Raw genomic sequence first — 57,671 nt, 5'->3', positions numbered from 1 at the left:
TCGGGTTAGAGCCAGAAGATTTAGCGGTTGTTTCTGGAATTGGTTGTTCAGGTCGTATTTCTGGTTATATCAACTCATATGGTTTCCATGGTATTCATGGGAGAGCTTTACCAATTGCTCAAGGTGTGAAAATGGCAAACCGTGATCTAACTGTCATTGCCTCTGGTGGAGATGGTGACGGCTTTGCGATTGGTATGGGTCATACAGTGCATGCAATTAGACGTAATATAGATATTACTTATATTGTAATGGATAACCAAATCTATGGACTAACAAAAGGACAAACATCACCACGAAGTGATGTTGGTTTTAAAACAAAGAGTACTCCACAAGGGTCAATTGAATCTTCTTTATCTGTAATGGAAATGGCGTTAACAGCGGGTGCTACATTTGTTGCACAAAGTTTTTCTACAGACTTAAAAGATTTAACAGCATTAATTGAAGCTGGGATTAATCATAAAGGATTCTCTTTAATCAATGTATTTAGTCCATGTGTTACTTATAATAAGGTTAACACTTATGATTGGTTCAAAGAAAATCTAACTAAGCTAAATACAATCGAAAATTATGATCCAAGTAATCGTATGCAGGCAATGCAGACATTAATGGAGCATAATGGTCTTGTAACAGGCTTAATTTATCAAAATAAAGACCAAAAATCTTATCAAGAGCTTGTTCATGGCTATAGTGAAAGTCCATTAGTTCATGCGGATCTTGATCTTAGTGAAGAAAAGTTTAATAAATTAGTAGCAGAATTTATGTAATATAACAACAAAACCTCCTTTATGTTCTTACGTAAAGGAGGTTTTTTATGATTAGGGATTGACTTTACTAAGATTTTGAAGAATGTTAAAATAAGTTGTTCGACCTTTAGTTAGGGTTTAGATGTGATGGATGTTATTGTTTAATTTAATGATAGATTTTATAGTAGCTATTGAATTGCTTTAAAAACAGGAAGGAGTTTTACCATGAATGAAAAACAACGCTTAGAAGCTGCACAAATTAATCCATCGGACAAAAAATCCGAAAAGGATTATAGTCAGTATTTCCAAGCTGTCTATCAACCACCTTCTTTAAAAGATGCTAAGAAACGTGGGAAAGAAGACATATCAATTCATAGAGATTTTCATATTCCGGAAGAAATGAACGGATTTGGAGAAGGCAAGAAATTCCTAATTCGTACATATGGATGTCAAATGAATGAACATGATACTGAAGTCATGGCAGGAATTCTAATGGAAATGGGATATGAAGCGACTGACAAAACGGAGGATGCAGATATTGTTTTATTAAATACTTGTGCGATCAGAGAAAATGCTGAAAATAAAGTATTTGGTGAAATTGGACATTTAAAACCTTTGAAACTTAAAAATCCTAATCTGTTAATAGGTATTTGTGGTTGTATGTCTCAAGAAGAATCTGTTGTTAATCGAATTCTTCAAAAACATTCCTTTATTGACATGGTTTTCGGTACACATAATATACACCGCTTACCACAGATTGTGAAAGAAGCGATGTTCAGTAAGGAAATGGTTGTAGAGGTTTGGTCTAAAGAGGGAGACGTCATTGAAAATCTTCCGCGTAGCCGCAAAGGAACTATTAAAGCATGGGTTAATATCATGTATGGTTGTGACAAGTTCTGCACGTATTGTATCGTTCCTTATACACGTGGAAAGGAGCGAAGCAGACAGCCAGAAGATATTATTCAAGAAGTACGTCATTTAGCTGCAAATGGATACCAGGAGGTAACACTTCTTGGACAAAATGTTAATGCTTATGGGAAAGATTTCAAGGATATGAAATATGGTTTAGGTGACTTAATGGACGAGCTCCGTAAGATCGATATTCCACGTATAAGATTTACAACAAGTCATCCAAGAGATTTTGATGATCATCTAATTGATGTACTTGCAAAAGGCGGGAACCTAATGGAGCATATCCATCTTCCAGTGCAATCGGGTAGTTCGGACGTGCTCAAATTAATGGCAAGAAAATACACTCGTGAGCAATATGTTGAACTTGTGAAGAAAATGAAAGAAAAAATCCCCAATGCTTCATTTACAACTGATATTATCGTTGGTTTCCCTAATGAAACTGATGAGCAATTTGAAGAAACACTTTCGTTGTATAAAGAAGTGGAATATGATACAGCTTATACATTTATTTACTCACCACGTGAGGGTACACCAGCAGCTAAGATGGAAGACAATATTCCTATGGAAGTGAAAAAGGAACGATTACAACGCTTAAATGCAATCGTAAATGAGACTTCTGCAAAGAAAAACCTTGCCTACCAGGATCAAGTTGTAGAGGTACTGGTTGAAGGTGAAAGTAAGAAGAATCCAGATGTTCTAGCTGGTTATACAAGTAAAAACAAGTTAGTTAATTTCAGAGGTCCTAAATCAGCGATCGGAAAAATCGTTAAAGTAAAAATTACACAAGCGAAAACTTGGTCATTAGATGGAGAAATGATTGAAGAAGCGGTAGAGGTGAACTAAATGGCGACTTATACAAAAGCACAAATTGTAGAACGTGCAAGAGAACTAGCAAAGATGATAGCTGATACAGAGGAAGTAGATTTCTTTAAACGAGCTGAAGCTCAAATCAATGAAAATCAAAAAATCAAAGAAATGATATCAAGTATTAAGAGTCTTCAGAAGCAAGCGGTCAACTTTCAACATTATGGCAAAACAGAAGCGTTAAAGAAGGTTGAAGCGAAGATTGATGCGATTCAAGCTGAGCTTGATGGCCTTCCAATTGTTGAAGAATTCAAGCAATCTCAGCTTGATGTTAATTATCTATTACAATTAGTAGCTAACACGATCTCAAATCGTGTTACTGATGAAATCATTGAATCAACAGGTGGAGATGTTTTAAGAGGAGAAACTGGTTCAAAGGTTAATAGTAGTAGTGGCGGTAGCTGTCATTAATAAACAAAAGGGTGGTCCAATATGGGATCACCCTTTATTCTTTCGTGATAATTCTTCATAATAATCACGAAAAAAGGTACATATCTGGGCAAAGCCGCATACAATGAACTATATATGGTTTCATTCATTCTTGAATAAATACGTTGAATTTGAATGAAGAGATATTTTTTTTGTATGTTCCAATCTTTTTTCTTAAGGGTAGCAATGGTGAGTTTGAAGTTCAAATGTAAAAAGTATTGTAGATGCTTAAATTATTGGAACACTAGTCATTTGCCCTGCATAGGATGAAATGAAGATTGATAGAGGAGGGTTTGCACGTATGTCTGAATACAGAGAGATTATTACGAAAGCTGTTGTAGGAAAAGGACGTAAATTCACACAATCTACTCACACTATTTCCCCATCACACAGACCAACAAGTATTCTTGGTTGCTGGATTATTAACCATCAATATGATGCAAAGAAATGTGATAACACTGTTGAGGTAAATGGTCGTTATGATATCAATGTTTGGTATTCTTATAATGATAATACGAAAACAGAGGTTGTCACAGAAACAGTTACTTACACTGATGTTATCAAGTTAAAATATAAGGATGATAACTTCTTAGGTGACGACTTTGACGTCATTGCACGCGTACTACAACAACCTAACTGCTTAGAGGCAACTATTTCTCCAAATGGAAATAAAGTAGTTGTTCAAGTAGAAAGAGAATTTCTTGCTGAAGTAATTGGAGAAACAAAAGTATGTGTCGCAGTAAATCCAGAAGGCTGCGTCGATGATGATTGGGATTGTGATGACATTGACGATGAAGAATTCGAAGATTTAAATCCTGACTTCTTAGTTGGAGATTTAGAAGAATAGTAGATGAGTAAGCTAGGGATATGATTCCTTAGCTTTTTTCTTTTTTAGGAAGGGTGTTTTCCAAAAGTTTGTTGTTTTTTGAGGTGAATTAGTTGAGTATAGATTTCTAGCAGACTGAATACACTCAAGACTCCCGTGGGACTAGTTGGCTCCCACAGGACGCGGAGTGTATTCAGGCTGCGGTTTCAAAAGCAACAATATATACGAAAACAGCCTAAATGAAAAACGCTAAGAACAAGATTTCACCAAGGAGATTAATGCCAAGTGGTTGATATTCACCATGAATGATGAAGGTTTATGATATAATACTACATGGAAAAAGAAAAGATTTTGGGGGATTAAGATGGCAGAATATACGCCAATGATACAACAATATTTAAGAATTAAGGCTGAATACAAGGATGCCTTTTTATTTTTTCGACTTGGAGACTTTTATGAAATGTTCTTTGAGGATGCTGTTAATGCTTCTCGAGAACTAGAAATTACATTAACTAGTCGTGAAGGTGGATCTGCTGAGCGTATTCCAATGTGTGGTGTACCTCATCATTCAGCTAGAAATTATATAGATCAACTTGTACAACGAGGATATAAAGTAGCAATTTGTGAGCAGACAGAAGACCCTAAAAGTGCAAAAGGGGTTGTAAGAAGAGAAGTTGTTCAATTAATCACTCCTGGAACAGTGATGGAAGGGAAAGGAATCGAAGAAAAAGAAAATAACTTCCTTGCTTCTGTAAGTCAATTTGGAAGAGACACATTTGGTGTAGCTTTTAATGACTTAACCACTGGTGAGAACAGAGTAACCATTCTGACTGGAACAAAGCACGATGTGATAAATGAGCTCTATTCTAATGGCGTTAAAGAAGTAGTTATTCCTGAGGCGTTAGATGAGGAAGTAAAGAGAAGTATAATTGAAAGCTGTAGTGCAACCATTTCAATTGAGGAAACGACATCAATTGATCATGCATTTTCAACTATTGTCAAACACTTAAATGATGAAAAGCTACTTATCACTTTTGGGCGCTTATTAAATTATCTACAAAAAACTCAAAAACGAAGCCTGAACCATTTACAAGCAGTCATCCATTATAATGCTCATCAATATATGCGAATTGACCTTTATTCAAAAAGAAACCTAGAGCTAACAGAAACGATTCGCTCAAAGGGCAAAAAAGGTTCATTATTGTGGTTACTAGACCAAACAATTACAGCCATGGGTGGACGTTTGCTAAAGCAGTGGATCGATAGACCATTAATCGATCATGATGACATTCAGCTGCGTTTAAATATGGTGGAAACATTAAAAAACCAATACTTTGAACGTCATGATCTTCGTGAACTGCTAAAGGACGTATATGACTTAGAGCGCTTAGCTGGTCGTGTTGCATTTGGAAATGTCAATGCAAGGGATTTAATGCAATTAAGAAAATCATTAGAACAAATCCCAGCTATCAAAAAAGTGATCCATGAGCTTGGAAATGAGTATGCAGGTAATCTTGCAAACAAAATTGATTCATTAGAAGATTTAACGATGCTGCTCCATTCATCAATTAAGGAAAATCCACCTCTTTCCATTAAAGACGGTGATATTATCAAAGATGGCTTTAATGAAACATTAGATCGTTATCGTGATGCAAGCAGAAATGGGAAGACATGGATTGCTAATTTAGAAAAAGAAGAGCGTGAAAAAACAGGGATCAAATCATTAAAAATCGGTTATAACAAAATTTTTGGTTATTATATAGAAGTCACAAGAGCGAATCTTCAATATCTTCCTGAAGGAAATTATGAAAGAAAGCAAACATTATCGAATGCTGAACGTTTCATTACACCTGAATTGAAAGAAAAGGAAGCTCTAATCTTAGAAGCTGAAGAGAAGATCATTCAGTTAGAATATGATATTTTTGTAGATATTCGTGAGCAGGTCAAGGATTATATTCCACGCCTTCAATTACTTTCAAAAATTATAAGTGAGATAGATGCCCTACAATGCTTTGCTACAATTAGTGAAGAGCGCCATTATAGTAGACCGACTTTTTCAGAGAATGAAATTTTCATAAAGGATGGTCGTCATCCTGTCGTTGAAAAAGTAATGAATTCACAGGAATATGTTCCAAATGATTGCTTCATGAAAGACGGACGTCACTTGCTATTAATTACTGGTCCGAATATGTCAGGGAAAAGTACCTATATGCGTCAAGTGGCACTAATTGCCATCTTAGCTCAAATCGGATGCTTTGTTCCTGCTAATGAAGCCGTATTACCAATATTTGATCAAGTATTTACAAGAATCGGTGCTGCTGATGATTTAATATCCGGTCAAAGTACGTTCATGGTTGAGATGCTAGAAGCAAAGAATGCCATTGTTCATGCTACACAGAAGAGCTTAATTCTGTTTGATGAGATTGGAAGAGGAACATCAACATATGATGGGATGGCACTTGCACAAGCAATTATTGAGTATATCCATGATCATCTCGGTTCTAAGACATTGTTCTCAACGCATTATCATGAATTAACAGATTTAGAAAACCAGCTCCCTCAGTTAACGAATGTTCATGTTAGCGCAATTGAGGAACAAGGAAAAGTAGTCTTCCTTCATAAAATCAAAGAAGGTGCTGCAGACAAAAGTTATGGTATTCATGTTGCAGAATTGGCCGAGCTTCCGTCTTCATTGATCAATCGAGCGCGTCAAATTCTAGAACAACTTGAACAAGGGGATCAAAAGAAAAGTGAGAAAGAAGAACCGGTAGAGAATAAGATTGAACAGAATCAAGTCGAGGAATCTCAATTATCATTTTTTGAAGCGACAACAAACACTAATTTAAAAGAGGAAGGCCTAACTAAAAAAGAAAAACAAGTAGTACAAATGGTTAAATCCTTAAATTTATTAGAAATGACCCCTCTTGATGCAATAAATAAGCTGTATGAAGTTCAAAAAAAGTTAACATAGATTTTTAAATGGGGTGAGCTAATGGGGAAAATAAGAAAGCTTGATGACCATCTCTCCAATAAAATTGCCGCTGGTGAGGTCGTTGAGCGACCTGCTTCAGTTGTTAAAGAACTTGTTGAAAATGCAATCGATGCAAATAGTACCATTATTGAAATTGAGGTAGAGGAAGCAGGATTATCAAAAATTCGCATCATTGATAATGGTGATGGGATTGAACCAGATGACTGCTTAACGGCTTTTTATCGCCATGCAACAAGTAAGATAAAGGATGAGAATGATTTATTTCGAATTCGATCATTAGGATTTCGCGGAGAGGCGCTTCCAAGTATTGCTTCAGTATCTGAGTTAGAAATGAAGACGAGTACTGGAGCAATTGGGACAAGAGTGTTGATTAGAGGCGGCGAGATTATTTCGCATGAATCGACGAATAGCCGTAAAGGGACGGAAATCATAGTATCTAATCTCTTTTTCAATACACCTGCCCGGCTGAAGTATATGAAAACCATTCATACTGAGCTAGGGAATATAACTGATGTTGTTAATCGGATTTCAATGGCACATCCACATATTTCATTTCGCCTCACACACAATGGCAAGAAGCTGCTCTATACAAATGGAAACGGTGATGTAAGACATGTAATTGCGTCGATCTATGGCATGAACATTGCGAAGAAAATGATACCAATCAATTTAGAGTCCATTGATTTTACTGTGAATGGCTTTATCGCTTTACCAGAGATAACGAGAGCTTCACGAAACTACATTTCTATTATGATTAATGGTCGTTATATAAAAAACTACCTAATTGGAAATGCCATTCAACAAGGTTATCATACCCTGTTGCCTATAGGTCGATATCCAATCGTCATGTTAAACATTGAGATGGATCCATTATTAGTGGATGTTAATGTTCATCCTGCCAAGCTTGAAGTACGGTTAAGTAAAGAGCAGGAATTAATGGAGGTCATTACTTCAGGAATTAAACAAGCCTTTAAGCGGGTCCAACTTATTCCTGAGGTGAATACTCCAGTTAAACAAAAAATAGTGCTTCAGTCTGAGCAACAGCAATTTAGCTTCCAGCACCGTCAAAATGAGTCTCAAAATCTAGCAATTAGTGAGGGGACTGACACTCTAAATCGTGTTGTAGCTAGTTCGCCAACAATTAATACATTCAAAGCAGAGGTTAGCCCTGAACAAGAGAGTCTACTCTCTGCTGTACCTATAATAAATCAAAAGGATATCAAGATTGATGAGATTGGTGAGTCCGAATTTGATTATGAATTTGAAGAGACAGAAGTAATAGAGTTTGAGGAAGAAACACAAGATGAATCACCAGTTAAAGAGAGGGTTCCAACTCTATATCCAATTGGCCAGATGCATGGTACGTACATTCTTGCTCAGAATGAGAATGGTTTATATATTATTGACCAACATGCTGCCCAAGAGAGAATAAAATATGAGTTCTTCCGCGAAAAAGTTGGAGAAGTAATTAATGAATCACAAGAATTACTGATCCCAATTACCTTTGAGTATTCAAAGGATGAGAGCTTAATTATTGATTCTCATAAGGAAGAATTACAGAAGGTTGGAGTCTTTCTAGAAAGCTTTGGTCACAATAGCTATATTGTTCGATCACATCCGCAATGGTTCCCTAAAGGGGATGAAAAGGAACTAATTGAAGAAATCATTGAGCAAGTGTTAACAGTGAAGAAAGTGGATCTTAAGCTATTAAGAGAAGAAGCAGCTATTATGATGAGCTGTAAAGCCTCGATAAAGGCAAATCATCACTTAAGAAATGATGAAATCTTTTCTTTACTTGAGACTTTAAGGACGACTTCTGATCCATTTACTTGCCCTCATGGACGACCAATTATTATTCATTATTCTACGTACGAAATGGAAAAGATGTTTAAACGAGTGATGTAGTTATTTAGTGAAACAGTATACGAATTGTTTATTTTAACTAGATTATTGTAATTAATTTATGCAGATTATTTAGTTATGTGTGGAACTTTTGGAAATTTGGCAGAAGTCTAGGACAACCTCTCCTTTTTCGACATAAGATGTTATTAATCTTATACGAAAGGAGGGTAAATGAATGAATAACAGAAATGGTAACTTTAACAATAGAAATGGGAACCTTAACAATGTAGAAACAGTTTATTACCCAACGGAAAATGTTGAAAACAATACAACAAATGTTAGAACCATTAGACGTGTTCACCCGACACACATTAATCATGTAAATAATAATATTACTAGAGTTGAAAATTACTATCCTGTAACAGAATCTGTAGAGAATGTGAATAGTGTAGAGGAATATAATTGTGGAAGTGATTTAAGAAATCCACGTTGTAGACCAGTTAATAGATGTCGTAAGTGTTAGTGAATATTTAATTTAGTGGAAAATCGTCGATTTTCCACTTTTTTTGTAAAAAGATGTTATTTTTTCTACTTAAATGGTTATACTAGGTTTCGTGTTTATTGTTGCTAGATAATCAATTTAACAAAAATACTTCTTCTAATGAATGTACTCTATATTTTGTGTTACGATAGTTCTAGAAGATATAGAAGAAGGTAGTGAATATTTATTGAGTAAGAATAAAGAAAAGCTTGTGGTTTTAATTGGTCCCACTGCCGTAGGTAAAACTAAGCTTAGTATTGAGCTTGCAAAAAAATTAAATGCTGAAATTGTTAGTGGCGATTCGATGCAAATTTACAAAGAGATGGACATTGGAACGGCGAAAATAACAGAGGAAGAAATGGATGGTGTTAGACATCATTTAATTGATATTGTTGACCCAACCGATAGTTATTCAGTTGCCGATTTTCAAAGTGATGTAAGAAGAATAATAAAGGAAATATATGCACGAGGAAAACTTCCTATGATTGTCGGAGGCACCGGCTTATACATACAATCCGTCATATATGACTATCAATTTACTGATAATGCTTCTAATCCGGTTGTTAGAGCTGAGCTTGAAAATCGATTAGAATCAGAAGGCGTGGATACATTATATGAAGAATTAAAGAAGATTGATTCTGAGAGTGCTAGTCGTATTCATCCGAATAATACAAGAAGAGTTATTCGTGCACTTGAGATTTATCAAACGACAGGGAAAAAAATGTCGGACTATCTTGAATCTCAAGAAAAGGAACTATTATATGATGTTAGCTTAATTGGGTTAACCATGGATCGAGAAATCCTGTATGATCGAATTAATCAAAGAGTAGATCTTATGATGGATTCAGGTTTGCTAAATGAAGTTGAAAAGCTTTATCACAAAGGGATAAGGGATGTTCAATCCATCCAAGCAATTGGCTATAAGGAACTTTATCAATACTTTGATGGTTTCATTCCACTTCATAAAGCAATTGAAGAACTGAAACAAAATTCAAGAAGATACGCCAAACGACAGCTAACTTGGTTTCGAAATAAGATGGATGTGCAATGGTTTGATGTCACAAACAAATCATTTAATCAAACATTAGATGAAATTTTAAAATATATTGCAGGAAAGCTTTGAGTTAAGGCGAATAGTATTGGTAAGAGGATTATTTAACACATAGCAATTATGATTTATACTAAATATATAGTATTTCCTATAGACAAAGAGGAGGATATGAAGTGAAGCAATCAATTAATATTCAAGACCAGTTTTTAAATCAGTTAAGAAAAGATGGTACATTTGTAACTGTATTCTTATTGAATGGATTCCAAATCAGAGGGAATGTCAAAGGCTTTGATAATTTCACAGTGTTATTAGAAACAGAGGGGAAGCAACAATTGATTTATAAGCATGCAATTTCAACCTTCTCCCCACAAAAGAATATTCAATTGGAGCTTGAGTAGCATACTAGATGCAATTGATTAAAAAACAACTTACATTTTGTAGGTTGTTTTTTATTTTCTTTTAATTATTTATTAATTCGCTCATATACTTAGATTATGGAAATATTTCTTGGGAAAGCGCAAAAAGAAACATTTTTCTATTTTGTTGTGTAGAAAAATAACGAAATTTGTATACATAATCAGTAGTATACAGCTCGGTCATAATTATTGATAGGCGATTGTCACATTTTTTCAACCTCGAACGTATAATGGTAAAGAATGAGAGGTGAGAGCTCTTGGATCAACCAATTACAATGAAAAATAATGGTCAAATAAATGTTGTATTAAATGGACAAAAGAAGAAATTAAAGGTTGTAAATACCGTCTCAAATGAAAAAATTCCAACTAATTTACAATCTAAACATAGTGCCTTGAAGGAAATTGAAAAGGAAATGGATAGCTTAGTTGGAATGGAAGAAATGAAAAAAATGATTAAAGAAATTTATGCGTGGATTTACATTAATAAAAAGAGAGAAGAACAAGGATTAAAAGCAGAAAAGCAAGCACTTCATATGATGTTTAAAGGAAACCCAGGTACAGGCAAAACAACAGTAGCTAGGCTCCTAGGTAAACTATTTGTTCAAATGAATGTGTTATCTAAAGGGCACCTAATTGAAGCTGAGAGAGCAGATCTAGTTGGTGAGTATATTGGTCATACAGCACAAAAGACAAGGGATTTGATAAAAAAAGCTCTCGGTGGTATTTTATTTATTGATGAAGCTTATTCACTTGCTAGAGGCGGAGAAAAAGACTTCGGTAAAGAAGCAATCGATACTCTTGTTAAACATATGGAAGACAAACAACATGAATTTGTACTTATATTAGCTGGATACTCAAGGGAAATGGATCATTTTCTTTCATTAAATCCAGGCCTTTATTCTCGCTTTCCTTTGGTGATTGATTTTCCTGATTATACCGTTGACCAATTAATGGATATTGCCAAACGAATGATGGACGAACGTGAATATACTTTTAGCCAGGATGCGAATAGAAAGTTAAGGGAACACTTATATACATTAAAAAATAACGCTAGAATTAATACTTTCAGTAACGGAAGATATATTCGAAATATAATTGAGAAATCCATCCGTTCTCAAGCAATGAGATTATTAGTAAATGAAGAATATGAACGACAAGAATTGATTAAAATTAGGACACAGGATTTAATTTTTAAAGATGATTAATCTAGGAATAAAAGTCGCTATCAGGGCGGCTTTTTACTTACTCTATATTTAAATCAATTGAAAATGGTGATTTCAGGCTAGATTTGATATGATGATATTACATTGAAACTGATTGGAAGGAAGGAATTTAGTTGATCGAAAATCATGACAATGAATTGGAAAAAGTTATATTAGTGGGTTGTCAGCTCCAAAATGAAGATGATGAAAGATTTGAATATTCTCTAGAAGAGCTCCGTTCTCTTACAAAAACAGCTCAAGGTCAAGTAGTTATGACTGTAACACAAAAGCGGGAAAGACGTCATAATGCTACTTATATAGGAAAGGGTAAATTGGAGGAGTTAGTAGCATTAGAGAAAGAGCTTGATGCTGATGTTATTATCTTTAATGATGAATTATCTCCAAGTCAAATAAGAAATCTATCTGGTTATTTAGATGCTCGTGTCATTGACCGTACCCAATTAATTTTAGACATTTTTGCATCAAGAGCTAATTCAAAAGAAGGAAAATTACAAGTAGAGTTAGCACAACTTCAATATCTATTGCCTCGTCTTGGGGGTAAAGGGATTGAATTATCACGTCTCGGTGCAGGAATTGGTACACGTGGACCCGGAGAAACTAAATTAGAAACGGATCGACGTCATATTAATAGAAGAATCGACGATATTAAAGGACAGCTTGAAGTAATTGTACAGCACCGTGAACGTTATCGTGAACGAAGAAAGAAGAATAATACATATCAAATAGCCCTTGTAGGCTATACGAATGCTGGTAAATCGACATTATTTAATAGGTTAACTGAAGCAGATTCATTTGAAGAGAATCTCTTGTTTGCAACCCTTGATCCAATGACTAGAAAAATGATTTTGCCGTGTGGTTTAACTACGCTGTTAACTGATACAGTTGGTTTTATTCAAGATTTACCAACGACTCTTATTGCAGCATTTAGGTCTACTCTTGAAGAAGTGAAAGAGGCAGACTTAATTCTTCATGTTGTTGATTCATCAAATCGTGATTATTTCAACCATGAACAAACCGTTCATAAATTGTTAAAAGAACTAAAAGTAGATAATATTCCGATTTTGACCATTTATAATAAAAGAGATAGAATGCTTTCTGATTTTGTTCCAACAGCTAAACAGGAATCGATTCTCGTAAGCGCATTTAACATGGAAGACCTTCTGCAAGTCAAAACACATATTGAAGTTGCGATGATGAAAGAGATGGATGAATATCACGTGACCATTCCAAATAGTGAAGGTAAAATACTAGCTAGTTTGAAGCAGGACACGATATTAAAAGGATTACAATACAACGAAGAAAAGGATATGTATGAGTGTAGTGGATTTATTCTACCAAGCCATTCACTTACAGGCCAACTTAGACATTTTCAACAATAAAGGGGAAACTAGCCATCATGTTTAAAGAGTTAGAATATGGAGAAGAAATAGCGAAACTTGTAGGAGATATCGAAGATAAGGTTCGCTTAAAGCATCATGAAATTGAACAAATGATTGATTTTAATCAGTCGAAAGTGTTAAATAGCTTTAGAAAGCATAGAGTGAGTGATACTCATTTTAATCCTTCTACTGGATATGGTTATGATGATATAGGACGTGATACATTAGAACAAATCTATGCTGATATCTTTGGTGGGGAATCGGGTCTTGTTCGTCCTCAAATTATCTCAGGTACCCATGCAATCTCTATTGCTTTATTTGGTATACTAAGACCTAATGATGACCTTCTATACATAACAGGTAAGCCTTATGACACTTTAGAAGAAATTGTAGGAATTAGAGGAGAAGGAATAGGTTCATTAAAAGAATTCAATATTGGTTACAGCTCAGTAGATTTAACTGAAGAGGGTAGTGTTGATTTTGAAGCAGTTAGAAATGCCATTACAAGCAAGACAAAAATGATTGGTATTCAGCGTTCAAAAGGATATGCTACTAGACCATCGTTTACCATCGCAGAGATTAAAGAAATGATTGGTTTTGTCAAAGGAATTAATCCTAACCTAGTTGTATTTGTGGATAATTGCTATGGCGAATTTGTTGAAGAAATGGAGCCATGTGACGTTGGTGCAGATTTAATAGCTGGATCACTCATTAAGAATCCAGGTGGTGGCCTAGCAAAAACAGGTGGTTATCTCGTTGGAAAAGAAGATGCGATTAAAGCATGCTCTTATCGACTTACGTCTCCTGGAATTGGAGCAGAGGCAGGCGCCTCATTATACAGTCTTCAAGAAATGTATCAAGGATTATTTCTAGCACCTCATATTGTAGGGCAGGCCTTAAAAGGCGCGGTCTTTACTTCCGCAATTCTAGAAGAATTAAATTTTAATACTTCTCCGAAATGGGATGTATATCGAACAGATTTAATTCAGTCTGTTCAATTTGATGACCGTGATATGATGGTGGAATTTTGTCAGGCTATTCAATTTAGTTCTCCTATTAATTCATATGTAAAGCCTTATCCAAGCTATATGCCAGGGTACAGTGATGATGTTATTATGGCAGCGGGAACATTTATTCAAGGAGCAAGTATTGAATTAACTGCTGACGGTCCCTTAAGACCTCCATATGTGGCATATGTTCAAGGGGGACTTACATATTCACATGTGAAAATTGCGATATGTACAGCGATAAATCAATTATTAGTAAAAAAATTAATTCAGCTGAATAAACTGTAAAATTAATGTAAGAAAATATAACGTATTGTTGACATGTAATATCACATAAGATAAAATGAAGTTATCTATTTAAGTTTTTAGAAAATATGCACAGTTTAAAGAAAAGGAGGCGCTGGCGTGAGTGACAACAATATAAGACGCACAATGCCATTATTTCCAATCAGCATCGTGATGCAACTAACTGAGTTGTCTGCTCGGCAAATCCGTTATTATGAAGAGAATAATCTAGTTTTTCCTGCTAGAACAGAAGGCAATAGACGACTATTTTCTTTTAATGATGTAGACCGTCTTTTAGAAATCCGGGATTTGATCGAGGATGGCGTTAATTTAGCTGGTATTAAGCAAGTATTTGCTGTTAAAGAAGGACAAAAGCAAACAGCAGAAATACCAAAAGCACCTGTTAAGCAAGAATTATCTGATGAAGAATTAAGAAAGCTTTTAAAAGCTGAATTAATTGATGCAGGTAGGTTTAACAGATCAAGCCTTAGACAAGGTGATATGTCTAGGTTTTTCCATTAGTTAGTAACCAATTAAACTATAAATATTTATCTAGGGGAGGAAATACTTATGGCAAAGTATACAAAAGAGGATATCTTTCGATTAGCACAGGAAGACAACGTTAAGTACATTCGTCTACAGTTCACTGATATCTTAGGAACAATTAAAAATGTTGAGATCCCAGTAAGTCAATTAGAAAAAGCATTAGATAACAAAATGATGTTTGATGGTTCTTCGATTGAAGGGTTTGTACGTATTGAGGAATCAGATATGTATCTATTCCCAGATTTAGATACATGGGTTGTTTTCCCTTGGACAGCTGAAAAAGGGAAAGTTGCTCGCTTAATTTGTGATATCTATAACCCAGATGGAACTCCATTTGAAGGAGATCCACGAAATAATTTAAAGCGTATCTTAAAGGAAATGGAAGCTTTAGGATTTACAGATTTCAATCTTGGACCAGAGCCTGAATTCTTCTTATTCAAATTAGATGAAAAAGGTGAACCAACTCTTGAATTAAACGATAATGGTGGATACTTTGACTTAGCTCCAACTGATTTAGGTGAAAACTGCCGTCGTGATATCGTATTAGAGCTTGAAGAAATGGGCTTTGAAATTGAAGCATCTCACCATGAGGTTGCTCCAGGACAACATGAAATTGACTTTAAGTATGCTGGTGCATTAAAAGCTTGTGATGACATTCAAACATTTAAATTAGTAGTGAAAACAATTGCTCGTAAGCATGGTTTACACGCAACATTTATGCCTAAGCCACTATTCGGTGTGAATGGTTCAGGAATGCATTGTAACTTATCATTATTTACTAATGGAGTGAATGCTTTCTACGATAAAGCTGGTGAATTAGAATTAAGTGAAACTGCAAGACAATTTATTGCTGGAATCATTAAGCATGCACCTAACTTCACTGCTGTTACAAATCCAACGGTTAATTCTTACAAGCGACTTGTACCTGGATATGAGGCACCTTGTTATGTTGCATGGTCTGCACGTAATAGAAGCCCATTAATTCGTATTCCAGCTTCACGTGGTTTAAGCACACGAGTTGAGGTTCGAAGTGTTGACCCAGCTGCAAATCCATATTTAGCAATGGCTGTATTATTAGCTGCTGGATTAGATGGAATTAAGAATTCACTTCAAGCTCCTGCTCCAATCGATCGTAACATTTATGTTATGAACAAAGAAGAAAGACTAGAAGCTGGGATTGTTGATTTACCTGCAACTCTTGCTCAAGCATTAGATAACTTTAAAACGGATGAAGTATTAGTAAATGCTCTAGGCAGACATTTATTTGAACACTTCCTTGAAGCTAAAGAGATTGAGTGGGATATGTTTAGAACGCAGGTACATCCATGGGAGAGAGACCAATACATGTCAATGTACTAAAATAATTAAGAGTGTAAAGCCATTATTGGCTTTACACTCTTTTTATTTGAAATAAAAAAGCTTGAGGAGTAATTCCTCAAGCTCTTCCTACTTTAAAAACTAGTTAATGAATATACTAGTTTTGCTGTTTTTAATGGACGGTTCTATAAACTCCAATTACTTTACCGAGAATAGAAACATTTCTCAAGATAATTGGCTCTAACATAGAATTTTCAGGTTGTAATCTAATGTGATCTTGCTCCTTGAAGAAGCGTTTAACTGTTGCTTCATCATCTTCAGTCATGGCTACAACGATATCCCCATTATTTGCAGAAGGCTGTTGTTTTACAATGACTAAGTCCCCGTCTAATATACCTGCTTCGATCATACTATCACCCATAATTTCTAGCATAAAAACATTGTCATCAGGGGAAACGTATTTATCTGGAAGAGGGAAGTATTCTTCAATATTTTCTACTGCAGTTATAGGTAGTCCAGCAGTAACTTTACCGATAATAGGTACATTAACGACATTATTCTTGAGAACGTGTGGTGCAGAATCAACATCTAAGATTTCAATTGCACGAGGTTTAGTAGGATCTCGTCTTATTAAGCCTTTGCTTTCAAGTCTTGATAAATGTCCGTGCACAGTTGAACTTGATGCTAGTCCGACAGCTTCACCAATTTCTCTTACTGAAGGTGGATATCCTTTATCTTTTACTTCATTTTTTATGTAATTTAGTATATCTTGTTGTCTTTTTGATAACTTTGTCATTTCTCTAGCACCTCGAATCTTGTTATTTTTAAAAATTATAGCATGAATTGTAAAAAAGTACAAACATAAGTTCGAATTTCGCTTGACTAAAACGTATGTTCTCATTATAATGAAAAATAGATAGAGCGAACATATATTCTAATATATTTTTGGAGGTTTAATTATAATGAAATTATCAATTGAGGGATTAACATATTATATTTTATTTTTTGTATTATTAATCGGATTAACATTAGCATTGTCAACAACAGCAAATGGTGAAAATGATCATCAGTATGTAACAATCACACTTTCAGAAGGTGATTCTCTATGGAAAGTAAATGAGACGTTTAAAGAGCATCATCAATTTCAATTTTTCGAGTTTGTAGATTGGGTTGAAACTAAAAACAAAGTAAATGCTGAAGCATTGAAGCCAGGTGATCAACTAGTACTTCCTATTAAACTGAAAGATAATAATGAGATTTTAACAGCGTATGCATCTTCAGAAGAATAAGAGGGATTAAAATGGAGAAAACAGCAATTATTTATGCGCGAGTAAGCACGGAAAAGGAGACACAAGTGACTTCTTTAGCTAGACAAAAGGAAGAGTTGCTTGATTTAGCTAATATGTATCAATTTCAAGTCAAAGCTGTAATTGAAGATCGCTCAAGTGGCTTCGAGATTGAAAGAGATGGAATTTTAGAGTTACTAGACATCATAAGAAATGAAGATATTGATGCCATTCTTATTCAAGATGAGACAAGACTAGGTCGAGGAAACGCTAAGATTGCTATTTTACGCTGCATCTTTAAAGAGAATGTTAAAATTTACACAATCAGTCATCAAGGTGAATTATCTCTTGCAGAATCTGATTCAATGGTTCTTGACATTGTTGCAATCGTTGAAGAATATCAAAGAAAGATACATAACATTAAAATCAAAAGAGGAATGAAAAAGGCAATTAGAAATGGATACCGGCCTGAGAAAAATTTACCGGAAAGATCTGAGGGTTCTGGGAGAAGTCGAATAGAGGCACCTATTAATGAAATCGTATCATTAAGGAACAACGGACTAACTTTCGGTGAAATAGCGTCTACTTTACGTGGTTTTGGTTATGATATTTCTAAAGCTACTGTACATAGAAGATATAAGGAATACATGGAGACTGAGGAAACGGAAAGTAAAAAACTTGATATTTGATTTTTTCTTTAGTAACATTAAACATATTTCAAGACATGCCTGAAAGGAATTAAACAATGTTATCAAGTGAAAAAATTGCTAGAATTAATTATTTATCAAAAAAATCTAAGGCTGAAGGTTTAACTAAAGCTGAAAAAGAGGAGCAACAAGAGCTACGTCAAGAATATTTAAGTGTATTCAGAAATTCAATGACCGATACATTGCATACAGTAAAGATTATTGATCCAAAAGGAAATGACGTTACTCCACAAAAGCTTAAAGATAGTAAAAATAAAAGATTGCATTAAAATACTTTTATAAATCAATAAAGGTCGTTAAGAAATACATTTTTTGAGAAATGTATTTCTTTTTTTGTATTCGACAAAAATAGTGTACAATTGCACCACTATCAGACAATTATATCAATTACATTCATATATAATAAATGTTAATTTAAGAATGATAGAGGTGCTTGAATGAGAAATTATCAAATTTACTTACTAGAGGAAGAGTTTGCGTCCCATTATTTTGGTAGGGAATCAATTTTATATCACTTATTTCTTGATCACGAACTTTCTAATCATCAAGATAAAAAACAAATATTAAAAAAACAAATTGATTTTGTCACTAGACCTATTCCTAATTTGAAAATCAATCAACTCATAGAATCATCGTTAAAGAAATTTAAATCGTATACTCAGACCGCTGATGGCCATTCATTACAATTTCAACTCCCAGAGAGTGACGCGAGAATGACAATCTCAGACAGACATATTACCCTTGTTTCTAATGGAAATATAGAAGCTGAGACCATTTTTTTTGAATTATTACGAAAATATAATCCATGTTTTTTGGCTATGGATTTTGAACAAAATCGATACGGATGGTTAAATCCAATTAAAGAAAGAAAATTTGTATAAAAGAAGGAAATTTTCCTTGTACTATTGTATAATACAATAGGGTTTAGTACACTGTAATGTAGACAACATGAAGGAGGAAATAAGTATGTGGTTATATGTTCTAGTAGGTGTTCTGGCATTACTTGCTGGGGTAGCACTAGGGTTTTTCATCGCTCGTAAGTACATGATGAATTATTTAAAGAAAAATCCGCCAATTAACGAGCAAATGTTAAAAGTGATGATGATGCAAATGGGAATGAAACCTTCTCAAAAGAAGATCAATCAAATGCTAAAAGCAATGAATGGACAGATGAAATAAATGTGGACAGGCACTCAAAATGGGTGCCTTTTTGCATGAAAAAAGTCTCTCAAAGATTTGAGAGACTTTCGGTTTTATTTGATGGATAATTATTGTATAGGTTTAATAGATGATCTAATTCTTGACTAAACTTGATGGTTTTAGAAGAACTTAGGCCATTTTTGTGAACAATTTCTATTAATTCTGCTCTTTTTCGTTCTATAATCCGCAGCATTTCATTTTTCGACACTAGAAGTTTTCCTTTCCATAGCTAGTCTTATAGATTTCATTATATACGATATTGGAAATTAATTCAAAGGAAAATAACTGGTAGATGAAGGTTGTTGCTTTTTCTTATAATAACTTTTGGGAAGTGGAAGCTTTCATCAGTCAATAAATGATTTATTGTGCTATGATATAATATAATGGATTTATTATGTTTTAAATGTTGTCAGTATAGGAGTTGTATGAAATGAGTGATCTTAATCTCTTTTTAGCATTTGGTGCAGGATTTTTGTCCTTTGTATCACCATGCTGTCTCCCACTATATCCTGCCTTCTTGTCATATATTACAGGTGTATCAGTAGGAGAATTAAAATCTGATCAAATATTGCTTCAAAAAAGAAGTATACTACATACTATTTTCTTTTTAATAGGTTTTTCACTTATTTTCGTTGCAATAGGTTTCAGTGCTTCGTTTTTAGGGAATTTCTTCTGGGATTATAAAGATTTAATTCGCCAACTAGGTGCAGTTCTAATACTCTTCTTCGGTTTTGTTATAGTAGGAGTATTAAAACCAGAATTCTTAATGAAGGAAAGAAAAATTCACTTTAAACATAGACCTTCTGGATATATCGGATCTGTTTTTATTGGAATGGCTTTTGCAGCAGGTTGGACTCCATGTACTGGTCCAATTTTATCTTCTGTTATTCTTTTAGCTGCATCTAATCCTAGCTCTGCAATGATTTATATGATGGCATATGTTATCGGTTTTGCGGTTCCATTTTTCGTTTTATCGTTCTTTATTGGAAAAATGCAGTGGATTAAACGACATAGTGTTAAAATCATGAAAATTGGTGGATATATTATGATTTTTATGGGAATTGTATTATTCTTTGATTGGATGACAAAGATTACGGTATATCTTACTAGTCTATATGGTGGATTTACAGGGTTTTGATTGATTGAAAATGGTATAATTGATATGACTAAAGTAACGAATCTGCTATAATGTAATTAAAAGACGTAGATTATTGATAGCAAGTAATTGTAGGAGGCAGCATAATGTCAAGAATTCTTGTTGTAGATGATGCAAAGTTTATGCGTATGACATTATCAACAATTTTAGTTAGAGCAAATTATGAAGTTGTTGGGGAAGCAGAAAATGGACAAGAGGCGATTCGCCTGTATAACCAACTTAAACCAGATTTAGTTACAATGGATATAACGATGCCTGAAATGAATGGAATAGAAGCGCTAAGAGAGATTATCGCTACTAATCCTGAAGCAAAAGTGATTATGTGTTCAGCGATGGGGCACCAAAAAATGATCGTTGAATCGATTGAAGCTGGTGCAAAGGACTTTATTTTAAAACCTTTTGACGAAAATAGGATATTGGAAGCTGTTAAAAGGGTAATGAGTTAAAAAATACTTTGTTAGAACGAAATAGAGATAAGGATGATATGTTTGGCTATTGCTTCTTCGATCATGGCACTTTTGATGGCAAGTTTAGTTATCTTTGTTCGATTGCGTGCCGCAAAAAAACCAACCAGTGTAAAAAAAATTGTACTTCCTCCTATATTTATGAGTACGGGGGCTTTGATGTTTATTCTTCCAATGTTTCGAGTGTCACCAATACAGATTGTAGAAGCTGTTATAGTAGGTTGTTTATTTTCGATTCTTCTTATAAAAACATCAACTTTTGAAATCAAAGATAATGAAATTTATTTAAAGCGATCTAAAGCGTTTATTTATATTTTAGTAGGGTTGCTCATTATTAGAATTGTGATGAAAACGATCCTAAGCTCAACCATTGATTTTGGAGAACTTAGCGGAATGTTTTGGTTATTAGCCTTTGCTATGATAGTTCCGTGGAGAGCTGCGATGTATCTTAAATATAAAAAGGTCCATCATGAATTATTACAATCTAGATCTGAAATGTAAAAAAGAAGCTAGTTCAAATAACCTACACATTGAGTGTCGGATTTGAACTAGCTTCTTTTGATACAAACAACTTATAAAAAAAGTTGTTTGTATGGGGTTGTATCAATTTGTTTTTCTTTTAATTTCTTTATAAGAAATTTATGATCACGTTTTGGTGTTGCACTAATGTATCCTCTAACTAATAAATCTTGTGTAATTTCAGTGGCATTTTCTTTGATTGCAATTTCACCAATTTTACCTGCGATTTTTTGTCTTGCAACATCTCTAAATAACTCTGGAACAGGACTAACTAAATCCTCTAATAATTGTTTTTGATCTTCGTTCCATAGATCTTTTGACTGTTCGAGGTAATACTCCTGCCAATCTAATTCAGATTTACCATCTTCTTTTGGAAATCTTTTAAGAAATTTTCGAAACATAAAGAATCCACCAATGAACATCATTGTTATTAAGAATACTACCCAGAATAAAATAAACCATAAAAACCAACCATTTAACATAAAAAATCACCTCATAAAAAGACCGATAATAACATTATACATGATTACAAAAGGTTAGAAAACAAACTTGATGTTAGTTCTGATGTGTTTTTCTTATATTGTTTTGAAGATAATCGATTGTTTCTTTATCAGAATTGCAAGGATATACAAATTCTTGTTTATACGTTTCAGGGCCTTTACCTGTAATAATAATAAGGTCTTTTTCACTAGCATTCTTCCATGCGTACTCAATAGCTAACGTTCGATCAGGAATGATTTTTATATTATTTCCTATATTTGATGCCATTCTCTTCATTTCTTTTACAAGTGATTCATAGTCTTCATTATTCAAGTCGTCCAATGTTAATATGACAAAATCACTATAGAAAACTGAGATTTGTAACATTGTTTCTCTCTTTGAGTGATCCCTATTTCCTCTAAAACCAAAAATATGAAATAATTGCGAATGATGTTGTGATTTTGCTGTTTTTAATGTGTGATCTAATCCATCTGGTGTATGCGCATAATCAACAACCACTGTAGGTCTTTCAGCATACGAATAGGTTTCAAATCTCCCTGGTACTCCAGGAAACGTTAATAGAGCTTCTTGAATATCTTTTGCTTCAATTTTTAATCTTCTTGCTACTGAATAAGCACCTAATGTATTCCAGACATTATGCAAACCTGGAATTGGTTGAAGGAAGGACTGTTTTTCTGTGAAATCACGGATGATACATCGGTGATTTCCTTGATTCCATTCTATAAGCTCATAATCATCTTGTGCATCAGTACCAAAAGAGAATATCCTTGAAGATGGTAGGTTCAGCTTTTCTTGTAACTTCTTTCCCCATGAACTATATGTTCCTATAATCGCTTCTCCTTCACTTTTTAATAATGTGAATAATTTACTTTTTACTAAAAAGTATGAGTCCAGGTCGGAGTGATAATCCAAATGGTCATGACTGAGGTTTGTAAAAATACCTATATCAAATTTAAGACCGCAAACACGATTTTGATCTAAACCATGTGATGAAACTTCCATTATAATAACTTCGTCAGTACTTTCTACTAATAATTTTTGTAAAAGTATTGGGTCTGGTGTGGTTTGAGTTGAATAAAAATCCTTGCCATTGATAATATGTTTGACCGTTCCAATTAAACTACAAGAAATTCCTTGTGTTTCAAGAATATGACGAAGTAAATATGAGGTCGTTGTTTTTCCATTGGTACCAGTAATGCCAATCATGATTGGCCGTTTCCATGGGTGATTGTAGAACTCACTTGCTACTTTTGCTAATGCGAGTCGACTGTTCGAGGTCTTATAATAGGGAACATTCAAATCTGTTAGTTCTTTCTCACCTATAATGGCAGCAGCACCATTTTCAATGGCTTGTTTTATAAATTGGTGACCATCCATAGCAGTCCCTGATATAGCTATAAAAAGATTCCCTTCATTAATTTCACGAGAATCAAAATGTACTCCTGAAATCCCTTTTTTGAGTATCGATTTTATTGTGATTAATTCCTTTGAGAGTGAATCTTCTAATAGCATTAAGCATAACTCCTTTTGGAAAAATAGCCCTAAAATGACCTGAGTTGAGAGATTGTTTCATGTCAATTATTTAACCTCATGATAATTCACGAAGTAGTATTTCCAGTCGACATCTTTTCTACCCAAGAATAGATAGTATTCAATTTCGTGCAAGAAGCCATACATGAAAGAAAGTGATTGTTAGAGGAGGCCATGAGGTCGGATTGTTCGAATAAAAAAACTGACAAAAGAATTGAGATAAAAGGTTATATGTAAGAGTATGACTAATAGTTGATGTTTTGAACGAAAAATCAATTCATTTGTCAGATTCACAAGGAACCAAATTGTTAAATGGAACTACTTTTTTCTATTGCACTATTCCAGTCAGGAAAATAATGAAGTGCATGTCTCATTAATTGAGGGTTCGTCTTTTTTACATTCTTTTTATTTAGGTTTCCCCCGGTTACTTTTAATTGTTGAATATTTTGTAGAACTTCTTCTGCACTCATATTCACTTCCATTTTAATCACCTCCTCTAATTGAATAACTATAGAATTGCCTTTATTTTGAAATGTATACCAGTTTTAAATCTTTTATTAATTTAGATGATTAAAGAAATAGTATGTGGTGAATTTATACATAACTTCCTATAATTAATTTTCTCCAAAGTGATAGAAATAGGGTATAATATGGATAGTTAATGTAGATATTCGTACAAAGGAAAGAGAGATTATTGTGGCAAAAAGATATAGTAATGTAATGGAAGAACTTGTTGAAACATTAGTAACAGTTCAAATGCTTGGTTCGGACTTTCAAGTATTTTGTAAATGTGAGAAATGTAGAACAGATATAATTGCTCTTAGCTTAAATAGTTTGCCTAGTCATTATGTAACAACAGAGGAAGGTAGACAAAGTGTCTTTGAACGATTGAACACAAAAGAGAACTTAAAGTGGATTAATAAACGAATAATTAGTTCAATATATTTAGTAGGCAAATACCCAAATCACGAAGGAAGTAAGTAATAACATTTGTGAGAAATTCAATAAAATTAGAGAAACAGTATCCCCATTGATTTTGATTAGGGGATTTTTTCTTGTTGTCTGAAATATGTATAGAATATAAGTAAAATAAGATATTTGTCCACACAAGAAAATTACCATTCTCATATAATAATTCGAGGTGGTGATATATTATGGTGAAAATATTTATCGATCCTGGACATGGTGGTAATGACTCAGGAGCTGTTGGGAATGGTTTGGAAGAGAAGCGTCTTACTTTACAAATAGCACTTTCTCTTAGAAACATTTTAATGAATGAATATGAGGCAGTTTCTGTTCGCTTAAGTCGTACATCTGATCAGACTGTTAGCTTAACTGATAGAACAACTGCTGCTAACAATTGGAATGCTGATTATTATTTATCAATCCATGTAAACGCTGGTGGAGGTACGGGATTTGAGAGTTTTATTTATCCTGGTATAGGTTCTCCTACAACTAGCTATCAAAACTTAGTTCATGAGGAAATACTGAGACAAGTTGATTTCCGTGACAGAGGTAAAAAAACAGCGAACTTTCATGTATTACGAGCAACGAGAATGCCAGCATTATTAACAGAAAATGGCTTTATTGATCATGCAGAAGATGCGGAAAAATTAAAGTCTACAAGTTTCTTAAATCAAATTGCTAGAGGACATGCCAATGGTATAGCTAGAGCTTTCAATTTAAAGAAAAAACCAACGAATCTATACAAAGTCCAAATTGGTGCTTTTAGAAACAAATCAAACGCGGATGCTCTAGCGAGCGAAGCATCGTCAAAAGGCTTTGAATCAATTGTGTTACGAACAGATGATCTGTATAAGGTTCAAATTGGTGCATTTACATCAAAAGATAATGCTGATCGCTTAGCAGCGCGAGCCAAGAATGAAGGTTTTGATGTGCTTGTGTATCAAGAGTAACAAAATAGGTGGAGAGAGGGCTTTTGCCCTCTTTTTCTAATGCTCTAGTAGTTAAAAAAAAATCTCCTATGCGGAGGAAGAAAAGCTATTTTAATACATATGAGGCTAAAGCCTTCTGAACATCGTATATGTTCTTATCTTTTTTAAATTGTTTTGCAACAGGCTCGGTCGTACTAGAGATCCATATTTTAAGTTCCGCATCTAAATCAAAGGTTCCAGCGGTTTCTACACTGAAGTGAGTTACGCTTCGGTAAGGAATCGAATGGTATTCAACCTTTTTACCTGAAATGCCTTGTTTGTCAATCAATATTAATCGCTTGTCAGTGAATACGATTAAGTCTCGTATTAATTTAAACGCTTTTTCTACTTTTTCATGATCGGCTAAAATCATTTCTAATTCTTTTGAAACTGAGTGTATATCAGCTTCAGAAGCATTTCCCATGATACCATCAAGAAATCCCATGAAAACTCCTCCTTTTGTTATCTTTTTCCATTATAGTACAAAAGATGGTTAAAACCAAAGAGACATTTGTTACGGACATAGAATTCTTTGGGATTTTCGGGAGTATTATTATAGAAAAGTAGAGCATAAGTTATAGTGTAATCACATGAAAAGCGTTTAAAGCAGAATAAGAATACAGCATAATCAAATAAAAGTCGGAAAATTAAAACTTTAAGTAGGGAAAGTGTAATGAAAAGTTAAATGTAAGCGCTTAATATTAGGGGTAAGGAGGTGAATATCCATCTCACAAGTTATTAAACAATGGAAAGAAATCAAATTAAACAAACAAGGGGGATATATGAAATGAAGAAGTGGATGATGTTATTTATTTCGGTAGTAATGGTGTTCACTTTGGCAGCTTGTAGTGGTAATACGACAACAAATGAACCAAGTTCAAATGATGGGGAAGGTAAAGGTGAAGAAGCAAATAAAGAAGTTACTCTTCGCATTGCATGGTGGGGTGCGGAGCCAAGACATGACTACACTTTAAAAATGATTGAATTGTATGAGGAACTCAATCCACATGTGAAAATCCAACCAGAGTATGCAAGCTGGGATGATTATTGGAAGAAATTAGCTCCACAAGCGTCAGCTGGACAGCTTCCAGATATTATCCAAATGGACCTTTCTTACATTATTCAATATGGAAACAATAATCAGTTAGCTGATTTAGCTCCATACTTAGGGAATGAGATTGATACTTCAGATCTTTCCCAAAATTTTATTGACGGTGGGAAAATAGGAGATAAATACTATGGAATGAATGGTGGAGTAAACGCATTATCTTTCCAATATGACCCTGAGGCACTTCAGAAAATTGGTGTAGACAAAATTGATGAGAACTGGACATGGGATGATTACAAAGTTATGGCGGATAAAGCTGTAGAGAATGGCATTTATTTCGAAAATGGTCCTGGTACAGCTCCAGATGTGACCTTTAATTATTATTTAAGATCACATGGAGAAAGACTATATAGTGAAGATGGGACAAAATTAGGTTATGAAGATGACCAATTGTTTGTTGATTTCTATAAAATGTATGCAGATATGGTAAATAAAAAAGCAGTACAATCACCTGACGAAAGTGCTCAAGTAAAAGGACTTGAAGATGACCCTGTTGTCAAACAACAATCAATCGGACTTTTTCAATGGTCTAACCAGTTAATTGGTATTCAATCTGCTGCAAATCGTCCGATTGAAATCGTTGGCTTACCTGGACCAAATGCAGAAAAAGGATTATTCTTAAAACCTGGTTTATTATGGTCTATTGCGAATAACTCTGAAAATAAAGCAGAAGCGGCTAAATTTATCGACTTCTATACGAACAATATTGAAGCAAATAAGTTAATGCTAGGAGACCGTGGCGTTCCTGGATCTCCTAAAGTCCAAGAAGCATTATTACCGTTACTTTCTGAGCCACAAAAACAAGTATTCAACTATGTAGCTTGGGTAGGAGAAAATAGTTCACCATATAGTGGACCAGATCCAGCAAAAGCAGGAGAAATTATCAGTCTATTAAGGAATATCACTGAGCAAATAGCATATGGAGTAATCGAGCCAGAAGAAGCTGCAACACAGTTTAGAGAACAGGCTGATAGTATTTTAAACCAATAATTAATTAATTTGAAACTGAAGAACCTCACAAAATAATTATCATTTATAATGATCGCGGGTTAAATCCGGGGTCATTTTTTTATCTATTCGATCTTGAATAACCTCTTGATATATGATTGTAATTGAGGCAATATAAAATTAACATACTATCAATTTAAGATACTTAGAGAATACTATTGTGAGCCTCTATCCGATGACGAACTTGTAAAAAGGATTGTGCGGAATATTTCTAATTAAACCAACATAATTATGTAAGTGCTTTCATTTAATTGTCCTTCAAATTAGTATCATTAAGCTTATAAATAAACAAAAAATGATTAGGTAGTTGATTGAGCTAAGATAAATAAGAAAGAGGAGTTACAATTGAATATTCGGAATTCCTACAATACCCTTTCAATTAAGTGGAAGTTTATGGTGATTATTTCAATGTTTGTAATTGTAATTAGTGTTGTGTGCTTGTCAGCAATTCAAATAACAAATTACGTATATGATAAACAATTGCTTAATCTTTCCTCGAAAATGTTAAATCTATATACAACTACTATTGAAAATGAATTGAGAAAGATGGATAAACTTACCTTCTCTTTGCTGACTGAAGGGAGGACTCAAGACAATCTAGTAAAGATTAATAGCATACCATCTTCATATGAACGCTATCAAGCAATCACTGAGTTAAGAACAAAGCTACTGGGATTATCACAATCAGAAAGTTATATTACGTCGGTAAGCTACTTTGATGAAAAAGGAAGAGAATATACGGTTGGAAATAGTGTATCTGTCTTTAATGGTATTTACTTGAAAAAAGTTAGAGATACACTCGATCTTAGTTCTGGAGAAATCACATGGATTGAGCCAATGGAAGGGGATTCTAGCTTTGTTGTTGCAAGGAAACTAAGAACGGTGGGGCAATTACAGTCTGTTGGTTATATTCTGGTAAGAATTGATCCCGAATGGCTCATCAAATGGGTCTCTGGTACTTGGTCTGATTTTAGAGGCGAGTTATTAATCTATACAGATAATTATGATGAAATTTATAAAAATCCTTCGTTACAGTCATTAGAATTTGATCCTGGTCTTTTGAAAGATGGTAAATATAACATTCAGAATATAAATGGGAGTAAATATCTTGTAACAGATGTGAATTCAAATTACACTGGCTGGTCCTATTATACTTTAGTTTCCTATGATCATATTTTTAATAGCATATCATTAATCAGAATGACTTTGTTTATAATCTTTGTCATACTAATGGTCATTCTATTTATCGTCGGTGTTAAATTCTCAGGAAGTATTACAACGCCTATAATTAATTTAAGTAAACGGATGAAGAAAGTGGAGAACGGCGAATTTGAATTAACCGGGATGTCCTGTACAAAACAAGATAGCGGTGATGAGGTTATCCAGTTACACAATGATTTTCTATATATGATTAACAAAATAAATTCATTAATTAAGGAAAATTATCTTAAACAGTTATTAATAAAAGAAGCTGAAATAAAGGCGTTACAGTCTCAAATTAATCCTCATTTTCTCTATAACACGCTTGAATCAATTAATTGGGAAGCAAGAATAAACAAACAGCATAAAATATCAACTATGGTTAAAGCATTGGGAGATATCCTGAGAAAAGCTACACAAACTTCTAATCATGTGACGACAATTGGTGAAGAATTGAAACTTGTACAGGCATATATCACGATTCAAAGTTTTCGATATGAAGAAAGACTGGAGTTTGAGGTTATTTGTGAAGATCATTTGCGAGAAAAAGAAATTGTGAAGATGAGTTTACAGCCTATCGTAGAAAATTCCATTAAATATGGATTAGAACGAAAAGCGGGGATATGCCAAATAAAAGTTTTAATCGAGGGAAATGGGGAATGGATTAAAATTGATATTATTGATAATGGTCCAGGTATGAAAGAAAAAGACCTTGTTGAACTCCAAAAGAGAAACATCAAAACCTCTGGCACTGGTATTGGACTTAAAAATATAGACGACCGGATTAAATTAAGCTTCGGAGATCAGTATGGTTTAACCATCCACAGCCAAGAAACAATCGGGACTTGTGTGACTTTAATTATTCCTTATAGGGGGGGAAGCTAATAATCATGTACAAGGTATTAGTAGTTGATGACGAGAGAATGATTCGTGAAGGGATTGTACAGTTGATTGATTGGGGAGCACTTGGGCTTGAAGTTATTGGGGCAAAGGAAAACGGGGTAGAAGCTTTCGATGTAATTAAAAAACGTAAACCTGAAATTGTGATAACAGACATAATGATGCCCGAAATGAACGGACTTGAACTCATCTCAAATGTTAGAAGTCAACTATTGGATACGTATTTTATTGTTTTATCAGGATATGGTGAATTTGATTATGCAAGTACTGCTTTAAAATATGGTGTAAAGGATTATATTTTGAAACCGTGTGATGAGAAAGAAATAACTGAGGCATTAGATAAAGTTGTCAAAGAGATCAAACAAGTGGAAAAGAAAGATCTGCTTCTAAAAAAAATGAGTGATAATTGGGATGAAGCAATGCCACAAATGAAAGAAAAATTTCTTATTGAAGCAATCAAATGTGATCATTATACGGATAGTGAATATTTACGGCTTAGAGAGATGTTTAATTTGACCGAACAAAGCTTTAAACTCGTATTGCTGAGACCAGAGAAGGAATGTAGCCTAATTGAAAGGTTTGCATTAAAAAACATCGCAGATGAATCACTTGAATCAGTTAGATTACAAATAAGTACGATTTTCGAAGGAGATATATTAATTTTAATTGGAGCTGTCGATCATTTAGAGTTAGAAACTCCTTTAGAAGATATTCAACAAATTTTTCTCAGATATTATAACAAAAAGACATTTATCGCCATAAGTGATGAAGCCCCATTGGAGGAACTTCGACATATGTATTCTGATATTTCTGATTGTTTACAATACGGATTTTATACTGGTGAGGGTCATTTGATTACAAAGAAAGACGTGGACTTAGGGAGTGGAGAAGCACTAAAGAACCGAGACAAAGAGATTGAGAAGATTATTATTTCAATAAAAACAGGCCATATTGAGGTAGTGAAAGAACAAATACGAAATTTTTTCATGCGTTTGATGATTAGTAAGGAACGGATTGACCTCACTAAAATGTATTGTATGGAACTTTTGCTTAATATGATTCAGCAAAGTCGTTCTGAGCCACTAGATTCATATGCTCAAGTCGTTATACAGCTTGATGAAATGACAACAATTCAACAAATTGAAGAGTTTGTTACTCGTATTGGGATTAAAATAGCAGAATCAAACTATGAACATACTACAAAAATCTATAGTAATGCGATTGAAAAAGTCATTTCATATATCGAAAAAAACTTAGATCAACCTAATTTGAGTTTGAAGAAAATTGCTAGAGAAATATTATTTATGAATGAAGACTATTTGAGTCGCATATTTCAACGTGAAACTGGGGAACGTTTTTCATTATATGTAAATAAACTCAGAATGGAAAAAGCAAAAGTTCTGTTAGAGACTAGAGAAGATTTGAAAATGTTTGAGGTTTCAGAGCTCACTGGCTTTGGTGATAAAAATCATTACTTCAGTTTAGCTTTTAAAAAATATACTGGGATGTCACCAAGAGAGTATAAGAGTTTATTCGAAACATCGAAAAAATAATCTAGCTGGATAAAGAATGAATGTATAGAACTCGAAGGAGTTAGTGAAATGCGAAAAAAGATTGTAGCATTAATTTTATTCGTCATATTAATTCAATTATCCTTAACTGCTTGCTCCAATGATAGAAGTAAAGTGCAACGACTGGACAAAGAAAATACTGATGAAAAAGTTACTCTAAGGATTACCTGGTGGGGGTCACAGACTAGACATAATGACACACGGAAGTTATTAGACTTATACATGAAAAAAAATCCTCATGTTATCTTTGAAGCTGCACCATCTGGTTGGGATGGTTATTTTGATAAGTTATTGGCTCAAGGGGCAGGGAACACTATGCCAGATATCATTCAAATGGATTATTCCTATATTTCAACATTTACAACAACAGGACTTTTAGCGGACCTTCAACCCTATTTAGACAATGGAATACTGAATATGAGGAATCTAGACCAAAGGTTATTAACTACTGGTAAATTAGAGAATCAATTAACTGGAATACCAATAGGATTAACCTCTTTAGCCATTACGTATAACCCTAAGGTATTCGATCAAGCAGGTTTGGAGATGCCTACTCCTGATTGGACATGGGAGGATTTCAAATCGAATATGTTAGATATCCAAGCCAAAACCGGTTTTTATGGGACTGTAAAGTTAGTTGATCCACATGTTTTTTCGTATTGGGTTAGACAATATGGTGATAGCCTGTTTTCTGAAGATGGAACCAAATTAGGGTATGAAGATGATCAAATTCTGGTTGAGTATTTAGTATTGCTAAAAGAACTTCAGGAAAAAGAAGCGATACCTAATCCAGATGAATGGGCACAAATCTCATCTAAAGGGAAGGAGGCAGAGCCTGTTGTAGTTGGTGAGTCTGGGACTACATTTGACTGGTCGAACTTTATAGTTATTGCTTCAGAGGCAAATCCTACTTTGAAGTTAATGACGCCACCCAATAGGGCAGGTGGTGTGGATGGCCTTTGGATTAAGCCATCTATGTTTTTCTCTATAGCAAAATCCTCTGAGCATAAAGAAGAAGCTGTAAAATTTATAGATTGGTTTATTAATAGCCAAGAGGCAAATGATGTTATTAATGCAGAACGTGGTATTCCAGTATCATCTGAGGTTAGAGACGCGATGAGTTTGCAGCTATCAGCGCAACAAAAAGAAATGTTTGATTTTAACGAAGTTGCTTTAGAATACTCTACTGCAATTGATCCGCCAGAACCATTTGGTGTAACAGAAGTAAACCAGCTATTAACGGAAACGATTAATAAAGTGATGTATGAACAAATCGATATTCACAGGGCGGCAGCGGATTTTAGAATTGAAGCAAATCGAGCGTTAAGTAGAAATAAAAATAATTAAGAGAAATGTATATGCTTACAACTTCGAGGTCATTTAATTTATTGTATTAAATTAATAGGTTTGGCGGGACTGCCTGGGAATCGAACCCAGCTGCGACGTCACGCGCCGCACAATCGGTTTTGAAGACCGTGAGGGACACCAGTACCCCAATCAACCCCGTAAATAGATATAAATGGACAGGCAAAATTGACACGAAATTCATTATGCATGATTTGAGGAGAAAATACAAGTGAGAAATTCTTCTTTTGCTTATCGAGTTTCATGTATACGATTTTGTGTGCAATCGTTTAATCTCGTGTCCATTTCTTTTATATGTAGTGCAGATGCTTGATTATCAGTTGATTTGACGTTAAAGTAATGTGTAATTGATAGGTTTTAGAAGGTAGGTACATACGTTGGAAAAAAGATATTTTACAATTGGTATGGCAGGTCATATCGATCATGGTAAGACTACATTAACCAAAGCGCTAACTAATGTTGATACGGATCGTTTAAAAGAAGAGAAAGAAAGGCAAATTTCCATTGAACTTGGATTTGCACCTTTACATATTAATGACGACATGCAGGTTTCAGTAGTTGATGTGCCTGGGCACGAGCGTTTTATTCGTCAAATGATTGCGGGAGTGGCAGGAATCGATTTAGTGATTCTTGTTGTGGCAGCGGATGAAGGAGTAATGCCTCAAACGAGAGAGCATCTTGAAATACTTTCGTTTCTAGGGATTGATAAAGGAATTATTGCTGTATCAAAAATAGATCGAGTGGATCCTGACTTTGTCGAACTAGTTGAGGACGATATAAAAGAGCAACTCGAAGGAACTGTTTTTCAGGAAGCACCTATCATACTAGTTGATAGTCTTTCAAATAAAGGAATTGATGAGTTAAAAACTAAAATCGAAGAACAATTAAATGTCATTGAAAAACAAAAAACAATTGGCAGCTTTCGCTTACCAATTGACCAGGTTTTTACTGTCAAAGGCCAGGGGACAGTTGTACGAGGGACGATTTATGAGGGAGAAGTTGAAGTAGATAGAATGTTAACGGTGCTTCCAAAAAACATTGAAGTCAAGGCTAGGCAACTGCAGGTTCATCATCATCAAGTAACGAATGCGTCTGCAGGACAACGTGTTGCTATTAATTTGGGTGGTATTACAAAGTCTGAAATTAAACGTGGAGATGTCCTTGTATCATCAAATGATTATATTGTCACACAAACGATTGATATTGCATTAAGATTTGTCAATCCCCTTAAATATAGTATAAGGCAAAGGTCACTTGTTAAATGTCATATCGGAACAACAGAGGTAATGGGGAAGCTTGTCTTTTTTGACCGGAACGATGTTGTAAATGAAGATGAGGAAATTCTATGTCAATTACGATTAGATGAGGAAATAGTCACGAAGCGTGGAGATCGATTTATCGTCAGAAGACCTACACCAGCTGAAACAATTGGTGGTGGCTGGGTGATTGATCCTGGTGGCGAGAAATATCGTTTTGGTCATGAAACGATTAAAATGTTAAAAGACAAACAAGAAGGAACGCCAGAGGATCGGATTAGAAGGTCTATTGATCTTTCTCAATTAATGTCAGTGTCTCAATTAAGTAAAGAAACAGGGATTAATCACGATCTGATAGAGGAAATTCTGGTAGACCAAGATTTTGTTCAAGTTAAACAAGGGCTATATACAACTAGATCCATAATAAATCATTTAGGTGATTTAATTGTGAAGTCAGTCAGTGAATTTCATCAATTAAATCCGCTTATAAATGGGATGAACAAAGCTGAATTAACTCAAATGTTAATGCAGAAATACAAAAAAGAATTAATTGATTACTTGATAGATCATCTTATCAAAGAGGGGGAATTAAAAAGAACCGATCAATTTCTTGCCGTAGCTTCCTTTGAGCCTACTTTTCCAGCTCAATGGGCAAAAAGAATGGAAGGGGTTCTTATTGCGATTAAGCAAGATGGAATGAAAGTTCAAACTTGGGGAGAGTATGTTTCGCAAGCGGGACTTCCAGTTAAAGAGGCAAATGATTTGTTGCACTATTTAATAGGAAGTAACCAAATTTATCAGCTAGATGAAAAGCATTATATACATAAAGAGCCTTTAATCCTTTCCATCTCTCAATTAAAAGCAGAAAAGCCTGATCAATTTGAATTAAAGGATGCAAAGGACATTCTTGGGCTTTCAAGAAAATATTTGGTTCCATTAGTAGAGCTCTACGATAAATTAAACATGACAAAACGGATTGATAACATCCGAGTCTGGGAAAAAAACGATCTCTAATCATTTGTTTTGCTTACTGGCCAGACCTTGTACTAAAATAGTAATAATAATACAAAAAATAAGGAGGAAAACATATGACAACATTTAAAATGACCATAGAATTTTGCATGCAGTGAAACTTTGCACCTAAAGCCGCGAGTTTCGCGGAAGAATTACTTACTCATTTTAGACATACGATTTCTAGTTTAGAATTAGTACCAAGCACTGGTGGGGCATTTGAAGTGACTGTAAATGGGGAGAAAATCTTTTCAAAACTTGATGTTGGAAAGTTCCCAGATCCTCAAGAAATTATTACTCAGCTTGAAAATAAATAAAACTTGACCAAAGGAGTTCTGTTCTAAGAACAGAACTCCTTTTGAATGATTTTATTCTATAATGATTTTCGACTGTGGAGGATTCACTTTTCCGTTTTTTTGGATAAAAATTTCTAATATGTTGTTTTTTAAGATCGCCTTCACAATTCTCCTCTTCATTTCGAATGGGAGAAGGATCTCTCGCTTAAGTGTTTTTGAATTGGATGTGACTGTATTCGTTTTCACTTCGACGATCAAGGCATCATCTACTAAATGTAGTTGCACATTGTCCTTTTTTACTGTTGGGAGTTCGGCTTCAATGATGTATTCCTCATCTGTTTCAAATAAATCAACTCGAAAGCTCTCACTAATTGACGTAAATGGATCATCAAAAAACTGCTCCATCCATTTCTCCATCCCTTCAAACTGAATTCGTCTGGAGTTGTCTTCGTTCTTCATGGAAATGTCCCCCCGAAAATTGCTATACTTATACTATTCAAAAACGTCTTAACTGGTTTTAAATTTTTCATTACTGTTATAGAACAAATTGGAGGATCCACTATGAAGGAATATTTACGCTATTTACCACCTGTACATGAGCTTCAAAAAACAGCTCAGTTTCAGGAGACTGTAAATAAATATCAGATAAATTCTGAAACTGTTACACAAATCGTACAAGAGAGTATTAACGAAATACGTGCACAGCTACTTGCCGAAACATGGGAGGGTACAACCCCGTCTAAGGAAGCCTTTGTTCAAGAAATTCAGCATAAACTAGAACAGAAAGCAGCGAAAATAACGACATATTATCTACAAAAAGTTATTAATGCAACTGGAACTGTATTACATACTAATCTAGGACGAGCAAGACTTAGTGAGGAAGCAATCAAGAGAGTGGTTGAAATTGCAGGTAGTTACTCAAATCTTGAGTACCAGGTGGAGGAAGGAACAAGAGGCTCTAGGCATGATATCATTGAAGGATTATTAAAAAAGGTGACAGGAGCAGAAGCGGCAATGGTCGTTAATAATAATGCGGCAGCTGTATACCTAGTTCTAAGGGCATTGGCGAAAGAAAAAGAAGTCATTGTTTCTAGAGGGCAGCTAGTAGAGATTGGTGGTTCATTTCGAGTATCAAGTATCATGGAAGAAAGTGGAGCTAAATTAGTAGAAGTAGGGACAACTAATAAGACCCATTTATTTGATTATGAACAAGCTATCAATGAAAACACAGCCATGTTGATGAAAGTTCATACGAGTAATTTCAAAACAATTGGATTCACCAAAAGTGTATCAACCGAAGAGCTAATTGAATTACAAATGAAACATAGTGATGTTCTTTTTTATGAAGATCTTGGAAGTGGGGTTCTCTTTGATTATCAATCCCACCAAATTGGTGATGAGCCAGTTGTTGCCCAAGTGGTCAGGCAAGGTGTTGACATCATATCGTTTAGTGGAGATAAATTACTAGGTGGTCCGCAGGCCGGGATCATAGTAGGTAAAAAAGAGTTGATTCAAAAACTCAAGAAGCATCAGCTTGCTCGTGTATTAAGGGTAGACAAAATGACATTAGCTGCTCTTGAAGCTACGTTGATGTCATATGTAAGAGGGGGAGAAGGACTTCTAGAAATTCCAACGATTCGAGATATTATTGTAAGTGAGTATCAAATTAAAGAACGTGCAATGAAGTTTATAAATCAAATGGTACAAAATCCAAATTATACGTGTACCTTACAAAAGGATGTTTCTCAAGTTGGTGGAGGGACCATGCCAGATGTGCTGATACCTACATATACAGTCTCATTAGTTCATCACAAGAAAAACGCAGAAGAATTAGCAACTGTATTAAGAGCAGGAGAGCCTAGCGTTATTTCGAGAATAAATAAGGAAACGGTTATTCTTGATTTCCGAACGATTTCTGAAGTTGAAATCAGTGAAGTTGTACATGCATGTTTCCAACTATAAGTGCTGACCAGTTCACGAAAAATCGGTCAGCACTCACCTGATTACAAGTCGTGATGTGAATTGTGTTTTTGTCTAGAATGGTTTCTATTTTTCACTTTTTTTGATCCACTAAGTGGCTCAGGTTGTCCAGAGTTATGACCCTTTGGAGCATTCTTTCGGATGTCTCCCCCTGTATTTTTGTTTGTCATCGAAAATCCCTCCCTTCTATTGTTAGGATGAGAAATAAGGTTGAATTTATTCTCATAAAAAAAGTTATGTTTTTTGCGTTTCTAGAGATGCTAATAATGAAAACAATGACTTAAGGAGGGGTTAATAGATGCCGTATCAAAAAGATAAACAGCAGGCTTTTCAGGCTGCCCAGCAAGGAACAAAAGAAGCGATGGATGTTTATAATAGCATTGTTCAAAACGATCCAGACTATGGGGTTCAACTAAAGCGATTAAAGAACGAAGTGAATGAAGCCTTTAATCAAATAAATAATGCATTAGAGACAGCTTCAGATACACAACAAGCGCAACTTAATCAATTTAAAGATGATTTACAATCAATAGTTGATGAAGTAAACCAATAAAATGTCGAAAAAGCCCGCAAGTTTTGCAGGCTTTTTGTTTTACTACTGGTTTTTCTTACGCTTTTTATTATTCTGACGTTGTTCGGCAGTTAATGGCTCATTTGAAAACTCCTCATTATAACCTGCACCAACACCTTGAGCGTCAGCATGGTTCATTCCAGGACGGACGTGTTTTGCTTTGCGTTTAGCCATCTTTATCACCTCCATACCTATTTTAGGTTAAGATAGTATAAATTATTAGCATCTTTGTCATCATTTTTATCGTTATAACATAAGTAAAACTTATTTCATTCAATAACTTTCTTTTTATTTACTTATATTTACTAGTGTATTAATATAATATTGTCTTAAACTTTAAATGGGGATTTTATTCACTTAATTTTCGACATTTTGTTGAAATCGTTCTACTATTTAATTAGAGGGGGTAATACATATGGCAAAACAAGATGTTTTTAATGCTCGTTCATCATTTACAGTGAACGGAAAAACGTATAACTACTATTCATTGCAAGCGCTAGAAGCTGCTAATGTTGGTAACGTTTCAAAATTACCATATTCTATTAAGGTACTTCTAGAATCAGTCCTTCGTCAAGTTGACGGAAGAGTCATTACAAAAGAGCATGTTGAAAATTTAGCAAAATGGGGCACTGAAGAGGTAAAAGAGGTTGATGTACCATTTAAACCTTCACGTGTTATCCTACAAGATTTCACAGGGGTACCAGCAGTTGTTGACTTAGCTGCACTGCGTAAAGCGATGGCAGACCTTGGTGGAAATCCTGATAAAATTAATCCGGAAATTCCAGTAGATTTAGTTATTGACCACTCAGTACAAGTTGATAGAGCGGGTACGAGTGACGCTCTTCAATTCAATATGGACTTAGAATTTGAACGTAATGCCGAGCGTTATAAGTTCTTAAGCTGGGCACAAAAATCATTTGATAATTACCGTGCAGTACCACCTGCAACAGGTATTGTTCACCAAGTAAACCTTGAGTATCTTGCAAATGTTGTACATGCAATAGAGGCTGAAAATGGTGAATATGAAGCATTCCCAGATACACTTGTCGGAACTGACTCTCATACGACAATGATTAATGGTATTGGTGTATTAGGTTGGGGTGTTGGTGGTATCGAAGCAGAAGCTGGAATGTTAGGACAGCCATCTTATTTCCCAGTTCCAGAAGTAATTGGAGTTAAGTTAACTGGTACACTTCCTAATGGAACAACGGCTACTGACTTAGCATTGAAAGTAACTCAAGTATTACGTCAACAAGGTGTTGTTGGTAAGTTTGTTGAGTTCTTTGGACCAGGTATTGCTCAGCTTCCACTAGCTGACCGTGCAACTATATCTAATATGGCACCTGAGTATGGAGCTACATGTGGATTCTTCCCTGTTGATGGTGAAGCACTTGAGTATCTTCGTCTAACTGGACGTGATGAAGAGCATATTTCAGTGGTTGAAGAATATTCAAAAGCAAACGGGTTATATTACACTCCTGACTTAGAGGATCCAACATTCACAGCATTAGTTGAAATTGACCTTGCTGAGATTGAACCAAATCTTTCTGGACCAAAACGTCCTCAAGATTTAATTCCACTTTCAGAAATGAAGAAATCATTCACAGCAGCTCTTACAACAACAGGAAACCAAGGTTTTGGTTTAACAGCAGATGATATTAATAAAGAAATTACTGTGAAGTTTAATAATGGTGAGGAAGTTAACATGAAGACAGGTGCGATTGCCATTGCTGCCATCACAAGCTGTACGAATACTTCTAACCCATACGTAATGCTTGGCGCTGGTTTAGTTGCTAAAAAAGCGGCAGAAAAGGGATTACAGGTGCCAAAATTCGTAAAAACCTCATTAGCACCTGGTTCAAAAGTAGTTACAGGTTACTTGCAAGATGCTGGTCTACTTCCATACCTTGAGCAACTTGGATTTAACACAGTTGGTTATGGTTGTACAACATGTATCGGTAACTCTGGGCCACTTGCAGAAGAAATTGAAAAAGCTGTTGCAGAAAATGATCTGTTAGTAACATCAGTTCTTTCTGGTAACCGTAACTTTGAAGGACGTATTCACCCATTAGTTAAAGGAAACTATCTTGCTTCTCCACCATTAGTTGTTGCGTACGCTTTAGCAGGGACAGTGGATATCGATCTTCAAAATGATCCAATCGGAAAAGACAAAGATGGAAATGATGTGTTCTTTGCTGATATCTGGCCTTCAATTGATGAGGTGAAGGACGTTGTAAAGTCAACAGTTACTCCTGAGCTATTTAGAAGAGAATATGAGCGTGTGTTTGAGGACAACCAACGCTGGAACGAAATCGAAACGACGGATGAAGCATTATATGTGTGGGATGATGAATCAACTTATATTGCAAATCCTCCATTCTTTGAGAATTTGTCTGCTGAAGCAGGAGAAGTTCAACCATTAAATGGGTTAAGAGTTGTTGCAAAGTTTGGTGACTCTGTTACTACTGACCATATTTCTCCAGCAGGTTCTATTGGAAAGGATACTCCAGCAGGGAAATATTTACAATCTAAAGGTGTATCACCAAGAGACTTCAACTCATATGGGTCAAGACGTGGTCATCATGAGGTTATGATGCGTGGTACATTTGCAAATATCCGCATTAAGAACCAAATTGCTCCTGGTACAGAAGGTGGATATACAACTTACTGGCCTACTGGTGAAGTTACATCTATCTATGATGCTTGTATGAGCTACAAGCAAGATGGTACAGGGCTAGTTGTTCTTGCAGGTAATGATTACGGAATGGGAAGTTCTCGTGACTGGGCTGCAAAAGGAACAAATCTTTTAGGAATCAAAACAGTTATTGCAGAAAGCTTTGAGCGTATTCACCGTAGTAATCTTGTATTAATGGGTGTTCTACCACTTCAATTCAAGCAAGGTGAAAATGCAGAAGTCCTTGGGTTAACTGGTAAAGAAACAATTGAAGTTGCAATTGATGAAACAGTGAGACCACGTGACTATGTAAAAGTAACAGCTACAGATGAAGCTGGTAACAAGAAGGAATTTGAAGTACTTGTTCGTTTCGATAGTGAAGTTGAAATTGACTACTACCGTCATGGTGGAATTCTTCAAATGGTTCTTCGTGATAAGCTGAAAGCTTAATAACAAAGATGTCGACTCGCTATGAGTCGGCATTTTTTATACGTTTCTTCCAGATTTATGATAAAATATATGTAATATCACCTATTTGGGGGACAAACATGAGAAAGAGTATTACATTTATCATAGCACTAGCTCTAATAGCAATGATTGGCTTTGCAGTATTTCAAGCATTTCAAAAGCAAAAGAATGAAACAACCGGAGTGGAGATTGGCAATAAAGCACCAGACTTTGAACTCCAAGTTGCTGATGGAGAAATAATAAAACTCTCAGATCTTGAAGGGAAGAAGGTGCTTGTGAATTTTTGGGCATCATGGTGTGAACCTTGTTTAGAAGAAATGCCAGAGATTCAGGAATTATACGATACGAAGAGTGATGATATTGAAATCTTAGCAGTTAATATGACAGTTACTGAGAAGAACCTCCAGACTGCGAAAGATTTTATTAAGGAGCAAGGCTTTACGTTTCCAGTGTTACTTGATGTAACGAATAAAACAAGTAGTAATTATGAAGTGTTAAATTTGCCCGTATCTTATTTCATTGATTCAAAAGGAATCATTAGAGATCGTTATCCTGGTGCGATGAGTTTGGAGTATATGAAAGAGATGTTAGAAAAAATGGATTGATGAGGGAATGTCTTTAAGTACAGATACTTAAAGGCATTTCTTTTTTATTTGTTATAAATTTTCGAAAAGTTGTAATAATTAATAAGAAAAACGGCAATAATGAAAAATACAATAGAAGTAGAGGTGAGAATGTTGAGAAAAATAAAAAAACAAACGTTTGAGGAATTAGTATTAGAAAATAAAAGACAGCTACTTAAAGATGAAGCTGCATTAGAAAAAATAGAAGAGCGTCTTGAACAAAAGCTACTAGATAAAGCAGAATAAAATATGTTTTTTTCTCCTATAATTGCCTCTCATACAAAAGTCACAATAGGTGATAATGATTAATAAGGGAGGCGATAGAATGAGTGGAAACACAACGAATCATTTTAGTCAAGATCACTTAGGGACACAACCTCGTGGCTTTAGGGGAAATAAAGGGAAGAAAATGCAAGATAAATCAGGGAAACATGCTCAAGTGATTCAAACAAAAGGTGAGTAATTAGATTAGGCGTATATTATGTACGCCTTTTTCTTATGTCGATTTTTCTAGAAATAGGTTGGTTATTTTCTTTCTTCAGTGAGAACAATACGTTTGTATCTTACATATGGAAGGAGGAATGAAGATGAATCACCAGCAATCTAGTCGAGATGATCGCACTGATAATGTAGAAAGACTTCAGGATATGGTCCAAAACACGATTGAGAATATCGAAGCATCACAAGAGACCATGGCTTTTGCATCTGATGAAGAACGTCAGCGTATAGAGGCAAAAAATAAACGTCGAGAAGAAAGCATTGAAGCCTTTAGAAATGAAATCAAAGATGAAGCAAGTGACAGAGAAAATGGGTATAGATAACAAGCGTATTTGTTCAGTGAAAGAGACCAGACAATTGTTTGGTCTCTTTGTTTTGAGTATAATAAATGCTATTTTTTAGGAAGTATGGTAATATAACTCTCATATTATTTGACTGAAATTTGGTTCAAAAGGAGTAAAGATTATGCATATTTCAAAAAAAGAAATCGAAGTACGTTATGCTGAGACAGATCAAATGGGAGTTGTATATCATGCGAATTATCTCGTTTGGATGGAAATAGGAAGAACCTCTCTCATTAAAGACCTAGGATTTAGTTATGCAGGAATGGAGAAGGATGGCATTATCTCTCCTGTTATTGATATTCAAGTTTCATATAAGAAACCATTACGATATGGGGAAACAGCGACGATTTCAACTTGGATTGAAAAATATGATGGAATAAGAAGTGTGTATGGTTATGAGATTGTCAATGAAGCGGGTGAAATCTCTGTTACTGGGAATTCTTCTCATGTATGTGTGAAAAAGGACTCATTTAGACCGATTCATTTTAAAAAATATTATCCTGAATGGCATATCGCTTATGAAAATGCCAAAAAAAGTGAGATTGAATAATGGCATTTGGGATTAAAAGACATGAGTTAAAAGCATGGAAACAAAAAGTAGCCAATGGCGAAATTGCTTTTTTAACTCATTATTGGCTGGATCCACGTTTTACTAATACAAACACAGTGACTAAAGTTGGTTGCTGTAATATAGAAAAGCTAGCTAAGTGGGGAGACCGTTATGGATTAAAGCAGGAATGGATTCATCATCGGCAAGAGTACCCACACTTCGATCTACTGGGTGAGATTCAAAAAGAAATTTTACTTGCTGAAGGCCTAGAAAATCAGCTTCAACGATTTACAAAATAGACAAAACAAGGTGATTCAAAAGGAATCACCTTGTTTTTGTTATTCATAATTAAAAACAGGTTCCTCTGCTTTTTCATTATATGTAATGATTAAATCATGATCATGAAAGTACCATAAATCTTCTTCTTCAATGAAAAAAGTAATTCCGCCTTCAATTGTTTTACTACCAGCATTTGTAGGTGAATCTGTTGAAACACCAAGCGAAAAACCTGGTTGAATTGAACTAGATCCTCCATAACGTACAAAAAAACGGACGCTACCTCCTTCTGATAAATTGAGTTCTTTTTTATACCAATTGACTGCTTTTTCATTAATTGTTATTTTCAAGATTATTCCTCCTCTTATGTGTTTATATATTAATTTACATCGCCTGTTAACCATTGAAACATATGATCGTTGATTTCGTTGTAGACACTTGTTGCATGCTCTAATCCAACTGTTCCAGCATTCTCTAATGGAACAATGCGAAAGTTTTGTTGCTGTTGATTTGTAACATACGTAGATGTAAAGGTTGGGTTCTCAATTCTAATTTCATACTCATTCTTAGACGTTACTTCCTTTATGATATCTAGCTGTAGAATTCCACCGATATCCTTGTAGTCCCACATTTGTCCGGAAAGGAAGTTTCCTAATGAATAGATAATAAATGTTTGCCCCCCATCTTCACGCTCAATCCAACCCATTGGCTGAAGAACATGCGGGTGGTGTCCGATGATAATATCAGCTCCAGCATTTGCAATTTCTTTCCCTAAATATACTTGTTCGTCAGACGGGAGACGTTGATATTCATTACCCCAGTGCATACTTACTGACACTAAATCAGAAACCTTCTTGGCTTCACTAATCTCTTTTTTTATAGTTGGTAGATCAATTAAATTAACCAAATATTCTTTTCCAGAAGGGACTGGTATTCCATTTGTCCCATAGGTGTACGATAAAAAAGAAATATTAATCCCATTACGATTTATGACGCGTATTTTACTTTTATCCTCTTCACTTTTATAGCCACCTACATATTCCATACCAATTTGATCGAAGTAATTGGTTGCATTGAGGATGGCCTTTTCGCCACGATCAAGAGTATGGTTATTAGCGATTGTTACAATATCAATACCATTATCCTTTAATGAGTCAGCTAACTCAAATGGACTATTAAAGGAAGGGTAGGTAGATAACCCTATTTCTGAGCCCCCAATGATGGTTTCTTGGTTTGCAATTGTTAAATCTGGTTTTTCTAAATATTCCTTTACCGCTGAAAACATTGGATTAAAATCATATGTATCTCCTGTTTTTGCATCATTGTAAACCGTGCTATGAATTAATAAATCACCAATCGCAGCCAATGTCATCGATGTTGTGTATGTTTTAAAATCGTGCTTGTGCTGTTTAGTGCTATGATTTATTACTTTAAGGGTACTAGTTTGTTCGTTATTAGTAAAATCTTTTGCAAAAAAGAAGACAAGAAACAAAGCTAAAATTGTTAAACACATCGATAATGATATCAAGGTAAGTTTGGTTGTTGCCTTTTTCATCATACATGACTCCTTTATATATTCTAGTTTCACTATAATATAAATTTGTCGATTTTGTTATTATTTCGCGAAATTTGTAAGATAGTTTTCGGGATTACTGGCACATGCTGATGGTTCTATCAGATAACTTTCCCTATCCACGCACTTTTATAGATTTAAATTGCCAAGAACGTACTTTAAATTATGCTGTTATCTCAAAGTTTGTTGTTTTTTGAGGTGAATTAATTGAGAATAGATTTCTAGCAGAATGAATACACGGAGACTCCCGTGGGACTAGTTGGCTCCCACAGGACGCGGAGTGTATTCAGGCTGCGGTATCAAAAGCAACAATATATACGAAAACAGCCTTTAATTAACATAAAAAAACCTTGAACAACTTTGTGAAGTGTTCAAGGAAATTGGTCTGAAATTTATAACCAGGATATTTTGGGTTCTGTCTTATTCATGATACGTTTAATATTTGCACGATGTCGATAGATAACAAATAGAGCAAGTAATGATACAACGATAATCAATGGAATATCCATTTCGAAGAAAATACTGTAAACAATGCTGTATAGAAATGCATAAACCCCTGCAAGTATAGATGATAATGACACGTATTTAGTAAGGTATAAACAAATAAAGAAGACAATAACAACTGTTAAAAATAACAAAGGTTGATCAAAGAGCAATACTCCTCCAGAAGTAGCTACAGCTTTACCACCTTTAAAGTTTGCAAACACAGGGTACATATGTCCAATGACTGCAAACACTCCGAATAATAAGGGGTCAATCTCACTACCAAACATAAATGGTAACGAGGCAGCTAATGTCCCTTTTAAAATATCAGCTAAAGTAACAATAATTCCTGCTTTTTTTCCTAAGGTTCGAAATGTATTCGTTCCTCCAAGGTTCCCACTACCATGCTGACGAATATCAATACCATAACCTACTTTTCCTACGATTAAACCTGAAGGAATTGAACCTATTAAATATGCAGCGATAACTAAAATAATTTCTAAATAACTCATATGTATGACTCCTTTTACTACTTTATACCGTCACCAACTTTTCATTCAGATCATAGTTCATAGTTAAATTAGTTGACAACGGAACTCTCTTATTGTACCACTTTATTGATAAAAAACCATGCTATCAGAAAGAAATAATCCCCAAGTGGTAAATAATGATTTCTCTTTCCATTTTTTCATTATTTGCGTAACATACATATGGAGGGGGAATTATCATGTCACAAATAACTACAAATAAACGAAAGCTCACCACTCCTTTGCTGATCGTTGGTTTAGGTGCAGCTGTATTTCTTGTTGCATCTAGTTTATTTCTATTATTATACCAATCACCTTCTGAAGAGAAGACTTTTTATACACGTTTAACCAATCCAATTGTGGTTGATGGGAATGTTCAAAACCATGAGGCAATTAGAAAAAACAAAACGAGTTATTTTTCATTAGATTTTATAAAGGAACATATTGATGATACATTAATTTATGATGAGGTTTCTCAATCTATGATTCTAACAACTAAGGATCGAGTGTTTCAAATGCCTACGGATTCGTTGACTTATTATGTTAATAATCAAGCTACAGAACTAGAGTTTCCTGTGATGATTGCAGAAAATGACCAGGTATATATTTCTCTAGAACCTTTATTATCAGTCTATGGAATCCAAATCGATTACCATGAAGAAACAGGAGTTCATGTTGTGAGAAACAATGGTGATACACTCATTAATGGTACGGTTCTTAGTGAACGTGATATCGATCATCTTCGACTTAGAACTGCACCTAAATTAACAGAACCCTATGTGGCAGAAGTCGAACATGAAGAACAAGTCATTATTGAGAAAGAAGAAGACGGATTCTATTATGTGAGGAAGCAAACTGGCGTAGCGGGTTATATCGAAAAAAGTGAGGTTAAGATTGATCAGTCTATTAATGTAACGATTCCATCAAATGAACGTCCAATCGAGGTACCGCAGCTACAATGGCCCATTCATTTAGTGTGGGAAGCGGTATATACTACCAATCCTGAACCTAAGGACATACCTACTATGCCAGGAGTGAATGTTGTGTCACCTACATGGTTTGCATTGAAGGACGGTAATGGCGAGATTTCGAATTTAGGATCGATGGATTATGTGGAATGGGCAAAGTCAAAAGATTTGCATATCTGGGGATTATTCTCTAATGATTTTGATCCAGATAAAACGCAAGACGCATTTAAAGATTTTGAAACTAGACAAAAGATGATTAGACAGCTTCTTCAATACGCCAAGACCTATCAATTAGATGGAATCAATATCGATATTGAAAATGTCTACCCTGAAGATGGTCCGCTAATTACTCAATTTGTTCGAGAAGCTACTCCTTACTTTCATCAAGCAGGACTTCTTGTATCAATGGATGTCACCTTCATATCTGATAGTGGCATGTGGTCAGTCTTCTACGAGAGAGAAAAGCTATCAGAGGTAGTAGATTATATGGTTGTCATGGCATATGACGAGCATTGGGGTACATCTCCAATCGCTGGAAGTGTGGCAAGCTTACCTTGGGTGGAAGGGAATTTGAAGAGGATCTTACATGAAATTCCAAATGACAGACTCATTCTCGGAGTACCTCTATATTCTCGTATTTGGAAGGAGCAAGAAACGGCTGGTGGAAATATTGAGGTTACATCGAAGGCTCATAGTATGGATTATATTCAAGACTGGATAAAGGAAAATAAATTAAAAACGACATATGACGAGGCGTCAGGACAAAATTATGCCGAATTCTATAACGAAGAAGAAAGAGCTTTATACAAGGTATGGATTGAGGATGAAATGTCTTTAAATAAAAGAGCACAGCTAGTTTATGATTATCAATTAGCTGGTGTGGCGTCGTGGCAGCGCACATTTGCTAGTGAATTGGCATGGACTGAGATTGAAGAATCACTGAATAGAAAAAATGCGGTAAAAAAGCCTGATTAATGATTCAATTGTCCTGCATAATTAATTTTCATTCATTATTATGCAGGAATTTTTTATCTTTTTACCGAAATAATAACTACATAACTACACTTGAAGGGGAGTATGATTATGTCAATTGAGATTCCATCAAGAGAAGAAATTGGGGAGATTTTGAAGAAAAGTAAGCACATAGCTGTGGTTGGTTTATCAAATAATCCAGAACGAACTTCCTATATGGTTAGCAAGGCAATGATGGATGCAGGTTATCGTATTACTCCAGTTAATCCAACAGTGGATGAAGTGTTGGGAGTAAAGGCAGTTAAATCTTTAAGTGAAATCGAGGAACATGTGGATATCGTTAATGTCTTTCGACGTTCTGAGCATTTATTTGATGTGGCAAAGGAATTTACTGAAATCAATGCAGATGTTTTTTGGGCACAGCTTGGCCTTGTCAATGAGGAGGCCTATGAATATTTAAGGAATTTAGGCTATACTGTTATTATGGATCGATGTATCAAGGTGGAGCATGCATTGACTAAATAAAGGCTATATACTAAAAATCCTTGTCAAAAACGAGGATTTTTTTAATTTAGGGTTGCTAAAATCAATTTACCATATAAAATAAAGCATAGGTGACTAAAAAAACAGAAACAAATGTTCCTCTGTTTTCAAATTCAGATATATTAATCAAAGTGACGGTTTTTTGATAAATAAAGAGAAGAAACATTCTAGAAACGTTGAACTTGGTTTTGATTTAAGATCATATTCATTGAATGCCAAGTAGTACAAGCTATGCTTGGATAAGAAGTGAATCAACCTAGACGTACTAACTAAGAGATGTTAAATGAAAATGATTGTTCGCCATCTAGGGTGACTTGAATAAACGTGTTGATAGTCATGAATAAAAAGAGAATGGCATTAACGTTTGTTTGTTTTTATAGAAAGGGGTATGTTTTTTGGCAAAGCAGCAACAGTTTGATTACAATGATGATGCGATACAAGTACTTGAAGGATTAGAGGCTGTCAGGAAACGACCTGGTATGTATATCGGGAGTACCGATGCAAGAGGATTACATCATCTTGTTTATGAAATTGTAGATAACTCTGTAGATGAAGCGCTATCAGGACATGGTGATCATATTATTGTGAAGATTCACAAAGACAATAGTATTAGTGTCCAGGATAAAGGTCGTGGAATGCCTACAGGTATGCATAAATTAGGAAAGCCTACACCAGAAGTTATTTTAACGGTGTTACATGCCGGCGGGAAATTTGGACAAGGTGGTTACAAATCAAGTGGAGGACTTCATGGTGTTGGTGCTTCAGTTGTAAATGCGTTAAGCGAATGGTTAGTTGTTAAGATCAAGCGTGACGGATTTGTGTATGAACAACGCTTTGAAAATGGCGGAAATCCTGTGACAACACTTGAACAAATTGGCAAAACAAACCAATCAGGAACAACGATTCACTTTAAACCAGATCCAACCATCTTTAGTACGACAACATACAACTATGAAACTTTAAGTGAACGTCTAAGAGAATCGGCTTTCCTATTAAAGGGATTGAAAATCGAATTAATTGATGAACGAAATGAATTTCATGATGTCTTTCATTATGAAACAGGAATTGAAGCATTTGTTACTTATTTAAATGAAGAAAAGGATGTATTACACCCTGTTGTATCATTTGAAGGAGAACAAAATGGAATAGAAGTGGAATTTGCTTTTCAATTCAATGATGGTTACTCTGAAAATGTCCTATCCTTCGTAAATAATGTCCGCACAAAAGACGGTGGTACTCATGAAGCTGGTGCAAAAACAGCCATGACTAGAGCATTTAATGAGTATTCTCGAAAAGTAGGTATCTTGAAGGAAAAAGATAAGAACTTAGATGGAACTGACATTAGAGAAGGGCTTACAGCCTTAATCTCTGTTCGTATACCTGAACATTTACTACAATTCGAAGGACAAACAAAAGGGAAGCTTGGTACAAGTGAAGCGCGATCAGCAGTCGATTCGGTTGTTTCTGAAAACTTAGCTTACTTCCTAGAAGAGAACCCTGAGATCGGATCTTTGCTAATCAAAAAAGCAGTCAAAGCGTTTCAAGCAAGGGAAGCGGCTAGAAAAGCAAGAGAAGAAGCAAGAAGTGGTAAGAAGAAAAAACGCTCTGAAGCGATATTAAGTGGTAAGCTTACTCCAGCGCAATCAAGAAACCCACAAAAAAATGAACTTTATTTAGTTGAGGGTGATTCTGCAGGAGGTTCTGCAAAGCAAGGACGAGATAGACGATTCCAAGCAGTCCTACCATTACGAGGAAAAGTAATTAACACAGAAAAAGCAAAGTTAGCGGATATCTTTAAAAATGAGGAGATTAATACGATTATCCACGCAATAGGTGGTGGTGTCGGAGCTGACTTCTCAGTCGAAGATATTAACTATGATAAAATTGTGATTATGACTGATGCGGATACGGATGGAGCTCATATCCAAGTGCTTATCCTGACATTCTTCTATCGATATATGAAACCTCTGATTGAGGCAGGAAAGGTCTTTATCGCTTTACCACCTCTTTATAAAGTAAGCAAAGGGACAGGGAAGAAAGAAGTTATTGAATATTCGTGGTCAGATGAAGATTTACAAGAAGCTATTAATAAAATTGGAAAAGGTTACATGATCCAACGATATAAGGGTCTAGGTGAAATGAACGCCGATCAGTTATGGGAAACGACAATGAATCCAGATACGAGAACCCTTATTCGTGTTCGTATAGACGATGCAGCACGTGCAGAACGTAGAGTGACTACACTAATGGGTGATAAAGTTGAACCGCGTCGAAAATGGATTGAATCGAATGTCGCATTTGGATTGAATGAAGAAACAAATATTTTAGACAATGAGAATTTATCGGTCGCAGGAGAGGAGCAATAATATGTCACAAGTCGAACAATTCCGTGATTTGCCTCTTGAAGATGTAATTGGTGACCGGTTTGGACGTTATAGTAAATACATTATTCAAGAACGGGCATTACCAGATGTACGCGATGGACTTAAACCAGTTCAACGAAGAATTTTATATGCAATGCATGTTGAAGGTAACACTTCAGAAAAAGGATTCCGTAAATCAGCAAAAACCGTTGGTAACGTAATAGGTAATTATCATCCACATGGTGATACATCTGTTTATGATGCGATGGTTCGTATGAGTCAAGATTGGAAGGTACGAAATCTTCTCATTGAGATGCATGGAAATAACGGGAGTCTTGATGGAGATCCACCCGCTGCGATGCGTTATACAGAGGCAAGATTATCATCAATCGCTTCTGAATTATTACGAGATATAGATAAGAGGACTGTGGACTTTGTCCCTAACTTTGATGACACTAGTAATGAGCCGGTTGTTTTACCAGCCAAATTCCCTAGTCTACTTGTCAATGGTTCAACTGGTATTTCTGCAGGGTATGCCACAGATATTCCACCTCACCATCTTGGTGAAGTCATTGATGGCGTGATTATGAGGATTAATCAACCATCATCAACAGTTGATGATATTATGACAGTGCTAAAAGGTCCTGATTTTCCTACTGGTGGGATTATCCAAGGGATTGAAGGAATCAAAAAAGCCTACGAAACTGGCAAAGGGAAGATCATTGTCAGAGGAAAAGCTGAGATTGAGACGGTAAGAGGTGGCAAGCAGCAAATCGTAGTTACAGAAATTCCATACGAAGTAAACAAAGCCAATCTTGTTAAGAAAATCGATGAATTTCGTCTTGATCGAAAAATTGAAGGCATTAGTGAAGTACGTGATGAAACCGACCGTACTGGTCTGAGAATTGTGATCGAATTAAAAAAAGAATCAGATGCTGAAGGTGTTTTGTACTATTTGTATAAAAATACTGACTTGCAAATTACTTATAACTTCAATATGGTTGCTATTCATGAAAAGCGACCTAAGTTATTAGGGATCTTGCAAATTCTCGATTCATATATTGAGCATCAAAAAGAAGTGATTACAAGACGTTCGCAGTATGAACTTGAAAAAGCAAGAGAACGTCAGCATGTGGTGGAAGGGTTAATTAAAGCTTTATCGATTTTGGATGAAGTGATTGCTACGATCCGTGCATCGAAAGATAAAAGAGATGCTAAAAATAATTTAATAGCAAAATATCAATTTACTGAGCCTCAATCCGAAGCAATTGTTTCCTTACAATTATATCGCTTAACAAATACTGACATCACAGCATTAGAAGCAGAATTTGCGGAATTAAATGAGAAAATTCAGGAATTACTTGAAATTCTTAATGATAATGGGACTTTGTTAAAGGTCATCAAAACCGATTTGAAGAAACTGAAGAAGACCTATAGTGATGAGCGTAGATCAAAGATTGAGGATCAAATTGAAGAAATCAAAATCAATCTTGAAGTTATGATTCCGTCAGAAGATGTTCTTGTAACCATTACGAAAGAAGGCTATGTGAAAAGAACAAGTCTTCGTTCGTATGCAGCCTCAAATGGGCAAGACTTTGGTATGAAGGATACTGATCGATTACTTAAGCGAATTGAAATTAATACAACCGATGTTGTGTTATTATTTACAAACAAAGGTAATTACTTATATTGTCCAGTACATGAATTACCAGATATTCGTTGGAAGGACTTAGGTCAGCATATTGCTAATATTATTAGCATTGAGCGGGATGAATACATTATTGATGCTATCCCAGTTAAGGATTTTGACACTGCTGAATACCTACTGTTTGTAACGAAAAATGGAATGATTAAGAAATCAGAATTGTCCCAGTATAAAGCGCAACGCTACTCTAAGGCATTAGTAGCAATCAATTTGAAAAATGATGATCAAGTAGTTGATGTTCATTTGACAGATGGTCAGCAAGATGTATTCTTAGCGACAGCGGGTGGCTATGGACTTTGGTTCAATGAAGATGAAGTTAATATTGTTGGAGCACGAGCAGCTGGTGTAAAAGCAATGAACTTAAAGGATAATGATGTTGTTGTTAGTGGGCAAATTGTTGGCCAGAAGCAGGATGTGGTGATCGTTACTCAACGAGGAGCAATGAAGAAAATGCGTTTAACTGAATTTGAAAAGGCAACAAGAGCAAAACGGGGTGTTGTTATGCTACGTGAGCTCAAATCAAATCCACACCGCATTGTGAGCTGTCAACTTGTCCAGTTAACAGATACAATTTTTATTAAAACAAAAAAGGGCATTATTGAAAGCATGAATTCTTCAGGCTTACGTCCAAACGATAGATACAGCAATGGCTCATTTATAATAGATGAACAAGAAGCTGGTGAAGTGATTGAAGTTTGGGTAGATCGTAACGCAGAAGCTGAAAGTAAGTAATAAAAAAACTGTTGAGTATAATGGCTCAACAGTTTTTTGTTACTTAATTATTCTTCTTCATTAAATCTGAAATGGCATGAAATATTTCAATCCCTTGGAAGGTCCAAAGAGAAAGTGCTGTAGCAGAAAAAAGTCCTATTAACAAGATTCGAATAATCATAATCTCGCCTCCTTATTGTAAATTAATTAAAAGGAAGACGATGTAACAATAAACCTTGACTGATATCGAATCGGTTTGAGGAGCTCAAATTGTTTTAATAATAAAATCTTTATCCCAAAAAGAACAAGGAAAAGAAAAGTTTTTGTTTGTTCCTGAATTTGAGTTAAGAGGATATGAAGTATTGGTGATTCTTTATCCTCAGAAAGCATTAGAAGGGATGCTTCCTCACTTAACTCGCTCATGATTACAGGTGCATGACTAGCATCAAGATGAGTAGTATGAATTTGAATGCTAACTGTAAACTGAAGCAGTAAAAACAAGATGAAAACCTTAATGATATTGTTCAAGTAGCATTCACCTCCAACATTACGATATTACTAACGTGTATATATAGTAAACTATCTGTGTTAAATTGTATAGTTTTTTAAATGTCTATTTATGTAGATTGTTAGTAGAGAACTTAATCTAGTTAGATATCTTTCGATGAAAACGGTAAAAATAGCTTTATTCCACGCTTGTTTACTGGTAATAATTTCAAATCCGCTATCAAGTGACTAATGTATCCAGCAATACACGTATAGAATACACCATTTATTGCAAGGGAGTTTTCTAATTCTAATGAGATGTATCCAAAGAAAATAACCCCTAATAATGAATGAGTATAGCTTCGATGTGGTACAAGAGAAGCGATGATAATATAGGTTCCGAGCAGAGATAACCAGATTTCTTGTAAGAAATATCCTGCTGTAATCACTGCAATTCCTGTAATGATAAGCATATGTTTTTGCTTTAAAAAAGAAGACAGGATCATTAAACCAAATCCAATACCCATACTTAACCAATTGTCTTCATAAAAACTATAAATCATCATTAAAAGCCCGATTAATTGGGAAACACTTCGAATCACCTGATGTGACAGAGTAATCTTCCCTCGAAGTTTTCCATCAATGTCTAGATCGGGAATTAATCCAGATACACATCCTAATCCAACAAATAATATTGTTGTAGAAGGAGAAGTATGAAAAGTATTAGCAACGATAAAACCTGTTGCCGATCCAATTGCTGCATGTGCTGTACCATTCATTTTATATTCCACCTTATTTCTATTATAGTCTTAAATAAACACTCAGACTTTATTGTACAACAAAACATTTGTTCTGTTTAGTGTCAATTTTTTTATAAGTTGATGGTATGTCGATAAGGTTATCGATATAATGAATGAGTGAATTGTATGTATAGTTTAATATTTTGGAGGCATTAGATTGAGTAAACAAGGAATTATTTCATTAGGTGAGGCTTTCGTTGACTTAATTGCGGAAGATCAAAGAAATACATCGTACAAGCTGTTTTTAGGTGGAGCTACTGTCAATGTAGCGGTAGGTACAAGCCGATTAGGAGTTCAGTCCTATTATTTATGTAAATTAGGGACTGATGAGACGAGTCAATTTGTTGAGACGAAATTGAAAAGAGAGGGGATAAATACAGACTTCTGTATTCACTCTTCCAACAAAAGTATATGCCGTGTTTATGTACATTTAAATGAGTTTGGTGATCGGTTATTTCACTCGTACATAAATGAAAGTCCAGATGAATTGCTTACTGAAGACGAATTGAGTATAGAGGTATTTCGTTACGCGAAGCTCTTTTATTTTGGTTCAGGAACTTTATTTCATGAAATCGCACATAGGACAACTGAACGTGCATTAACTTATGCAAGAAGTACATCCACTTTAGTGGCATTTGACACAAATATACGTATAAAACGATGGGAAAGTGAAGATAATTGCAGAAATACGATTAACTCTTTTTTGAATCGAGCGGATCTTGTTAAAATGGCAGAAGATGAACTCCTATTCCTAACTGAAACTGACACGTTAGCTAAAGGGTTAGAAAAAATAGCACAATTTAATATCCCTTACCTTTTCATTACTCTCGGAAAAGATGGGGCGCTTGGCATTTATAAAGGAAATCAGCTTTTTGTTCCAGGCATAAAAGTAGAGGCAGTGGATACGACGGGTGCTGGAGACGCCTTCTTTGCCGCAATCTTAACGTGCTTTCATGAAAAGGGAAAGCCACGTAATCATTCTCAACTAAAGGACTATATAAAGTTTGCAAACGTAGAAGCCGCTCGTTCAACTACCAAAATGGGGTCCTTATAGGCTCCCTTTAGAATTAACGAAACAGGCCACGTAATTTCATGATATTGTAAAATAAAGCTGCATCTCTACCCATTTTGTGTGAGGGGTTTATTTTTGGTCGAAGACAGTTAAGGAACATTTGGTCACAATGTGCACTTGGACCAAATCGACGATAACATTCATCATGTCGCTTACAGCAAGAGTCAACCGCATTTGTTGGAGTACCTGGTCCAGAGCAGCCAGGCCCACACCATCTGTATCCTCGAACACATAGACCAGAACGTTGGCCTCTTTGTCTATAAAGTCTATTCATAAGCTTCCTCCAATCTTAAAAGGACTTTTTAGTATAGAATATGTACATGTCTTTCGATTTGGAAGGGCATATGAAGTTTTCAAATGAAAAAAGAGTCAACATTTGTAGTGTTGGCTCTTTTAAAGCTTTAATAATATGGATAGTATGGATATGGTGGATAGACATATGGTAATAATGCTAATGTAGCTAAGGCAGCAAGTGGGAATGTACGACGACCAAAGCGTCTAAATCTTCTACGTGGACCATAACCAAAACCATAGCGTGCATCAACTTCATCCATCTCAATATCGAAAACATCTTCTCCAACTAATACAGTTATGTTGTTGTTGTCGACCTTTTCGATGATTCCATCAAAGGTATTGCCATCATTCATCGTTAACAGGGCATGATGATACATATACGTCTTGCATTTGTCATGCAAATTTCTTGTTGAATCGAACTCGTTATTATAGATAGGGTAATTCATTTAATCATCTCCTCTCAACATACATGATATTCGACTAGTTAAAAATGGTGACATTTGTTGAAAAGTAAGGAGATTTTTAAAGGATTTATTCATTAAATCTAGTAAATATATATTATAAAATAAGGCTGTTTTCTCAAAGTTTGTTGTTTTATGAGTAGAAAGTAGTTTCAAGCAGCCTGAATACACGGAGACTCCCGTGGGAAAAGTGAGCAAAGTGAGACCCCGCAGGAGCCTGCGACGAGGAGGCTCACCGGTCACCCCACAGGACGCGGAGTGTATTCAGGCTGCTGTGTGAATAGCAACAATCTATACGAAAACAGCCTAAAATAATCACATACGTAAGGAGGAGTTAGATGTACGAACTTAAAACAAAACAGAACGATGCTAGTGTAATTGAATTTATTGAGAATGTTGATAGTCCAAAAAAACGTGAGGATGCTTATAAATTACTTGATCTATTTACTGAGACGACAGGATATCCTGCAAAAATGTGGGGGCCAAGTATTATAGGTTTTGGTTCATATCATTATAAATATGATTCAGGACATGAGGGTGATGCACCACTAGTTGGGTTTTCACCGAGAAAAGCGAAAATCAGTTTGTATTTCGCAACAGGTGATACGGAACGTGAAGAGCTTCTAAAAACATTTGGTAAACATAAAGCAGGAAAAGCCTGTGTGTATATTAATAAAGTAGCGGATATTGATATAGAGATTCTAAAAAAGCTAATCGAACAATCCGTACTGTTTCTTAGAAAAACATATCCTAATTGAATAATCGAGGGTGCCTCATGAAAATATGAGGCACCAATGATGTATTATTTCTTTCTTGGAATGATATAGCCATTTTCCACTTTATCAAACCCAATATGAGGGTAGTAATCCATCGCTATGGGTGATGCCAATAACAATAATGCTACTTCGTCTCCAATTTTTTCTTGCGTTAATTGAATTAATGCTTTCCCAATTCCACCTTTTTGATACTCCTTATCAACCGCTAGATCAGATAAATAACAGCAATAGCTCCAATCTGTGACAGACCGTGCAATTCCAACTAGCTTATCCTCAACCCAAGCAGTAATTGTAAGGTCGGCATTGTCAATCATCTTTTGAAGTCGTGCTAAATCGTCAAATGGTCTACGTATACCAGAATTTTTAAATAAAATCGCTAGTTGCTCAGCCGTAACAGTTGTATCCATTTCAAATCTAATTTTTTCGGTATTCATTTTTCTCCCCCTATTGGTTAAAACGTATTGTCAAAACTTTTATATTAAATAGGCTATAAAATACCTTGATAGAGGGATTTTTGAGCAAAAAAATTGCCACCCCCCATAATTTTAGGTAAAAGTGAGGTTACGAC

The 57,671-nt window shown here is 35.0% G+C and carries 61 protein-coding genes, 1 tRNA gene and 1 pseudogene (1 of these 63 running past the window's edge); 45 read left to right on the top strand and 18 right to left on the bottom strand.

Annotated elements, in window-relative coordinates; translation table 11 throughout:
* From F7888_RS04420 to glnA, 14 genes are all read left to right on the top strand, one after another.
* Positions 1 to 764 carry the 3' portion of a 2-oxoacid:ferredoxin oxidoreductase subunit beta gene (locus F7888_RS04420; RefSeq protein WP_191777591.1) on the top strand. It extends 103 nt beyond the left edge of the window, so 764 of the gene's 867 nt are visible here — the last part of the coding sequence; the start codon falls outside the window, past its left edge; its stop codon occupies positions 762 to 764.
* Between the two features lie 204 nt (positions 765 to 968).
* A complete protein-coding gene (miaB, locus tag F7888_RS04415) occupies positions 969 to 2,498 on the top strand; it encodes a tRNA (N6-isopentenyl adenosine(37)-C2)-methylthiotransferase MiaB (RefSeq protein ID WP_191777590.1) in 1,530 nt (509 codons plus the stop codon).
* Complete coding sequence (locus F7888_RS04410) at positions 2,499 to 2,930, top strand: YlbF/YmcA family competence regulator (RefSeq protein ID WP_191777589.1); 432 nt, start codon at positions 2,499 to 2,501, stop codon at positions 2,928 to 2,930.
* 319 nt (positions 2,931 to 3,249) lie between these two features.
* Entirely contained in the window at positions 3,250 to 3,795 is a 546-nt protein-coding gene (locus F7888_RS04405) for an outer spore coat protein CotE (RefSeq protein WP_191777588.1), read from the top strand.
* A 343-nt stretch (positions 3,796 to 4,138) separates the two neighbouring features.
* Entirely contained in the window at positions 4,139 to 6,745 is a 2,607-nt protein-coding gene (gene mutS / locus F7888_RS04400) for a DNA mismatch repair protein MutS (protein ID WP_191777587.1), read from the top strand.
* Positions 6,746 to 6,766: 21 nt separating this feature from the next.
* Positions 6,767 to 8,671: a DNA mismatch repair endonuclease MutL gene (mutL, locus tag F7888_RS04395; protein WP_191777585.1), complete on the top strand. Its 1,905-nt coding sequence runs from the start codon at positions 6,767 to 6,769 to the stop codon at positions 8,669 to 8,671.
* A 172-nt stretch (positions 8,672 to 8,843) separates the two neighbouring features.
* Complete coding sequence (locus F7888_RS04390) at positions 8,844 to 9,131, top strand: CotD family spore coat protein (RefSeq protein WP_191777583.1); 288 nt, start codon at positions 8,844 to 8,846, stop codon at positions 9,129 to 9,131.
* 205 nt (positions 9,132 to 9,336) lie between these two features.
* The gene (gene miaA / locus F7888_RS04385; RefSeq protein WP_225228602.1) at positions 9,337 to 10,272 is read left to right on the top strand and encodes a tRNA (adenosine(37)-N6)-dimethylallyltransferase MiaA; all 936 of its coding nucleotides are present in this window, start codon (positions 9,337 to 9,339) and stop codon (positions 10,270 to 10,272) included.
* Positions 10,273 to 10,373: 101 nt separating this feature from the next.
* The gene (gene hfq, locus F7888_RS04380; protein ID WP_191777579.1) at positions 10,374 to 10,598 is read left to right on the top strand and encodes an RNA chaperone Hfq; all 225 of its coding nucleotides are present in this window, start codon (positions 10,374 to 10,376) and stop codon (positions 10,596 to 10,598) included.
* A gap of 275 nt (positions 10,599 to 10,873) precedes the next feature.
* Positions 10,874 to 11,821, top strand: a complete 948-nt coding sequence (gene spoVK / locus F7888_RS04375; protein ID WP_191777577.1) for a stage V sporulation protein K — start codon at positions 10,874 to 10,876, stop codon at positions 11,819 to 11,821.
* Positions 11,822 to 11,955: 134 nt separating this feature from the next.
* Positions 11,956 to 13,218: a GTPase HflX gene (gene hflX / locus F7888_RS04370; protein WP_191778201.1), complete on the top strand. Its 1,263-nt coding sequence runs from the start codon at positions 11,956 to 11,958 to the stop codon at positions 13,216 to 13,218.
* 17 nt (positions 13,219 to 13,235) lie between these two features.
* Complete coding sequence (locus tag F7888_RS04365) at positions 13,236 to 14,513, top strand: methionine gamma-lyase family protein (protein ID WP_191777575.1); 1,278 nt, start codon at positions 13,236 to 13,238, stop codon at positions 14,511 to 14,513.
* Between the two features lie 144 nt (positions 14,514 to 14,657).
* Positions 14,658 to 15,032, top strand: coding sequence for a MerR family transcriptional regulator (locus tag F7888_RS04360; protein ID WP_191778199.1), 375 nt, complete (start codon positions 14,658 to 14,660; stop codon positions 15,030 to 15,032).
* Between the two features lie 48 nt (positions 15,033 to 15,080).
* The gene (gene glnA / locus F7888_RS04355; RefSeq protein ID WP_191777572.1) at positions 15,081 to 16,415 is read left to right on the top strand and encodes a type I glutamate--ammonia ligase; all 1,335 of its coding nucleotides are present in this window, start codon (positions 15,081 to 15,083) and stop codon (positions 16,413 to 16,415) included.
* 130 nt (positions 16,416 to 16,545) lie between these two features.
* Here glnA and lexA read toward each other — a convergent pair whose 3' ends face one another.
* Positions 16,546 to 17,169 (bottom strand): transcriptional repressor LexA, encoded by a 624-nt coding sequence (gene lexA / locus F7888_RS04350; protein ID WP_191777570.1) that lies wholly within the window; start codon positions 17,167 to 17,169, stop codon positions 16,546 to 16,548.
* A gap of 166 nt (positions 17,170 to 17,335) precedes the next feature.
* On the opposite strand from lexA, the gene yneA reads away from it, so the two are divergent.
* The 5 genes from yneA (at position 17,336) to F7888_RS04325 (ending at position 19,545) form a co-directional block, all read left to right on the top strand.
* A complete protein-coding gene (yneA, locus tag F7888_RS04345; protein ID WP_191777568.1) occupies positions 17,336 to 17,662 on the top strand; it encodes a cell division suppressor protein YneA in 327 nt (108 codons plus the stop codon).
* Between the two features lie 11 nt (positions 17,663 to 17,673).
* Positions 17,674 to 18,348: a YneB family resolvase-like protein gene (locus F7888_RS04340; RefSeq protein WP_191777566.1), complete on the top strand. Its 675-nt coding sequence runs from the start codon at positions 17,674 to 17,676 to the stop codon at positions 18,346 to 18,348.
* Positions 18,349 to 18,404: 56 nt separating this feature from the next.
* Positions 18,405 to 18,635: a DUF896 domain-containing protein gene (locus tag F7888_RS04335; protein ID WP_191777564.1), complete on the top strand. Its 231-nt coding sequence runs from the start codon at positions 18,405 to 18,407 to the stop codon at positions 18,633 to 18,635.
* 168 nt (positions 18,636 to 18,803) lie between these two features.
* Entirely contained in the window at positions 18,804 to 19,247 is a 444-nt protein-coding gene (gene sirA / locus F7888_RS04330) for a sporulation inhibitor of replication protein SirA (RefSeq protein WP_191777562.1), read from the top strand.
* Between the two features lie 85 nt (positions 19,248 to 19,332).
* Entirely contained in the window at positions 19,333 to 19,545 is a 213-nt protein-coding gene (locus F7888_RS04325; RefSeq protein WP_386756494.1) for a YneF family protein, read from the top strand.
* Positions 19,546 to 19,594: 49 nt separating this feature from the next.
* Here F7888_RS04325 and F7888_RS04320 read toward each other — a convergent pair whose 3' ends face one another.
* Complete coding sequence (locus tag F7888_RS04320) at positions 19,595 to 19,759, bottom strand: aspartyl-phosphate phosphatase Spo0E family protein (protein WP_225228613.1); 165 nt, start codon at positions 19,757 to 19,759, stop codon at positions 19,595 to 19,597.
* A gap of 237 nt (positions 19,760 to 19,996) precedes the next feature.
* Between F7888_RS04320 and F7888_RS04315 the strand changes: the two genes are divergently transcribed.
* From F7888_RS04315 to F7888_RS04305, 3 genes are all read left to right on the top strand, one after another.
* Positions 19,997 to 20,704, top strand: a complete 708-nt coding sequence (locus tag F7888_RS04315; RefSeq protein ID WP_191777558.1) for a cytochrome c biogenesis protein CcdA — start codon at positions 19,997 to 19,999, stop codon at positions 20,702 to 20,704.
* 104 nt (positions 20,705 to 20,808) lie between these two features.
* Positions 20,809 to 21,168 carry a response regulator gene (locus tag F7888_RS04310; RefSeq protein WP_191777556.1) on the top strand — a complete coding sequence of 120 codons (360 nt, stop codon included), beginning with the start codon at positions 20,809 to 20,811 and terminating at the stop codon, positions 21,166 to 21,168.
* Between the two features lie 33 nt (positions 21,169 to 21,201).
* Positions 21,202 to 21,687 (top strand): CcdC family protein, encoded by a 486-nt coding sequence (locus F7888_RS04305; RefSeq protein WP_191777555.1) that lies wholly within the window; start codon positions 21,202 to 21,204, stop codon positions 21,685 to 21,687.
* A 71-nt stretch (positions 21,688 to 21,758) separates the two neighbouring features.
* On the opposite strand, the gene F7888_RS04300 is transcribed toward F7888_RS04305, so the two are convergent.
* The 3 genes from F7888_RS04300 to F7888_RS04290 all read right to left on the bottom strand — a co-directional run bounded on the left by F7888_RS04300 (position 21,759) and on the right by F7888_RS04290 (position 24,218).
* Positions 21,759 to 22,187: a DUF2621 domain-containing protein gene (locus F7888_RS04300; protein WP_191777552.1), complete on the bottom strand. Its 429-nt coding sequence runs from the start codon at positions 22,185 to 22,187 to the stop codon at positions 21,759 to 21,761.
* Between the two features lie 73 nt (positions 22,188 to 22,260).
* Entirely contained in the window at positions 22,261 to 23,718 is a 1,458-nt protein-coding gene (locus F7888_RS04295; protein ID WP_191777550.1) for a UDP-N-acetylmuramoyl-L-alanyl-D-glutamate--2,6-diaminopimelate ligase, read from the bottom strand.
* Positions 23,719 to 24,044: 326 nt separating this feature from the next.
* Positions 24,045 to 24,218, bottom strand: a complete 174-nt coding sequence (locus F7888_RS04290; RefSeq protein ID WP_191777548.1) for a hypothetical protein — start codon at positions 24,216 to 24,218, stop codon at positions 24,045 to 24,047.
* A gap of 214 nt (positions 24,219 to 24,432) precedes the next feature.
* Here F7888_RS04290 and F7888_RS04285 point away from each other — a divergent pair, with 214 nt between their 5' ends.
* Both F7888_RS04285 and F7888_RS04280 read left to right on the top strand, forming a co-directional pair.
* Entirely contained in the window at positions 24,433 to 24,720 is a 288-nt protein-coding gene (locus tag F7888_RS04285) for a late competence development ComFB family protein (protein ID WP_318246225.1), read from the top strand.
* 170 nt (positions 24,721 to 24,890) lie between these two features.
* Entirely contained in the window at positions 24,891 to 25,652 is a 762-nt protein-coding gene (locus F7888_RS04280; RefSeq protein ID WP_191777546.1) for an N-acetylmuramoyl-L-alanine amidase, read from the top strand.
* An 85-nt stretch (positions 25,653 to 25,737) separates the two neighbouring features.
* On the opposite strand, the gene F7888_RS04275 is transcribed toward F7888_RS04280, so the two are convergent.
* Entirely contained in the window at positions 25,738 to 26,115 is a 378-nt protein-coding gene (locus F7888_RS04275; RefSeq protein WP_191777544.1) for a PH domain-containing protein, read from the bottom strand.
* Positions 26,116 to 26,457: 342 nt separating this feature from the next.
* Here F7888_RS04275 and F7888_RS04270 point away from each other — a divergent pair, with 342 nt between their 5' ends.
* From F7888_RS04270 to F7888_RS04255, 4 genes are all read left to right on the top strand, one after another.
* Entirely contained in the window at positions 26,458 to 27,768 is a 1,311-nt protein-coding gene (locus F7888_RS04270) for an ABC transporter substrate-binding protein (protein WP_191777542.1), read from the top strand.
* A gap of 363 nt (positions 27,769 to 28,131) precedes the next feature.
* Positions 28,132 to 29,871: a cache domain-containing sensor histidine kinase gene (locus tag F7888_RS04265; protein WP_191777540.1), complete on the top strand. Its 1,740-nt coding sequence runs from the start codon at positions 28,132 to 28,134 to the stop codon at positions 29,869 to 29,871.
* 5 nt (positions 29,872 to 29,876) lie between these two features.
* Positions 29,877 to 31,439 (top strand): response regulator transcription factor, encoded by a 1,563-nt coding sequence (locus F7888_RS04260; protein WP_191777538.1) that lies wholly within the window; start codon positions 29,877 to 29,879, stop codon positions 31,437 to 31,439.
* A 48-nt stretch (positions 31,440 to 31,487) separates the two neighbouring features.
* Positions 31,488 to 32,804 carry an ABC transporter substrate-binding protein gene (locus F7888_RS04255; RefSeq protein ID WP_191777536.1) on the top strand — a complete coding sequence of 439 codons (1,317 nt, stop codon included), beginning with the start codon at positions 31,488 to 31,490 and terminating at the stop codon, positions 32,802 to 32,804.
* A gap of 61 nt (positions 32,805 to 32,865) precedes the next feature.
* On the opposite strand, the gene F7888_RS04250 is transcribed toward F7888_RS04255, so the two are convergent.
* Positions 32,866 to 32,962, bottom strand: a tRNA-Sec gene (locus tag F7888_RS04250).
* A gap of 237 nt (positions 32,963 to 33,199) precedes the next feature.
* On the opposite strand from F7888_RS04250, the gene selB reads away from it, so the two are divergent.
* The gene (gene selB, locus F7888_RS04245; protein ID WP_191777534.1) at positions 33,200 to 35,092 is read left to right on the top strand and encodes a selenocysteine-specific translation elongation factor; all 1,893 of its coding nucleotides are present in this window, start codon (positions 33,200 to 33,202) and stop codon (positions 35,090 to 35,092) included.
* Between the two features lie 128 nt (positions 35,093 to 35,220).
* Positions 35,221 to 35,406: pseudogene (locus tag F7888_RS04240) on the top strand (Rdx family protein); the annotation flags it as partial.
* 51 nt (positions 35,407 to 35,457) lie between these two features.
* On the opposite strand, the gene F7888_RS04235 reads toward F7888_RS04240, so the two are convergent.
* The gene (locus tag F7888_RS04235) at positions 35,458 to 35,844 is read right to left on the bottom strand and encodes an Hsp20/alpha crystallin family protein (RefSeq protein WP_191777532.1); all 387 of its coding nucleotides are present in this window, start codon (positions 35,842 to 35,844) and stop codon (positions 35,458 to 35,460) included.
* A 102-nt stretch (positions 35,845 to 35,946) separates the two neighbouring features.
* On the opposite strand from F7888_RS04235, the gene selA reads away from it, so the two are divergent.
* The gene (gene selA, locus F7888_RS04230; RefSeq protein WP_191777530.1) at positions 35,947 to 37,347 is read left to right on the top strand and encodes an L-seryl-tRNA(Sec) selenium transferase; all 1,401 of its coding nucleotides are present in this window, start codon (positions 35,947 to 35,949) and stop codon (positions 37,345 to 37,347) included.
* 41 nt (positions 37,348 to 37,388) lie between these two features.
* Here selA and F7888_RS04225 read toward each other — a convergent pair whose 3' ends face one another.
* Positions 37,389 to 37,535, bottom strand: coding sequence for a small acid-soluble spore protein P (locus F7888_RS04225; RefSeq protein WP_191777528.1), 147 nt, complete (start codon positions 37,533 to 37,535; stop codon positions 37,389 to 37,391).
* A 128-nt stretch (positions 37,536 to 37,663) separates the two neighbouring features.
* Here F7888_RS04225 and F7888_RS04220 point away from each other — a divergent pair, with 128 nt between their 5' ends.
* Entirely contained in the window at positions 37,664 to 37,918 is a 255-nt protein-coding gene (locus F7888_RS04220; RefSeq protein WP_191777526.1) for a hypothetical protein, read from the top strand.
* A gap of 42 nt (positions 37,919 to 37,960) precedes the next feature.
* Here F7888_RS04220 and sspO read toward each other — a convergent pair whose 3' ends face one another.
* The gene (sspO, locus tag F7888_RS04215) at positions 37,961 to 38,110 is read right to left on the bottom strand and encodes a small acid-soluble spore protein O (RefSeq protein ID WP_191777524.1); all 150 of its coding nucleotides are present in this window, start codon (positions 38,108 to 38,110) and stop codon (positions 37,961 to 37,963) included.
* Between the two features lie 241 nt (positions 38,111 to 38,351).
* Here sspO and acnA point away from each other — a divergent pair, with 241 nt between their 5' ends.
* The 7 genes from acnA to F7888_RS04180 all read left to right on the top strand — a co-directional run bounded on the left by acnA (position 38,352) and on the right by F7888_RS04180 (position 43,392).
* On the top strand, positions 38,352 to 41,060 hold the full coding sequence (gene acnA / locus F7888_RS04210) for an aconitate hydratase AcnA (protein WP_191777522.1): 2,709 nt from the start codon (positions 38,352 to 38,354) through the stop codon (positions 41,058 to 41,060).
* A 98-nt stretch (positions 41,061 to 41,158) separates the two neighbouring features.
* Positions 41,159 to 41,683: a TlpA disulfide reductase family protein gene (locus tag F7888_RS04205; RefSeq protein WP_191777521.1), complete on the top strand. Its 525-nt coding sequence runs from the start codon at positions 41,159 to 41,161 to the stop codon at positions 41,681 to 41,683.
* 132 nt (positions 41,684 to 41,815) lie between these two features.
* Complete coding sequence (locus F7888_RS04200) at positions 41,816 to 41,947, top strand: FbpB family small basic protein (protein ID WP_191777519.1); 132 nt, start codon at positions 41,816 to 41,818, stop codon at positions 41,945 to 41,947.
* A gap of 79 nt (positions 41,948 to 42,026) precedes the next feature.
* Complete coding sequence (locus F7888_RS04195) at positions 42,027 to 42,164, top strand: acid-soluble spore protein N (RefSeq protein WP_191777516.1); 138 nt, start codon at positions 42,027 to 42,029, stop codon at positions 42,162 to 42,164.
* A gap of 118 nt (positions 42,165 to 42,282) precedes the next feature.
* Positions 42,283 to 42,522 (top strand): small acid-soluble spore protein Tlp, encoded by a 240-nt coding sequence (tlp, locus tag F7888_RS04190; protein WP_191777514.1) that lies wholly within the window; start codon positions 42,283 to 42,285, stop codon positions 42,520 to 42,522.
* A 142-nt stretch (positions 42,523 to 42,664) separates the two neighbouring features.
* Positions 42,665 to 43,093 (top strand): acyl-CoA thioesterase, encoded by a 429-nt coding sequence (locus tag F7888_RS04185; RefSeq protein ID WP_191777512.1) that lies wholly within the window; start codon positions 42,665 to 42,667, stop codon positions 43,091 to 43,093.
* On the top strand, positions 43,093 to 43,392 hold the full coding sequence (locus tag F7888_RS04180; RefSeq protein WP_191777510.1) for a hypothetical protein: 300 nt from the start codon (positions 43,093 to 43,095) through the stop codon (positions 43,390 to 43,392). The genes F7888_RS04185 and F7888_RS04180 overlap by 1 nt, the downstream gene beginning before the upstream one ends.
* A 39-nt stretch (positions 43,393 to 43,431) precedes the next feature.
* On the opposite strand, the gene F7888_RS04175 is transcribed toward F7888_RS04180, so the two are convergent.
* The 3 genes from F7888_RS04175 to plsY form a co-directional block, all read right to left on the bottom strand.
* Positions 43,432 to 43,719 carry a HesB/YadR/YfhF family protein gene (locus F7888_RS04175; RefSeq protein ID WP_191777508.1) on the bottom strand — a complete coding sequence of 96 codons (288 nt, stop codon included), beginning with the start codon at positions 43,717 to 43,719 and terminating at the stop codon, positions 43,432 to 43,434.
* Positions 43,720 to 43,748: 29 nt separating this feature from the next.
* On the bottom strand, positions 43,749 to 44,924 hold the full coding sequence (locus F7888_RS04170) for a CapA family protein (RefSeq protein WP_225228599.1): 1,176 nt from the start codon (positions 44,922 to 44,924) through the stop codon (positions 43,749 to 43,751).
* A gap of 410 nt (positions 44,925 to 45,334) precedes the next feature.
* Positions 45,335 to 45,937, bottom strand: a complete 603-nt coding sequence (plsY, locus tag F7888_RS04165; protein WP_191777504.1) for a glycerol-3-phosphate 1-O-acyltransferase PlsY — start codon at positions 45,935 to 45,937, stop codon at positions 45,335 to 45,337.
* Between the two features lie 215 nt (positions 45,938 to 46,152).
* Here plsY and F7888_RS04160 point away from each other — a divergent pair, with 215 nt between their 5' ends.
* The 4 genes from F7888_RS04160 to parC all read left to right on the top strand — a co-directional run bounded on the left by F7888_RS04160 (position 46,153) and on the right by parC (position 53,235).
* The gene (locus F7888_RS04160; RefSeq protein WP_191777502.1) at positions 46,153 to 47,895 is read left to right on the top strand and encodes a glycosyl hydrolase family 18 protein; all 1,743 of its coding nucleotides are present in this window, start codon (positions 46,153 to 46,155) and stop codon (positions 47,893 to 47,895) included.
* Positions 47,896 to 48,003: 108 nt separating this feature from the next.
* Positions 48,004 to 48,417 carry a CoA-binding protein gene (locus F7888_RS04155; RefSeq protein WP_191777500.1) on the top strand — a complete coding sequence of 138 codons (414 nt, stop codon included), beginning with the start codon at positions 48,004 to 48,006 and terminating at the stop codon, positions 48,415 to 48,417.
* Positions 48,418 to 48,830: 413 nt separating this feature from the next.
* Positions 48,831 to 50,801: a DNA topoisomerase IV subunit B gene (parE, locus tag F7888_RS04150; RefSeq protein WP_191777498.1), complete on the top strand. Its 1,971-nt coding sequence runs from the start codon at positions 48,831 to 48,833 to the stop codon at positions 50,799 to 50,801.
* A gap of 1 nt (position 50,802) precedes the next feature.
* Positions 50,803 to 53,235 carry a DNA topoisomerase IV subunit A gene (parC, locus tag F7888_RS04145; protein ID WP_191777496.1) on the top strand — a complete coding sequence of 811 codons (2,433 nt, stop codon included), beginning with the start codon at positions 50,803 to 50,805 and terminating at the stop codon, positions 53,233 to 53,235.
* A gap of 186 nt (positions 53,236 to 53,421) precedes the next feature.
* On the opposite strand, the gene F7888_RS04140 is transcribed toward parC, so the two are convergent.
* Both F7888_RS04140 and F7888_RS04135 read right to left on the bottom strand, forming a co-directional pair.
* The gene (locus F7888_RS04140; RefSeq protein ID WP_191777494.1) at positions 53,422 to 53,742 is read right to left on the bottom strand and encodes a hypothetical protein; all 321 of its coding nucleotides are present in this window, start codon (positions 53,740 to 53,742) and stop codon (positions 53,422 to 53,424) included.
* 122 nt (positions 53,743 to 53,864) lie between these two features.
* The gene (locus tag F7888_RS04135; protein WP_191777492.1) at positions 53,865 to 54,479 is read right to left on the bottom strand and encodes a metal-dependent hydrolase; all 615 of its coding nucleotides are present in this window, start codon (positions 54,477 to 54,479) and stop codon (positions 53,865 to 53,867) included.
* Between the two features lie 178 nt (positions 54,480 to 54,657).
* Between F7888_RS04135 and F7888_RS04130 the strand changes: the two genes are divergently transcribed.
* The gene (locus tag F7888_RS04130) at positions 54,658 to 55,554 is read left to right on the top strand and encodes a carbohydrate kinase family protein (RefSeq protein ID WP_191777490.1); all 897 of its coding nucleotides are present in this window, start codon (positions 54,658 to 54,660) and stop codon (positions 55,552 to 55,554) included.
* A 13-nt stretch (positions 55,555 to 55,567) separates the two neighbouring features.
* Here the strand turns inward: F7888_RS04130 and F7888_RS04125 are convergent, their stop codons facing one another.
* The gene (locus F7888_RS04125) at positions 55,568 to 55,846 is read right to left on the bottom strand and encodes a Parvovirus coat protein VP1-like protein (RefSeq protein ID WP_191777488.1); all 279 of its coding nucleotides are present in this window, start codon (positions 55,844 to 55,846) and stop codon (positions 55,568 to 55,570) included.
* Positions 55,847 to 55,973: 127 nt separating this feature from the next.
* Complete coding sequence (locus F7888_RS04120; protein WP_191777486.1) at positions 55,974 to 56,312, bottom strand: hypothetical protein; 339 nt, start codon at positions 56,310 to 56,312, stop codon at positions 55,974 to 55,976.
* 353 nt (positions 56,313 to 56,665) lie between these two features.
* Between F7888_RS04120 and F7888_RS04115 the strand changes: the two genes are divergently transcribed.
* Positions 56,666 to 57,085: a DUF1801 domain-containing protein gene (locus F7888_RS04115; protein ID WP_191777484.1), complete on the top strand. Its 420-nt coding sequence runs from the start codon at positions 56,666 to 56,668 to the stop codon at positions 57,083 to 57,085.
* A 44-nt stretch (positions 57,086 to 57,129) separates the two neighbouring features.
* Here the strand turns inward: F7888_RS04115 and F7888_RS04110 are convergent, their stop codons facing one another.
* Positions 57,130 to 57,537, bottom strand: a complete 408-nt coding sequence (locus F7888_RS04110) for a GNAT family N-acetyltransferase (protein ID WP_191777482.1) — start codon at positions 57,535 to 57,537, stop codon at positions 57,130 to 57,132.
* Positions 57,538 to 57,671 lie beyond the last annotated feature (134 nt).

This window comes from Litchfieldia stipae, assembly GCF_014837155.1.
Lineage (GTDB): Bacteria > Bacillota > Bacilli > Bacillales > Bacillaceae_L > Litchfieldia.
Note: the sequence above shows the minus strand (reverse complement) of the source record. Positions and strands in the feature narration are given on the sequence as shown.

What these genes read in the sequence shown, in the direction of transcription:
- F7888_RS04405 (WP_191777588.1), top strand. Translation starts at nt 3,250, where the DNA reads ATGTCTGAATACAGAGAGATTATTACGAAAGCTGTTGTAGGAAAAGGA.
- plsY (WP_191777504.1), bottom strand. Translation starts at nt 45,937, where the DNA reads ATGAGTTATTTAGAAATTATTTTAGTTATCGCTGCATATTTAATAGGT.
- F7888_RS04185 (WP_191777512.1), top strand. Translation starts at nt 42,665, where the DNA reads ATGCATATTTCAAAAAAAGAAATCGAAGTACGTTATGCTGAGACAGAT.
- F7888_RS04290 (WP_191777548.1), bottom strand. Translation starts at nt 24,218, where the DNA reads ATGGAAGTGAATATGAGTGCAGAAGAAGTTCTACAAAATATTCAACAA.
- F7888_RS04270 (WP_191777542.1), top strand. Translation starts at nt 26,458, where the DNA reads ATGAAGAAGTGGATGATGTTATTTATTTCGGTAGTAATGGTGTTCACT.
- F7888_RS04170 (WP_225228599.1), bottom strand. Translation starts at nt 44,924, where the DNA reads ATGAAAAAGGCAACAACCAAACTTACCTTGATATCATTATCGATGTGT.
- F7888_RS04160 (WP_191777502.1), top strand. Translation starts at nt 46,153, where the DNA reads ATGTCACAAATAACTACAAATAAACGAAAGCTCACCACTCCTTTGCTG.
- glnA (WP_191777572.1), top strand. Translation starts at nt 15,081, where the DNA reads ATGGCAAAGTATACAAAAGAGGATATCTTTCGATTAGCACAGGAAGAC.
- F7888_RS04360 (WP_191778199.1), top strand. Translation starts at nt 14,658, where the DNA reads ATGCCATTATTTCCAATCAGCATCGTGATGCAACTAACTGAGTTGTCT.
- acnA (WP_191777522.1), top strand. Translation starts at nt 38,352, where the DNA reads ATGGCAAAACAAGATGTTTTTAATGCTCGTTCATCATTTACAGTGAAC.
- F7888_RS04135 (WP_191777492.1), bottom strand. Translation starts at nt 54,479, where the DNA reads ATGAATGGTACAGCACATGCAGCAATTGGATCGGCAACAGGTTTTATC.
- mutS (WP_191777587.1), top strand. Translation starts at nt 4,139, where the DNA reads ATGGCAGAATATACGCCAATGATACAACAATATTTAAGAATTAAGGCT.
- miaB (WP_191777590.1), top strand. Translation starts at nt 969, where the DNA reads ATGAATGAAAAACAACGCTTAGAAGCTGCACAAATTAATCCATCGGAC.
- F7888_RS04120 (WP_191777486.1), bottom strand. Translation starts at nt 56,312, where the DNA reads ATGAATTACCCTATCTATAATAACGAGTTCGATTCAACAAGAAATTTG.
- selA (WP_191777530.1), top strand. Translation starts at nt 35,947, where the DNA reads ATGAAGGAATATTTACGCTATTTACCACCTGTACATGAGCTTCAAAAA.
- F7888_RS04260 (WP_191777538.1), top strand. Translation starts at nt 29,877, where the DNA reads ATGTACAAGGTATTAGTAGTTGATGACGAGAGAATGATTCGTGAAGGG.
- F7888_RS04340 (WP_191777566.1), top strand. Translation starts at nt 17,674, where the DNA reads ATGGAGAAAACAGCAATTATTTATGCGCGAGTAAGCACGGAAAAGGAG.
- F7888_RS04255 (WP_191777536.1), top strand. Translation starts at nt 31,488, where the DNA reads ATGCGAAAAAAGATTGTAGCATTAATTTTATTCGTCATATTAATTCAA.
- F7888_RS04365 (WP_191777575.1), top strand. Translation starts at nt 13,236, where the DNA reads ATGTTTAAAGAGTTAGAATATGGAGAAGAAATAGCGAAACTTGTAGGA.
- parC (WP_191777496.1), top strand. Translation starts at nt 50,803, where the DNA reads ATGTCACAAGTCGAACAATTCCGTGATTTGCCTCTTGAAGATGTAATT.
- F7888_RS04305 (WP_191777555.1), top strand. Translation starts at nt 21,202, where the DNA reads ATGATATGTTTGGCTATTGCTTCTTCGATCATGGCACTTTTGATGGCA.
- F7888_RS04220 (WP_191777526.1), top strand. Translation starts at nt 37,664, where the DNA reads ATGCCGTATCAAAAAGATAAACAGCAGGCTTTTCAGGCTGCCCAGCAA.
- F7888_RS04325 (WP_386756494.1), top strand. Translation starts at nt 19,333, where the DNA reads ATGTGGTTATATGTTCTAGTAGGTGTTCTGGCATTACTTGCTGGGGTA.
- F7888_RS04155 (WP_191777500.1), top strand. Translation starts at nt 48,004, where the DNA reads ATGTCAATTGAGATTCCATCAAGAGAAGAAATTGGGGAGATTTTGAAG.
- F7888_RS04195 (WP_191777516.1), top strand. Translation starts at nt 42,027, where the DNA reads ATGAGTGGAAACACAACGAATCATTTTAGTCAAGATCACTTAGGGACA.
- F7888_RS04205 (WP_191777521.1), top strand. Translation starts at nt 41,159, where the DNA reads ATGAGAAAGAGTATTACATTTATCATAGCACTAGCTCTAATAGCAATG.
- F7888_RS04295 (WP_191777550.1), bottom strand. Translation starts at nt 23,718, where the DNA reads ATGCTATTAGAAGATTCACTCTCAAAGGAATTAATCACAATAAAATCG.
- F7888_RS04115 (WP_191777484.1), top strand. Translation starts at nt 56,666, where the DNA reads ATGTACGAACTTAAAACAAAACAGAACGATGCTAGTGTAATTGAATTT.
- F7888_RS04310 (WP_191777556.1), top strand. Translation starts at nt 20,809, where the DNA reads ATGTCAAGAATTCTTGTTGTAGATGATGCAAAGTTTATGCGTATGACA.
- F7888_RS04280 (WP_191777546.1), top strand. Translation starts at nt 24,891, where the DNA reads ATGGTGAAAATATTTATCGATCCTGGACATGGTGGTAATGACTCAGGA.
- F7888_RS04110 (WP_191777482.1), bottom strand. Translation starts at nt 57,537, where the DNA reads ATGAATACCGAAAAAATTAGATTTGAAATGGATACAACTGTTACGGCT.
- F7888_RS04335 (WP_191777564.1), top strand. Translation starts at nt 18,405, where the DNA reads ATGTTATCAAGTGAAAAAATTGCTAGAATTAATTATTTATCAAAAAAA.
- F7888_RS04390 (WP_191777583.1), top strand. Translation starts at nt 8,844, where the DNA reads ATGAATAACAGAAATGGTAACTTTAACAATAGAAATGGGAACCTTAAC.
- F7888_RS04320 (WP_225228613.1), bottom strand. Translation starts at nt 19,759, where the DNA reads ATGCTGCGGATTATAGAACGAAAAAGAGCAGAATTAATAGAAATTGTT.
- F7888_RS04300 (WP_191777552.1), bottom strand. Translation starts at nt 22,187, where the DNA reads ATGTTAAATGGTTGGTTTTTATGGTTTATTTTATTCTGGGTAGTATTC.
- sspO (WP_191777524.1), bottom strand. Translation starts at nt 38,110, where the DNA reads ATGGCTAAACGCAAAGCAAAACACGTCCGTCCTGGAATGAACCATGCT.
- F7888_RS04410 (WP_191777589.1), top strand. Translation starts at nt 2,499, where the DNA reads ATGGCGACTTATACAAAAGCACAAATTGTAGAACGTGCAAGAGAACTA.
- F7888_RS04180 (WP_191777510.1), top strand. Translation starts at nt 43,093, where the DNA reads ATGGCATTTGGGATTAAAAGACATGAGTTAAAAGCATGGAAACAAAAA.
- F7888_RS04125 (WP_191777488.1), bottom strand. Translation starts at nt 55,846, where the DNA reads ATGAATAGACTTTATAGACAAAGAGGCCAACGTTCTGGTCTATGTGTT.
- F7888_RS04275 (WP_191777544.1), bottom strand. Translation starts at nt 26,115, where the DNA reads ATGGGATTTCTTGATGGTATCATGGGAAATGCTTCTGAAGCTGATATA.
- yneA (WP_191777568.1), top strand. Translation starts at nt 17,336, where the DNA reads ATGAAATTATCAATTGAGGGATTAACATATTATATTTTATTTTTTGTA.
- mutL (WP_191777585.1), top strand. Translation starts at nt 6,767, where the DNA reads ATGGGGAAAATAAGAAAGCTTGATGACCATCTCTCCAATAAAATTGCC.
- F7888_RS04315 (WP_191777558.1), top strand. Translation starts at nt 19,997, where the DNA reads ATGAGTGATCTTAATCTCTTTTTAGCATTTGGTGCAGGATTTTTGTCC.
- lexA (WP_191777570.1), bottom strand. Translation starts at nt 17,169, where the DNA reads ATGACAAAGTTATCAAAAAGACAACAAGATATACTAAATTACATAAAA.
- F7888_RS04235 (WP_191777532.1), bottom strand. Translation starts at nt 35,844, where the DNA reads ATGAAGAACGAAGACAACTCCAGACGAATTCAGTTTGAAGGGATGGAG.
- sirA (WP_191777562.1), top strand. Translation starts at nt 18,804, where the DNA reads ATGAGAAATTATCAAATTTACTTACTAGAGGAAGAGTTTGCGTCCCAT.
- tlp (WP_191777514.1), top strand. Translation starts at nt 42,283, where the DNA reads ATGAAGATGAATCACCAGCAATCTAGTCGAGATGATCGCACTGATAAT.
- F7888_RS04225 (WP_191777528.1), bottom strand. Translation starts at nt 37,535, where the DNA reads ATGACAAACAAAAATACAGGGGGAGACATCCGAAAGAATGCTCCAAAG.